The 57,413-nt window shown below is 46.8% G+C and carries 55 protein-coding genes, 1 other RNA gene and 1 riboswitch (1 of these 57 only partly in view); of the genes, 45 read left to right on the top strand and 11 right to left on the bottom strand.

Annotated features, from left to right (window positions below):
* The 3 genes from ACYQ2E_RS04495 to ACYQ2E_RS04485 form a co-directional block, all read left to right on the top strand.
* Window positions 1–153, top strand: partial view of a YozE family protein gene (locus ACYQ2E_RS04495; RefSeq protein ID WP_460016871.1) — the 3' portion only. It extends 57 nt beyond the left edge of the window; 153 of the gene's 210 nt are visible here — the last part of the coding sequence; its start codon lies beyond the left edge, outside the window; its stop codon occupies window positions 151–153.
* Window positions 154–246: 93 nt separating this feature from the next.
* A complete protein-coding gene (locus ACYQ2E_RS04490; RefSeq protein WP_460016870.1) occupies window positions 247–936 on the top strand; it encodes a GNAT family N-acetyltransferase in 690 nt (229 codons plus the stop codon).
* Entirely contained in the window at window positions 933–2,057 is a 1,125-nt protein-coding gene (locus tag ACYQ2E_RS04485; protein WP_460016869.1) for a M20 family metallopeptidase, read from the top strand. The genes ACYQ2E_RS04490 and ACYQ2E_RS04485 overlap by 4 nt, the downstream gene beginning before the upstream one ends.
* Before the next feature lie 6 nt (window positions 2,058–2,063).
* On the opposite strand, the gene ACYQ2E_RS04480 is transcribed toward ACYQ2E_RS04485, so the two are convergent.
* Window positions 2,064–2,423, bottom strand: coding sequence for a YbaN family protein (locus tag ACYQ2E_RS04480; protein ID WP_460016868.1), 360 nt, complete (start codon window positions 2,421–2,423; stop codon window positions 2,064–2,066).
* Between the two features lie 333 nt (window positions 2,424–2,756).
* Between ACYQ2E_RS04480 and rplK the strand changes: the two genes are divergently transcribed.
* The 3 genes from rplK (at window position 2,757) to ACYQ2E_RS04465 (ending at window position 5,717) form a co-directional block, all read left to right on the top strand.
* The gene (gene rplK, locus ACYQ2E_RS04475) at window positions 2,757–3,182 is read left to right on the top strand and encodes a 50S ribosomal protein L11 (protein WP_460016867.1); all 426 of its coding nucleotides are present in this window, start codon (window positions 2,757–2,759) and stop codon (window positions 3,180–3,182) included.
* A gap of 72 nt (window positions 3,183–3,254) precedes the next feature.
* A complete protein-coding gene (rplA, locus tag ACYQ2E_RS04470) occupies window positions 3,255–3,944 on the top strand; it encodes a 50S ribosomal protein L1 (RefSeq protein WP_460016866.1) in 690 nt (229 codons plus the stop codon).
* A gap of 450 nt (window positions 3,945–4,394) precedes the next feature.
* Complete coding sequence (locus ACYQ2E_RS04465; protein ID WP_460016865.1) at window positions 4,395–5,717, top strand: amino acid permease; 1,323 nt, start codon at window positions 4,395–4,397, stop codon at window positions 5,715–5,717.
* Between the two features lie 52 nt (window positions 5,718–5,769).
* Here the strand turns inward: ACYQ2E_RS04465 and ACYQ2E_RS04460 are convergent, their stop codons facing one another.
* The gene (locus ACYQ2E_RS04460; RefSeq protein ID WP_460016864.1) at window positions 5,770–6,009 is read right to left on the bottom strand and encodes a hypothetical protein; all 240 of its coding nucleotides are present in this window, start codon (window positions 6,007–6,009) and stop codon (window positions 5,770–5,772) included.
* Entirely contained in the window at window positions 6,009–6,410 is a 402-nt protein-coding gene (locus ACYQ2E_RS04455; protein WP_460016863.1) for an HIT family protein, read from the bottom strand. The genes ACYQ2E_RS04460 and ACYQ2E_RS04455 overlap by 1 nt, the downstream gene beginning before the upstream one ends.
* Window positions 6,411–6,526: 116 nt before the next feature.
* On the opposite strand from ACYQ2E_RS04455, the gene ACYQ2E_RS04450 reads away from it, so the two are divergent.
* Together ACYQ2E_RS04450 and ACYQ2E_RS04445 are read left to right on the top strand one after the other, a co-directional pair.
* Window positions 6,527–7,267 carry an ABC transporter ATP-binding protein gene (locus ACYQ2E_RS04450; protein WP_460016862.1) on the top strand — a complete coding sequence of 247 codons (741 nt, stop codon included), beginning with the start codon at window positions 6,527–6,529 and terminating at the stop codon, window positions 7,265–7,267.
* A complete protein-coding gene (locus tag ACYQ2E_RS04445) occupies window positions 7,264–8,292 on the top strand; it encodes an ABC transporter permease (RefSeq protein WP_460016861.1) in 1,029 nt (342 codons plus the stop codon). The genes ACYQ2E_RS04450 and ACYQ2E_RS04445 overlap by 4 nt, the downstream gene beginning before the upstream one ends.
* Before the next feature lie 33 nt (window positions 8,293–8,325).
* Here ACYQ2E_RS04445 and ACYQ2E_RS04440 read toward each other — a convergent pair whose 3' ends face one another.
* Window positions 8,326–8,643, bottom strand: coding sequence for a hypothetical protein (locus ACYQ2E_RS04440; RefSeq protein ID WP_460016860.1), 318 nt, complete (start codon window positions 8,641–8,643; stop codon window positions 8,326–8,328).
* Between the two features lie 491 nt (window positions 8,644–9,134).
* On the opposite strand from ACYQ2E_RS04440, the gene ACYQ2E_RS04435 reads away from it, so the two are divergent.
* From ACYQ2E_RS04435 to ACYQ2E_RS04420, 4 genes are all read left to right on the top strand, one after another.
* A complete protein-coding gene (locus ACYQ2E_RS04435; RefSeq protein WP_460016859.1) occupies window positions 9,135–10,073 on the top strand; it encodes a peptidase U32 family protein in 939 nt (312 codons plus the stop codon).
* Between the two features lie 181 nt (window positions 10,074–10,254).
* Entirely contained in the window at window positions 10,255–11,535 is a 1,281-nt protein-coding gene (locus ACYQ2E_RS04430) for a peptidase U32 family protein (RefSeq protein WP_460016858.1), read from the top strand.
* 141 nt (window positions 11,536–11,676) lie between these two features.
* Entirely contained in the window at window positions 11,677–12,819 is a 1,143-nt protein-coding gene (locus ACYQ2E_RS04425; protein ID WP_460016857.1) for a nicotinamide-nucleotide adenylyltransferase, read from the top strand.
* A gap of 65 nt (window positions 12,820–12,884) precedes the next feature.
* Entirely contained in the window at window positions 12,885–13,103 is a 219-nt protein-coding gene (locus ACYQ2E_RS04420; RefSeq protein ID WP_460016856.1) for a YdbC family protein, read from the top strand.
* 9 nt (window positions 13,104–13,112) lie between these two features.
* Here the strand turns inward: ACYQ2E_RS04420 and ACYQ2E_RS04415 are convergent, their stop codons facing one another.
* From ACYQ2E_RS04415 to thiT, 3 genes are all read right to left on the bottom strand, one after another.
* Window positions 13,113–13,472, bottom strand: coding sequence for a DUF3397 family protein (locus ACYQ2E_RS04415; protein WP_460016855.1), 360 nt, complete (start codon window positions 13,470–13,472; stop codon window positions 13,113–13,115).
* A gap of 14 nt (window positions 13,473–13,486) precedes the next feature.
* The gene (locus tag ACYQ2E_RS04410) at window positions 13,487–13,966 is read right to left on the bottom strand and encodes an aminoacyl-tRNA deacylase (protein ID WP_460016854.1); all 480 of its coding nucleotides are present in this window, start codon (window positions 13,964–13,966) and stop codon (window positions 13,487–13,489) included.
* A gap of 62 nt (window positions 13,967–14,028) precedes the next feature.
* Window positions 14,029–14,565, bottom strand: a complete 537-nt coding sequence (thiT, locus tag ACYQ2E_RS04405; RefSeq protein WP_460016853.1) for an energy-coupled thiamine transporter ThiT — start codon at window positions 14,563–14,565, stop codon at window positions 14,029–14,031.
* A gap of 54 nt (window positions 14,566–14,619) precedes the next feature.
* A riboswitch (TPP riboswitch) is annotated at window positions 14,620–14,715 on the bottom strand.
* A 510-nt stretch (window positions 14,716–15,225) separates the two neighbouring features.
* On the opposite strand from thiT, the gene ACYQ2E_RS04400 reads away from it, so the two are divergent.
* The 18 genes from ACYQ2E_RS04400 (at window position 15,226) to ACYQ2E_RS04315 (ending at window position 33,131) form a co-directional block, all read left to right on the top strand.
* Window positions 15,226–16,053: a MetQ/NlpA family ABC transporter substrate-binding protein gene (locus ACYQ2E_RS04400; protein WP_460016852.1), complete on the top strand. Its 828-nt coding sequence runs from the start codon at window positions 15,226–15,228 to the stop codon at window positions 16,051–16,053.
* A 53-nt stretch (window positions 16,054–16,106) separates the two neighbouring features.
* A complete protein-coding gene (locus tag ACYQ2E_RS04395) occupies window positions 16,107–17,150 on the top strand; it encodes a methionine ABC transporter ATP-binding protein (RefSeq protein WP_460016851.1) in 1,044 nt (347 codons plus the stop codon).
* Window positions 17,143–17,826, top strand: coding sequence for a methionine ABC transporter permease (locus tag ACYQ2E_RS04390; RefSeq protein ID WP_460016850.1), 684 nt, complete (start codon window positions 17,143–17,145; stop codon window positions 17,824–17,826). Before ACYQ2E_RS04395 ends, ACYQ2E_RS04390 begins: the two co-directional genes overlap by 8 nt.
* Before the next feature lie 48 nt (window positions 17,827–17,874).
* Window positions 17,875–19,035 carry a uroporphyrinogen decarboxylase/cobalamine-independent methonine synthase family protein gene (locus ACYQ2E_RS04385; RefSeq protein ID WP_460016849.1) on the top strand — a complete coding sequence of 387 codons (1,161 nt, stop codon included), beginning with the start codon at window positions 17,875–17,877 and terminating at the stop codon, window positions 19,033–19,035.
* A gap of 225 nt (window positions 19,036–19,260) precedes the next feature.
* Entirely contained in the window at window positions 19,261–19,950 is a 690-nt protein-coding gene (locus ACYQ2E_RS04380) for a phosphoglycerate mutase (protein WP_460016848.1), read from the top strand.
* Window positions 19,951–20,027: 77 nt separating this feature from the next.
* A complete protein-coding gene (locus ACYQ2E_RS04375; RefSeq protein WP_460016847.1) occupies window positions 20,028–22,145 on the top strand; it encodes a penicillin-binding transpeptidase domain-containing protein in 2,118 nt (705 codons plus the stop codon).
* Window positions 22,146–22,742 carry a recombination mediator RecR gene (gene recR, locus ACYQ2E_RS04370; protein WP_460016846.1) on the top strand — a complete coding sequence of 199 codons (597 nt, stop codon included), beginning with the start codon at window positions 22,146–22,148 and terminating at the stop codon, window positions 22,740–22,742.
* Window positions 22,743–22,793: 51 nt separating this feature from the next.
* Window positions 22,794–23,828: a D-alanine--D-alanine ligase gene (locus ACYQ2E_RS04365; protein ID WP_460016887.1), complete on the top strand. Its 1,035-nt coding sequence runs from the start codon at window positions 22,794–22,796 to the stop codon at window positions 23,826–23,828.
* A gap of 58 nt (window positions 23,829–23,886) precedes the next feature.
* A complete protein-coding gene (locus ACYQ2E_RS04360) occupies window positions 23,887–25,221 on the top strand; it encodes a UDP-N-acetylmuramoyl-tripeptide--D-alanyl-D-alanine ligase (RefSeq protein WP_460016845.1) in 1,335 nt (444 codons plus the stop codon).
* 220 nt (window positions 25,222–25,441) lie between these two features.
* Complete coding sequence (locus ACYQ2E_RS04355; protein ID WP_460016844.1) at window positions 25,442–27,100, top strand: peptide ABC transporter substrate-binding protein; 1,659 nt, start codon at window positions 25,442–25,444, stop codon at window positions 27,098–27,100.
* 237 nt (window positions 27,101–27,337) lie between these two features.
* The gene (locus ACYQ2E_RS04350) at window positions 27,338–28,195 is read left to right on the top strand and encodes an MIP/aquaporin family protein (RefSeq protein ID WP_460016843.1); all 858 of its coding nucleotides are present in this window, start codon (window positions 27,338–27,340) and stop codon (window positions 28,193–28,195) included.
* Between the two features lie 90 nt (window positions 28,196–28,285).
* Complete coding sequence (obgE, locus tag ACYQ2E_RS04345) at window positions 28,286–29,617, top strand: GTPase ObgE (protein ID WP_460016842.1); 1,332 nt, start codon at window positions 28,286–28,288, stop codon at window positions 29,615–29,617.
* A gap of 27 nt (window positions 29,618–29,644) precedes the next feature.
* Window positions 29,645–29,851 (top strand): hypothetical protein, encoded by a 207-nt coding sequence (locus ACYQ2E_RS04340; protein WP_460016841.1) that lies wholly within the window; start codon window positions 29,645–29,647, stop codon window positions 29,849–29,851.
* Window position 29,852: 1 nt separating this feature from the next.
* Window positions 29,853–30,806, top strand: a complete 954-nt coding sequence (locus ACYQ2E_RS04335; protein ID WP_460016840.1) for a PhoH family protein — start codon at window positions 29,853–29,855, stop codon at window positions 30,804–30,806.
* 40 nt (window positions 30,807–30,846) lie between these two features.
* Window positions 30,847–31,335 carry an rRNA maturation RNase YbeY gene (ybeY, locus tag ACYQ2E_RS04330; protein ID WP_460016839.1) on the top strand — a complete coding sequence of 163 codons (489 nt, stop codon included), beginning with the start codon at window positions 30,847–30,849 and terminating at the stop codon, window positions 31,333–31,335.
* Window positions 31,319–31,828: a diacylglycerol kinase family protein gene (locus ACYQ2E_RS04325; RefSeq protein WP_460016838.1), complete on the top strand. Its 510-nt coding sequence runs from the start codon at window positions 31,319–31,321 to the stop codon at window positions 31,826–31,828. The genes ybeY and ACYQ2E_RS04325 overlap by 17 nt, the downstream gene beginning before the upstream one ends.
* The gene (locus ACYQ2E_RS04320) at window positions 31,821–32,567 is read left to right on the top strand and encodes a class A sortase (protein WP_460016837.1); all 747 of its coding nucleotides are present in this window, start codon (window positions 31,821–31,823) and stop codon (window positions 32,565–32,567) included. The genes ACYQ2E_RS04325 and ACYQ2E_RS04320 overlap by 8 nt, the downstream gene beginning before the upstream one ends.
* A 3-nt stretch (window positions 32,568–32,570) precedes the next feature.
* Window positions 32,571–33,131, top strand: coding sequence for a nucleotidyltransferase family protein (locus tag ACYQ2E_RS04315; RefSeq protein ID WP_460016836.1), 561 nt, complete (start codon window positions 32,571–32,573; stop codon window positions 33,129–33,131).
* On the opposite strand, the gene ACYQ2E_RS04310 is transcribed toward ACYQ2E_RS04315, so the two are convergent.
* Window positions 33,117–33,776 (bottom strand): ComF family protein, encoded by a 660-nt coding sequence (locus tag ACYQ2E_RS04310; protein ID WP_460016835.1) that lies wholly within the window; start codon window positions 33,774–33,776, stop codon window positions 33,117–33,119. The genes ACYQ2E_RS04315 and ACYQ2E_RS04310 overlap by 15 nt on opposite strands.
* A 16-nt stretch (window positions 33,777–33,792) precedes the next feature.
* Entirely contained in the window at window positions 33,793–35,058 is a 1,266-nt protein-coding gene (locus tag ACYQ2E_RS04305; RefSeq protein WP_460016834.1) for a DEAD/DEAH box helicase, read from the bottom strand.
* Window positions 35,059–35,114: 56 nt separating this feature from the next.
* Between ACYQ2E_RS04305 and ACYQ2E_RS04300 the strand changes: the two genes are divergently transcribed.
* From ACYQ2E_RS04300 to ACYQ2E_RS04290, 3 genes are all read left to right on the top strand, one after another.
* The gene (locus ACYQ2E_RS04300) at window positions 35,115–35,732 is read left to right on the top strand and encodes a YigZ family protein (protein WP_460016833.1); all 618 of its coding nucleotides are present in this window, start codon (window positions 35,115–35,117) and stop codon (window positions 35,730–35,732) included.
* Window positions 35,733–35,781: 49 nt separating this feature from the next.
* Window positions 35,782–36,136, top strand: a transfer-messenger RNA (tmRNA) gene (gene ssrA / locus ACYQ2E_RS04295).
* Window positions 36,137–36,224: 88 nt separating this feature from the next.
* Window positions 36,225–37,655, top strand: a complete 1,431-nt coding sequence (locus tag ACYQ2E_RS04290; RefSeq protein WP_460016832.1) for a glycoside hydrolase family 1 protein — start codon at window positions 36,225–36,227, stop codon at window positions 37,653–37,655.
* A 16-nt stretch (window positions 37,656–37,671) separates the two neighbouring features.
* Here ACYQ2E_RS04290 and ACYQ2E_RS04285 read toward each other — a convergent pair whose 3' ends face one another.
* Window positions 37,672–38,646 carry a polyprenyl synthetase family protein gene (locus tag ACYQ2E_RS04285; protein ID WP_460016886.1) on the bottom strand — a complete coding sequence of 325 codons (975 nt, stop codon included), beginning with the start codon at window positions 38,644–38,646 and terminating at the stop codon, window positions 37,672–37,674.
* 563 nt (window positions 38,647–39,209) lie between these two features.
* Here ACYQ2E_RS04285 and ACYQ2E_RS04280 point away from each other — a divergent pair.
* The 11 genes from ACYQ2E_RS04280 (at window position 39,210) to ACYQ2E_RS04230 (ending at window position 54,896) form a co-directional block, all read left to right on the top strand.
* Window positions 39,210–40,109, top strand: coding sequence for a 1,4-dihydroxy-2-naphthoate polyprenyltransferase (locus ACYQ2E_RS04280; RefSeq protein WP_460016831.1), 900 nt, complete (start codon window positions 39,210–39,212; stop codon window positions 40,107–40,109).
* Between the two features lie 152 nt (window positions 40,110–40,261).
* Window positions 40,262–41,950, top strand: coding sequence for a peptide ABC transporter substrate-binding protein (locus ACYQ2E_RS04275; RefSeq protein WP_460016830.1), 1,689 nt, complete (start codon window positions 40,262–40,264; stop codon window positions 41,948–41,950).
* Window positions 41,951–42,218: 268 nt separating this feature from the next.
* Window positions 42,219–43,907, top strand: a complete 1,689-nt coding sequence (locus ACYQ2E_RS04270; RefSeq protein ID WP_460016829.1) for a peptide ABC transporter substrate-binding protein — start codon at window positions 42,219–42,221, stop codon at window positions 43,905–43,907.
* A gap of 93 nt (window positions 43,908–44,000) precedes the next feature.
* Window positions 44,001–44,915: an ABC transporter permease gene (locus ACYQ2E_RS04265; RefSeq protein ID WP_460016828.1), complete on the top strand. Its 915-nt coding sequence runs from the start codon at window positions 44,001–44,003 to the stop codon at window positions 44,913–44,915.
* A gap of 13 nt (window positions 44,916–44,928) precedes the next feature.
* Window positions 44,929–45,963: an ABC transporter permease gene (locus ACYQ2E_RS04260; RefSeq protein WP_460016827.1), complete on the top strand. Its 1,035-nt coding sequence runs from the start codon at window positions 44,929–44,931 to the stop codon at window positions 45,961–45,963.
* A 3-nt stretch (window positions 45,964–45,966) separates the two neighbouring features.
* On the top strand, window positions 45,967–47,019 hold the full coding sequence (locus ACYQ2E_RS04255) for an ABC transporter ATP-binding protein (protein ID WP_460016826.1): 1,053 nt from the start codon (window positions 45,967–45,969) through the stop codon (window positions 47,017–47,019).
* Window positions 47,016–47,957 (top strand): ABC transporter ATP-binding protein, encoded by a 942-nt coding sequence (locus ACYQ2E_RS04250; RefSeq protein ID WP_460016825.1) that lies wholly within the window; start codon window positions 47,016–47,018, stop codon window positions 47,955–47,957. Before ACYQ2E_RS04255 ends, ACYQ2E_RS04250 begins: the two co-directional genes overlap by 4 nt.
* A 152-nt stretch (window positions 47,958–48,109) precedes the next feature.
* The gene (locus ACYQ2E_RS04245) at window positions 48,110–50,068 is read left to right on the top strand and encodes an acyltransferase family protein (RefSeq protein WP_460016824.1); all 1,959 of its coding nucleotides are present in this window, start codon (window positions 48,110–48,112) and stop codon (window positions 50,066–50,068) included.
* 73 nt (window positions 50,069–50,141) lie between these two features.
* Window positions 50,142–51,701: a peptide chain release factor 3 gene (locus tag ACYQ2E_RS04240; protein ID WP_460016823.1), complete on the top strand. Its 1,560-nt coding sequence runs from the start codon at window positions 50,142–50,144 to the stop codon at window positions 51,699–51,701.
* Window positions 51,702–51,793: 92 nt separating this feature from the next.
* On the top strand, window positions 51,794–53,041 hold the full coding sequence (locus tag ACYQ2E_RS04235; RefSeq protein ID WP_460016822.1) for a hypothetical protein: 1,248 nt from the start codon (window positions 51,794–51,796) through the stop codon (window positions 53,039–53,041).
* A 226-nt stretch (window positions 53,042–53,267) separates the two neighbouring features.
* A complete protein-coding gene (locus ACYQ2E_RS04230) occupies window positions 53,268–54,896 on the top strand; it encodes a DEAD/DEAH box helicase (RefSeq protein WP_460016821.1) in 1,629 nt (542 codons plus the stop codon).
* A gap of 252 nt (window positions 54,897–55,148) precedes the next feature.
* Here the strand turns inward: ACYQ2E_RS04230 and ACYQ2E_RS04225 are convergent, their stop codons facing one another.
* Window positions 55,149–56,414, bottom strand: coding sequence for a BaiN/RdsA family NAD(P)/FAD-dependent oxidoreductase (locus ACYQ2E_RS04225; RefSeq protein WP_460016820.1), 1,266 nt, complete (start codon window positions 56,412–56,414; stop codon window positions 55,149–55,151).
* Window positions 56,415–56,486: 72 nt separating this feature from the next.
* Between ACYQ2E_RS04225 and era the strand changes: the two genes are divergently transcribed.
* Entirely contained in the window at window positions 56,487–57,389 is a 903-nt protein-coding gene (era, locus tag ACYQ2E_RS04220; protein ID WP_460016819.1) for a GTPase Era, read from the top strand.
* Window positions 57,390–57,413: the final 24 nt, after the last annotated feature.

The following is a 57,413-nucleotide window of genomic DNA, read 5'->3' as shown; positions in this document are numbered from 1 at the left end:
ACAAGGCTGGCAAATCTGGTTTTCAGAGACAGCACTTTTCCGCGCCAATCCACGGATTTTGACGAGATTTCCAGCTATCTGGAGACCCATGCGCCCTTTAGATTTCCATTACAGCTGTTTGATGAAATATGGCAGGATTACCAAGTTTCGTGAGACAGTTCTGTTTCTGGCAAACTTGTCCGCTTTAATAGTTGCATTCTTTGAATAAATATGCAATAATAAGCATTATTTATTAAGGAGGTTCCTATGGCAAATTTATCTGTCTTAGAACAACTGAAATCAGGCGATTTGACGCGCTTTCCAGCCGAATACCGTGATTTTCTCCTCCGAAAAATGTCTGAATTTCAGGCGAAGCACTGGCATGTCTGGGAGCTCCGCCAAATTGAAGATAAGCCTCTGCGTGACCACTATGCGCATATTATTTCGCAAATCACGCAGATTCGTGAATATCGCATTTTGCCCAAGACGCCGGGCGACATTCTGGTTAAAGAGACGATGATTATCGTGACCAACCACGAAAGAGAGCTCATTGCTTTCTGCGGCCGCGACCGGGTGGAGATGAGCTCCAGACCTGCGGTACCAGCCATTCTGACCGCCCGCAACAGTGAGATTGGAACCATGTATACCAGTGACAGCAAAAATGAGCAGGGCAATTATTTATACAGAAATCACGGACTGGCCAAATTTCTGACGGCGCTCCTTGTCGGCTATGCCCATTCTGAAAAAGCCGATGCAGTGATTTTCTGCAATGAAAAATCAATAGGAGTCGCAGAAGCCCTGGGCTTCCAGGAAGTGACGGCCTCAGAAAATCTGCAGACGCATCAAATTGCAGACCCGCTGCTGCAGCTTTGCCTGACTGACTGTCTGCATTATGCAGCACGGCCAGCCGGCAGTATCTGCTGTGATAGAATAATGATTAAGAAAGTTCAAAGATGATAGATTCCAAAGGAGCTGAAGCAGCAGTTGAACTGGCAAAGCAGCTCATCACCATTCCCTCAACATCGGGCCATGAGACAGAAATTCTATTTTTCCTGAAAAACTGGCTGCGCGCGCAGGGCTTCAAGTTTGTCCACCGGGACACCCGCTTTGTCACTGCCAGAATTCAAGGGAAATCGTCCGAGCGGGCACTGATTCTGTCCGGCCATATTGATACCGTCGTGCCGGGAGACAAAAATACCTGGGACTATTCGCCCTATCAGGCAGTCGAAGATACAGAAAAAGGCCGTCTGATCGGCCTTGGCGCCAGTGACATGCTGTCAGGCATCGCTTCAAATCTGACAGTTGCCCGCCAGTTTCTGGACAAAGAGCTGGATTATGACCTCTGGGTCGTGGCAACCGCCAACGAAGAGCTGGACGGCCAAGGCTCAGCCGATTTTGTCCGCTGGTTTGAAATCAACAGCTCCTACCAGTCCGCGGCCTGCATCATTTCCGAGCCCTCAAACCTTGAGCAAATCGAAATCGGCCAGCGCGGCAACCGCTTTATGAGCTTCAACTTCCAAGGCGAATCCGGACACGGCTCCCTGCAGGATAATTTTGACAAAAGTGCTCTGTTCAAACTAGAAAATTTTTTAGGCAATCTTCCTATTATTGTCAAAAATCTCAAGAAATATAGCAATTCTGTGCTTGGACAGCCCACACTCGTGCCGACGGCAGTCAATGCCGGAAATCCCAAGGCCCCTAACAAAACAGCCAGCCGCGTTGACTTGACAATTGACCTGAGGACAACACCCCAGCTGGATGACAGTTTCGACACTTTTATCCAAAAATTAGCAGAAGAATACGCTTTTACTTGGAGATATGTGGCAAATCCAGTCCCCTCGACTCTTGTCAATCCAGAGCTACCATTTATCCAGAAACTTTCAGAAATTACACAGGTCAAAGCCCTCGTAGCCAGTGCCAGCTCCAACGATTCGGGCTTCTTTGAGACTGCGGGCATTCCCACCGTCATCTTCGGCCCAGGCAGTATCGAGCAAGCCCATCAGGCCAACGAGTACATAGAAATTGCCAATATCGAGAGATTTGTCCAGATTCTTGAAAATTACCTCAAAATATACTAATACCGACTATTTTTTAGTCGGTATTTTGAATAAAAAGACATAAAGCTGCGTCAACAAGGCCAGAAAAATGACAATTTTGACCCAGACCGGCGGCACAATGATGATTGCAAAAAGCATCATCGCATTAGAAATCAGCAGAATCCGAGTCTTCTGTTTCTTTGTCATCGTGCGCTCGTTAACAAAATCTGCTGCATAATTTTTATACAGCTTGGTGCCTTTCAGCCAATCTTCGAACCGCTTTGACGAACGCGCGAAGCAGAAGACCGCCAAGAGGAGAAAAGGCGTCGTAGGAATCCCCGGAATGACGACTCCCACCGAAGCGAGCCCGACAAATAGAAAACCTGATATAAGAAATAAAAGTTTCATAGTTCAACCAATCAAAATAAGAATAGCAGGGCGTGATAGTTCTCATATTGTACCATAAATTTTGTACCATAAATTTTTCTACTAGTAGCCGAAATTTGACACTGCCGGCCTTTTCTGGTAGACTATACGAGTACGCAAATTTGCGGACAATTCGTGTGGCAGGCCATGGGCAAGCTGAAAGGCTTGAACGAATAAGACCGCTATGACCACATCACGAAAGCTTGCGCAGCAAAGAGTTTCCTTTGAGAGAAGATGCTCGAGCTGCAAAAATTAAAGAAAGGGAATGGCGAATGCTTGAAAAAATAGGCAGAAGCTATTCAAAAGGAAAAAATCGTGGCTAAACAAGTTGAAAAACTCGTAAAACTTCAAATCCCTGCTGGTAAAGCGACACCAGCTCCACCAGTCGGTCCGGCTCTTGGACAGGCAGGTATCAACATCATGGAATTCACGAAGGCCTTTAATGCTCAGACAGCAGACATGGGCGGAATGATTATTCCAGTTGTTATCAGTGTTTATGACGACAAGTCTTGGACTTTCATCACAAAACAGCCGCCGGCTTCAGCACTCCTGAAACAGGCAGCGAAGATTCAGAAAGCTTCTGGTACGCCGAATAAGGTGAAAGTTGCGAGCATCACAAAGGCTCAGCTTCAAGAAGTTGCCGAGAAGAAAATGCCTGACTTGAATGCTGCATCTCTGGAAGCAGCAATGCGTATCATCGAAGGTACTGCAAAGTCAATGGGAATCACAATTTCGGACTAAAGATTCCTGTAATCTTTAAATATTATGGAAGATTGACGAAGGTCAATCGCTATTACCACAAGGAGAAAACAAATGGCTAAGAAAAGCAAACAAATGCGTGCTGCGCTTGAGAAAATCGACACAGCAAAGTTATACAATGTAGAAGAAGCGGTCAAGCTGGCGAAGGAAGCTAGTTTCGTGAAGTTTGACGCAACGGTAGAAGTTGCCTACAACCTCAATATTGACGTGAAGCAGTCAGACCAGCAGATTCGCGGGGCAATGGTTTTGCCTAACGGAACTGGTAAGACTTCTCGTGTCCTTGTTTTTGCACAGGGCGCGAAGGCTCAGGAAGCTGAAGCTGCAGGCGCTGATTTTGTCGGCAGTGATGACTTGGTTGCCAAGATTAACGGCGGCTGGCTTGATTTCGACGTTGTTATCGCAACGCCTGATATGATGGCTGTCGTAGGACGTCTGGGACGTGTGCTCGGCCCTCGTAACTTGATGCCGAACCCTAAGACAGGTACGGTTACAATGGACGTGACGAAGGCTGTTGAGGAGTCTAAGGGCGGTAAGATTACTTATCGTGCGGACAAGGCTGGTATCGTGGCTGTGCCGATTGGTAAAGTTTCGTTTGACGCAGACAAACTGGTTGAGAACTTGAAGGCCTTCAACAATGTGATGGTTGCGGCTAAACCGGCTGCTTCAAAGGGCACTTACATGACTTCAGTGACTGTTACAACGACAATGGGTCCTGGTGTCAAGATTGACCCATCTTCATTCTAAGGCAGATTCATTCAAATATTCATTTGCGAAAATCGGACGGCGCGAGTTGTCCGATTTTTTGTATTTGTCTGTGTGAAAATAAGAAAGGTATAAAAATAGCTGAAAATATTATCGTCAGAGCACTTTGTTTTATGAGTTTTTTGAAAAATTCACCTAATTCTTGACATTCAGTAATATTTAGTGTAAAATAAAAAAATTACTTGAAGAGACACATATCAAGTAAATTTATAAATACGAATTCGAGCATGTGGAAGACCTGTTTACTCGGACGTGAGACAAAAGGAGGCAAAAATGAACAAATCACTTCAAACTTTAAGCAAAGTTTGCAGACAAATTAGAGTATTATATTACTGGCCTCAGGGCCAATTTAGATACTGATTCATTCAAACTAATTGTCGTCTTTTGCTCTCTGCATCTTTTGCACTTTTTACAGAAAAAACAGGAAAATTCATGGAAAATGAAAATAAGGAATTAAAAGCTTCAATGAAGTCGCGGCATCTGGTCATGTTGTCGCTGGGCGGCGCCGTCGGCGCAGGACTTTTCGCTGGTGCCGGTTCGGCCATCAATATGGCAGGGCCAGCAGTACTCTTAACTTATATTTTATCAGGGCTTTTGCTCTTTGTCATTATGTACGGTGTCGGGCAGATTGTCCTTCTACAAAAGGTAAAATCAACCGGGATGTCGGGGCTGGTTGAACCGCTGCTTGGTCATCGAATCGGAAATTTCATTGACTGGGTTTACTGGCTGCTGGCACTGTCGGTGCTGATTGCGGTCGCTGCACCCATTGCTCAGTTTCTGCAGGTCTGGTGGCCGAATCTGCCGACTTGGGTGGTCTATGTTCTGATTGCGGCTGCGGCTTTTGTCATCAACCTTTTCTCTGTCAAATTCTTTGCGGAAACGGGCTTCTGGATGTCCGCCATTAAAGTCGGCGTCCTGGTGATTCTGATGGTACTCGGGCTTATCCTGATTGTAGGAAAGCCGGCTTATCTGAGTAATCTGACGTCACACGGCGGCTTTGCGCCCAACGGTTTTAAAGGTATTTTCAATGCCATGCTGATTGTCATCTTTTCTTTCGGCGGCATGGAGCTGCTGGCGCTGTCAGTGGCTGAGACGGACAATCCGAAGGAAACCATTCCCAAGGCGGTCCGCTCAATGATTATTCAGTTGTCTCTGGTCTACATTATTCCAGTCTTCATCTTTGTGACGGTTTATCCCTGGAACAAGGTAGGAAGCCTGCCGGGCGGCCCTGTGGTTGCGATTTTTGAGAAGTTCCATCTGCCCTTTGTCTCTAACTTTGTCTTGGCAATTATGATTCTGGCGCTGTTCAGCGTGCTGAATTCAATGTATTTCGGGACAATTCGTTCGCTTTATGCGCGTTCCCGCGGTGCGCAAAATCCGGTCGGCAAGTTTTTTGCAAAGTTATCGAAGAATCAGGTTCCAGTGCGGGCCAATGCTTTCAGCGCCTGTGTTCTCATCTTCGGGGCAATATTGTCAACGGTGATTAAAGGCGGGCTCTTTGAATACATGTCTTCTGCGATTTCTTATCTGCTGATTGTTGTCTGGATTGTCTTCCTGCTTGCAGCGCTGGTGCTTTACCGCAGGAATCCGGAGCTTGTCAAGCCTTGGGTGAAAGTCATTTCTTATGTGACTCTGGTCGTTCTCATCGCCATTCTAATCGGCGTCATTGCGACAAATAAGATTGAAATTACCATTTATGCAGTGGTTGTCTGCTTAATCAGCTTCCTGGCCTATGTTAAGCCGAAAAATGAATAAATAAAAATCGTATGAACTCAATTTTTATGAAAACTGGGTTCATGCGATTTTTTTATTTTGTCTGAGCTTTGTCTGCCGACTCCGGCTGTGCGTATTTTGAGGCAATTTCGTTAATTTTGTCAATATTTCCCTGCGCGCTGAATTGAAATTCTTCAACTTTGCGCTGAATTTGCAGGCCGACTTTCTGGGCCTTTTCGGCCTCGTCCTGAACAATAGTCAGTTTTTCCTGCACATCAGAAATATTGCCTTTCAGCTCAGAGAAGCTGTCGGTGATTTCGCTGATAAGTCCCATTATTCTAATATCTCCTTTGCGACAGCGTCCAGGTCGTAGTCATGTGTCGGCGTGTGCACGAAATCCGGCCCGCCGTCATTTTCTGTGCGGGGCACCAGGTGAATATGCGTGTGCATGACGGACTGTCCGGCGATTTCTCCGCAGTTCGCGACGATGTTCATCCCCTCGGCACCTAATTTCTTGACGAGGAGCTTTCCAAGCTCTGGTATTTTGCTGAAGAGCTGCGCAGCCTGGTCTCCTGTCATTGACAGGAGATTCTCGTAGTGCTGTTTTGGAATGACCAGTGTGTGGCCCTTTGTCGCCTGGGAAATATCTAGAATTGCGAGCACATCATCGTCTTCGTAAATCTTGACTGAGGGAATTTCCCCCGCAATAATTTTACAAAAAATACAGTCTGGCATAAAAGTTTACCTCAGTAGCCTGTTTTCATAGTTCGCTGACGGCTACGCCCTTTCAATATGATATAATCATTATAACAAATTTTCTGAACACAGAAACGAAAATGGAGTTTTCATCGATGACTTTACAGGTAAAAAATCTGACAGGCGGTTATTTCGGCAATCCTGTCCTGAAAGATGTCAATTTTGAAATCACGGACGGCCAGATTGTCGGTATGATTGGTCTGAACGGTGCCGGAAAATCAACCACCATCAAGGAAATCATCGGCCTCTTGACGCCTTTCAGCGGTGAAATTTCAATCGACGGACTAACGATTAAATCGGACAAAACAGCTTTCCGAAAGAAAATCGGCTTTATTCCGGAGACGCCGAGCCTCTATGAGGAGCTGACGCTGCAGGAGCACATTGAGCTGACAGCGCTGGCTTACGACGTGGATAAGGCGGTTGCGCTGGAGCGCGCCAAGCCGCTGCTTGCGACTTTCCGCCTGGCCGACAAGCTGGACTGGTTCCCGATTAATTTCTCTAAAGGCATGAAGCAGAAAGTCATGATTATCTGCGCCTTTTTGACTGAGCCGAGCCTTTATATCATCGACGAGCCTTTTATGGGCCTGGACCCGCTGGCTGTGTCCGATTTGACCGACCTGATGATTCACATGAAAGAGCAGGGTGCCTCAATCCTGATGTCGACTCATATTTTGTCGACGGCCGAGAAATTCTGCGACAAATTCGTCGTGCTCAATGCCGGGCAGGTCGCAGCTGAGGGAGATGTCCCCGCCTTGCGCGACAAGTTCGGCCTGACAGACGCGACGCTTGACGACATCTATCTGCACCTGACAAAAACGGCGACGGAGGCGAAATGAAAGAAATTTTCGCAAAACGCCGCCGGAAATATTACACGCAGAACCTGAAATACCTGCGCTACGTCTTCAACGACCACTTCATGCTCTTTCTCCTGATTATGCTTGCGACCTTATCTGTCCAGTACGCCCAGTTCCTGCAGCATAATACGCTGAACTGGCAGTTTCGCGCGTTAATCGTTGTCGTAGTGAGCGTCGTCGCGTTAGTTCCGGGAAAAGTTGCCAGTTTCATGGAGGCTCCCGACAGTACATTCTTACTGGCAAAAGAAGAAGCTCTGAAAAAAGAATTATACACTGCGCGCCTGCGCTCAATGCTTTTCCCGGCCGTCATCATCCTTGCGTTGACCGTCATTGCAAGCCCCGCCGTCAAATTCAACGCGCTCATGCTGGTACTCTGGTTTGTCATTTTACTTGTAATAAAATTTGCCAGCTTCATCCTCAGATTAAGAAGTTTTCTGCCGGCTGGCAATTTGGACTGGGAAGCATTGATTCATTATGAAGAAATCCGCCAGACCAGCATTCTGAAAATCTACGCGCTTTTCACCAATGTCAAAGGCATCGAATCCCGCGCCAGACGCCGCAAGTACCTGGATTTCCTGCTGCCGAAAAATGGCGAATCTGCCTTCAGTTTCCTCTACCTGCGCACCTTTCTGCGCTCGGGAGAATATTTTACTCTGAGCCTGAGACTGCTGATTTTGTCACTCATTCTGATTATTTTTGTGCACAATATCTGGGCAGTTGTCGTGATAGTGGCCATTATTGACTACCTGCTCATTTTCCAGCTTCTGTCACTTCAGAAAAGCTTTGAATATCAGACCATGGCAAAAATTTATCCCGTGACAGAAGACGCAAAACTCCAGGCACTCAAGCATCTCCTGCAGAAAATCGTTGTACTTTTCACACTCATTCAGCTGATTTGTATGGTTCCATCCTTCTGGATAAGCTGGCAAATTCTGCTGCTCCTGCCGATTGCTTACCTGCTGGGCTGGATTTACCCTAGCTACCGCCTGAAAGGGCAAAAAAAATAGCTTCACACGAGCTATTTTTTTAATACAAACTTTCTAATTTAATACAAACTTTCTAAAAAGAACCTTCGAGCCGAGAATGATACCAATCGGCAGAAGCAGCGCCGCAGGGAAAGCAATGATAAACGGCGTAACCGCCTGGAAAATCGGATAAAGCAGAGAAAAAAGAACAGAGTAAGAAGCCACATGCAGGAAGAAACTAAGCTCCCGCCGCTGACTTCTCCGAGTCTGAGCCGCATTACGCTTATTTTCCTGAGTCAAAGGCACATACTGCTGCGCCAGCGGACGCCCATTGTCAATGTTTTGATAGGCAGGCATCTCACTTTCAGAATATTCATACTCTCTCGCTTCCATAAGTTTTATAATTGTAACACAAAATCACGTGTTTTGCAAACTTGATGAAAAAGCTCTCAACTTGATTTTCTAGGCAGATGTGGTAAAATAATCATAGAGGGAGCACATAAAAAACCGTGTGGGTCCTACACACGGCGTGTTAAATATCCTCTGCGCGAAGGGGGCACTAGTTAACTAGTGCTTTTTATGTTTGCGAATTAACTCAACGATTTGCAGTAAAACTGAAATCAGCGTGAGTATGACCTGAACTACGTCCAGTAATATCACAAGCAACCTTTCGCAGAGGGGCGGACAATCGTCATAGCTGCAAGTCCCCCCTTCGTATAGAATGTGGCGAGGCTGTGCGCACGCGGAGCGATTTGAACACAAGAGCTTTTTACCCTCTTACTAATTAATACGTAATTTTTTCGGACTTGTTACAAGTTTTTTCAGAAAATTATCCGAAAAAGAAACACACGCCGTGCTCGTCGGTGTGGTATAATAATAAAGTTATGAATGACAGAAATATAAATATTACAGCAACTGCAGAATCCGTGGAACAGGCGAAGGCCCTGATTGAAGCGGGGGCAGACACAATATATGTCGGCGATGAGACTTTTGGACTGCGCCTGCCCACGGCCTTGTCGCATGAACAAATCCGTCTCGTCACGGAAATGGCGCATGCGGCCGGAAAAACGGTCACAGTGGCGGTAAATGCGCTGATGCACGTTGAGAAGATGGCGATTATCAAGCCTTATCTGGACTTTCTCCAGGAGATTAAGGCCGACCAGATTACGGTGGGCGATGCCGGCGTGATTTATGTCCTGCAGCGTGACGGCTACCAGCTGCCCTGGATTTATGATGCTTCGGTGCTGGTTACGAGCTCGCGTCAGGTCAATTTCTGGGCTGAACAAGGGGCAGCGGCTGCGGTTCTCGCACGTGAATTGCCGAAAGTTGAGTTAGAAGAGATGGCGAAGGGGCTGCAAATTCCAGGAGAAATCCTGGTTTATGGGGCTACTGTCATTCACCAGTCGAAACGCCCGCTCCTCCAGAATTTCTACAATTTTGCCAAGGTCGCGAAGGAAGAGGGCAAAGACCAGGCCAGCAATCATTTTCTGGCCGAGCCCAACGACGCGGAGTCACACTTCAGCATCTTCGAAGACAGCCACGGCACGCACATTTTTGCCAACGATGACCTGGACATGATGACGGAACTAGGCGAGCTGACGGCGATGGGCTACGAGAACTGGAAGCTGGACGGGATTTTCACTCGCGGTGAAAATTTTGTTGAGATTGTTCGGATTTTTGTGCAGGCGCGTGAGCTGATTGAAGCTGGTGAATTCACGCCGGATAAGGCTTTTCAGCTTGATGAGATGGTGCGGAGCTTCCATCCGGCGGGGCGTACCTTATCTCATGGCTTCTATGATTTGGACCCGGCGAAGATTAAATGATGCAGTCATGAAAGCCCTCTGTTTTGAGAAATTCGGCAATTATTACAGCCCAAATATTAATAAAAAGTTTTGGTCTTCACGACCTTTTCAAAATAAAAGAATTCTGGTTCTATCTTGAAAATAGTTCCTAATAATTCTAGATTTTGTAATAGAAATTGAAATTATTGGAGAAAAATCTATAATGTCTAAAAAATACCAGCGTCCTGAGGTGCTTGCACCCGCAGGAACTCTAGAAAAACTCAAAGTAGCTTTTGATTACGGTGCAGATGCTGTTTTCATCGGCGGACAGGCCTATGGTTTGCGCTCAAGGGCTGGAAATTTCAGCTTTGAGGAAATGGCCGAAGGCGTTGCTTATGCTGAAGCTCACGGCGGAAAGCTTTACGTCGCGGCCAATATGGTAACACACGAGGGCAATGAGCAGGGCGCAGGCGCTTGGTTCCGCCAGCTGCGCGACATCGGCGTTCACGCGGTGATTGTTTCTGACCCTGCCCTCATTGCGATTTGCGCGGCAGAAGCGCCAGGTCTCGCGATTCACCTGTCAACACAGGCTTCAGCCACCAACTACGAGACACTCGAATTCTGGAAAAAGCTCGGGCTTGAACGAGTGGTTCTGGCGCGTGAAGTCTCAATGGACGAGCTGGCGGAGATTCGCAAGCATACAGATATTGAAATCGAGGCCTTTGTGCACGGTGCCATGTGCATCAGCTACTCCGGGCGTTGCGTTCTCTCAAACTATATGAGCCTGCGCGATGCCAACCGCGGCGGCTGCAGCCAGTCCTGCCGCTGGCGTTACGACCTCTATGACATGCCTTTCGGCCGTGAGCACGAGTCGGTTCAGGGTGAAGTGCCCGAGCCTTTCTCCATGTCGGCGGTGGATATGAGCATGATTGAGCACATTCCGGACATGATTGAAAACGGCGTCAATTCGCTGAAAATCGAGGGGCGGATGAAATCGATTCACTACGTTTCAACGGTGACAATGGTTTATAAGGCGGCGGTAAATGCTTATTTGGAGAGTCCGGCCAAATTTGAAGAGATAAAGCAGAGTTTAGTTGATGAACTCTGGAAAGTAGCCCAACGCGAGTTAGACACCGGCTTTTATTATGGCATCCCTGACGAGAACAAGCAGTTGTTCGGCGCGCGGCGCAAAATTCCTGAGTATAAGTTTGTCGGCGAAGTGGTGTCTTATGATGCGGCCAAGCAGGAAGCAGTCATTCGTCAGCGCAATGTCATCCGCGAAGGCGACGTGATTGAGTTCTACGGGCCTGGCTTCAGACATTCTCAGACGAAAGTTGAGAATCTCCGGCTGGCCTCCACAGGTGAAGCGATTGACCGCGCACCTAACCCGATGGAGCTGCTGCTCATCAGTCTGAGCGAAGAAGTTCAGCCAGGTGACATGATTCGTAAAAACGAAGAGGGTTTGATTAATTTATATGTTCAAGATGTGAAACACGCCCGTTAAGAAGCGTAGAAATTTAGGGAAATTGGGTTCTGCCGTAAGGCAGGTTCTAATTTCATCTAATTTCCTAGCTTCTGGCGTGTTGAGCTCAATTATAAAGAAAACGGCCAGGCTGTGACGGTTCGGGCTTAAAGGGTAGTTAAAATGATGACCAACAACATTTCCAAATCGAAGTTGAAGGGGCGCAAGATTGGCGTCTATTTCGGGACTTTTGCACCGCTGCATGTCGGGCACCAGCAGCAGGTCTACAAGTGCGCGGCGCTGAATGACGGCGTCCTGCTGATTGCTTCCGGCACGAATCACGACCGGGGCGCGAAGATTGGTCTGCCGCTGTCTAAGCGCTTCCGCTATCTACGAGAAGCCTATAATGACGAGCCGACCATCAAAGTCGCCATGCTGGACGAAGAAAATATTCCAGCTATGCCGGACGGCTGGAATCAATGGGCGGACATGCTTTTTGACTTGATTCGCGAGAATACGGTGGAAGAGAAGCTGGAAGTCACTTTTTACGTCGGCGAGGAAGAGTATATAGCCGAGCTGTCCAAGCGCTTTCCCGCGGACGACGGGAACAGCTATGCGGTTGAAATTGCCGACCGCCACGACATCCAGATTTCCGCGACGCAGATTCGTGAAAATCCGATGCTGCACTGGAACGATATCAACCGTGTTTTCCGCCGCCATTTCTCGAAAGTTGTGACTGTCATGGGCTCGGCATCAACCGGCAAGTCGACGCTCGTGCGCTGGCTGGCCCGCTCCATCAACGCGCCCTTTTCACTTGAGTATGCGCGTGAATACGAGGAAAAATCAAACATTGACGACGATGAACTCCGTATGGACGATTACGCCCGCCTGATTACCGGCCAGTACGACGCCAATTCGCGCGAAGTTAATTCGCCATCTAACCAGGGCGTTGTATTTCTGGACACAGATGCCATTGTCACGCGGGTCTATGCGAAATTGTACCTGCCCAAGGAAGAATTTGAACAGCTCGAGCCGCTTTTCCAGAAGACGATTGCCGACGAGCATATGGACCTGATTCTCGTGATACCGCCGATTACCGAGTATGTCGATGACGGTTTCCGCAATATGGAATGGGAAGCCAGCCGTAACGAGTTTCAGAAAGAACTGATGCACTCGCTGGCAGAATTCGGGCTGATGGACCGCGTTGTTTTACTGAGCGATGATGGCGACCACCGTGACGAACACGGCTACTTATCGCGTTATCACCATGCCATTGACGCAGTCAAACAGTTTACCGGCATTGAAATTAAGAAATTAGAGTATTAATGAATTTTTTTTGATACGTTTGGTAAATTTTTACGTATTATATATTAAGAGGGAAAAAGAGAAGAATGGCTGAAAATCTGAAATTTGAAATCGTAGAGCACTTAATCGAGCTCTCAAGCACTGCCTCAGGCTGGACAAAAGAGCTTAACCGGGTCTCATGGAACGGTGCTGAGCCGAAATATGACCTGCGCGCATGGTCCCCCGACCATCAAAAAATGGGCAAAGGCATCACTCTGTCCACTGAAGAATTTGCAAAATTAGTAAAAGAGCTGAAAAATGAATAGTCAGCTCTTTTAGCTTAAGAACAGCGACGCGACAATCAGGCAGATATACATCACAGTCGTGACCAGTGAGAGAATCCGCCAGAAATGCCGGAAGAAAACCGCGAATCGGAATTCTTTGTAGTAGAAAAGGTCAAGAAGCAGCAGCACCAGGCCGATTCCGGAAATCAGCATCAGGTAATACGGCAGAATCGAAAAACCTGTGGCGTTTTTTGTGAAGCCTTCAAGTCCGAAAATCAGAAAAATCAGGCAAACATCAATCACCTTGATTTTGGTATAGCGCTTCAATTTGAGCAGACGAAAAATGAGCTTCAGAATGACGAAAACGATAATCGGGAAGAACAGGATAAGAAGCTTCGTAAATATACTCATAGTTAATTATATCATTATTCTGACAGGTCTGTAAAGCTGGCAGCCACAAATTCGGCCAGCCGTTTCGGGTTAACTTTTACGGAACGGCCGACTTCGCCGGCTGAGACCACAATGAAATCCCGATTTTCTGCGGCCTGCTCAAAGAAAATGGGAAAAGCCTTCGTCTGGTGAATGCCGACCGGATTGTTAGCGCCATGTACGTAACCGGTAGTTCTCTGCAAGTCCTTCTGCGGAATCATGCTGACCTTCTTGTTGCCGGAGACAGCGGCCAGTTTTTTCTCAGCCAGGTGAGCTGTAATCGGCAGAATCCCAATCAGAGGCCCAGTTTTATCGCCAGTTAAGGCTAAAGTCTTGTAAACATCGGATTTGACCAGACCATCAGGCAAATTGTCAGGTTCCTCAAGCGCATTGAAAGCCAAGCTTTCATAAGGAATTTTCGCCTTGTCAAGAATCTGCTCGACCAGCGTCTTTTTCAGCTTTTCTTTTTTGGACATGCTTTAATTATAGCAGACAATAAGTCAATGAGGGAGTGTGAGTGACAAGAACACTCAAATTTTTATTTTTTGGTTTGGAAAATACGCGGAGCGGCCTTGTAAATCAGACCTAGGATAATAAGTGCTGCCGCCGCAGTCAGAATACCGGACACAGTATTCACAAAAAGCGAATAAATCCAGGCTGACCAGCCTTTCCATGCATATTGAGACCAAAAAACAATTCCTGCGATAAAGTGGAAAAAATACTTTGCAGAAATACCAAGAAGCGTGGCGTAGAGTATTTTTGTGAACTTTAACGTTGACTTCGTATTGAAAATTCCGCCGAGTCCAAGAGAAACAGGGGCAACCACATATTCCAGGAAAGCTTGAGCCGCCGAAAGCGGCGTGACCTCCCCCAGAACAATCGCCAGCAGCCCATAAAGCAAGCCGGCAATGAGTCCCCAGGCAAGTCCGCGCCGAATCGCCAGCAAGAGCAGCGGAATCACCGTCAGCTCAATATAAAAAGTCTGGGCATAATTGATAGAAACAATACTCAGAATCAGCGCAACAGCCACGAAAACAGCCGTTTCCGCCAGTGGCAGAATCTTAGAATTTGTCATGTAAAAAATCTCCTTCTATACACAAAAGGAGGGTTTGTTTGAGCTGAGGCGACGCAAAAACCGCCTTCACATCCCGACGCGCGCATTACCGCGATCCGGTCAGATGGACTCTCTCAGCTGCGGCTATCCGCAGCACCCATTGTGTAGGTTTATTATAACTTATTCTTGCTGAGGATGCAAAGAACTTGCGCAAAATCAAAATTTTCAGAAAAATAATCTTTTTACTTGACAAATAGAAAAAATTAAGTTAGACTTATTCCAAGATTTACAAATACTGAAATAAGCTGATCGGGAAAGTAGTGGACGGTCGCCAGCAGAGGGAGCCTGCGTTGAGTGAAAGCAGGACTGGCAAAGAACACGAAAATGGCCTGAGATTAGGTAGGATGAACGTTAAATCGTTAGTTTTATCCGGAGTTGTTCACGTTAACGAACTCAACATTTAGAAGTGCACTCTGATGTTGCTGAGGCGTTTTTTCTTTACAAGATGGTAAGAAAAGATAAAATGTGAAACAGAATGGTACCACGACTTTGAATAAATATCAAAGCCCGTTTCTGAAATATTTTTAGATATTTTAGAAGCGGGCTTATTTTATTTATCTGTATTTGTAAATCCCAAACGAACTTTATTAACGAACTTAATCCCAAAGGAGAATCAACATCATGAAAAAATCATCATTACTTACATTAGTCGTTGCAGGCGTGGCTCTGCTCACACTGACAGCCTGCAGCTCGTCCTCAAAATCCGGCTCAAGCAGCCGCACCTACACTATCGGCGTGGCCTCTGACCTTGAAAAACAAGAGTGGCAGCTGGTCGCAAAGAATGTTAAATCCGAAGGCATTACTTTAAAAATAAAGGAATTCACGGACTACACGCAGGAAAACCCGGCCACTGCGGACGGAAACCTTGACCTGAACGGTTTCCAGACCAAAGCCTATTTGGACAACTGGAACAAGCAGAATAAAGGGGACTTGGTAAGTATCGGCTGGACCTACATTTCGCCGCTGGGCCTCTATTCTGACACGCTGAAAGATGTGAAAGACATCAAGTCGGGCGATACAATCGCAATCCCGAATGATGTGACGAACGGCGGCCGTGCCGTCAATCTGCTGGCTGGCGCAGGTCTGGTAACATTGAAAGATGGTGCTCCGGCCATTCCGTCGGTGAAAGACATTGCCGACAAAAAAGGCCTTACAATCAAGACGCTGGACCCTTCGCAGATTGCGGCAGCATTGCCTGATGTGACAGCGGCCGTGATTAACACGAACTACGTTCAGACGCAGCTGAAAAAAACGCCAGAAGATGCGATTTATGTCGACACAGACCATGCCACATCACTAGGTGACGAGTTCAAGAACCTTGTGGCCGTGAAATCTGAGAATAAGAACAAGAAGGACTTCAAAACGCTGGTTAAGGCTTATCAAACCGATAAAGTCCGCGAGATTATAAAATCCGGCGGTGATACTTCAGCTTGGGACTTAAAAGATTAATCCGGCAAAGTTCCATTTCACCAAAAAGAAATTAGTAGCGTAGAATGATAGAGATGATAAATTTAAAAAACATTACAGTCCAATTTTCGCAAAAAAAGCGGGAAGTGGTCGCAGTCAAGGATGTCTCGCTGGAAGTTGAAGCGGGCGACATTTACGGCATCGTGGGCTACTCAGGCGCGGGCAAATCGACACTGGTGCGGGTGATTAACCTCCTGCAAAAGCCAGTGTCGGGCTCCGTCGAGGTGGACGGCAAAAACCTGCTCGCTTTGAGCGCCTCGCAGCTGCGGGAAGAGCGCAAAAAAATCGGCATGATTTTCCAGCACTTTAATCTGATGGCGTCACGCACAATTGCGCAGAATGTCGAATTTCCACTGGCCGGCAGCGGCCTGTCTAAAGCCGAACGTCAGAAAAAGGTCGAAAATCTGCTCGATTTAGTGGGCATTCTGGACAAAAAAGATGCCTACCCTGAGCAGCTTTCCGGCGGTCAGAAGCAGCGTGTGGCTGTTGCGCGCGCCTTGGCGAATGACCCGAAGATTCTGCTCTGTGATGAAGCCACGTCGGCTCTGGACCCGAAGACAACTTTGGCAGTGCTGGATTTACTTCGGGAAATCAACCGCAAGCTGGGCATTACGATTGTTCTGATTACGCATGAAATGCAAGTCGTCAAAGAAATCTGCAACAAGGTGGCCGTGATGGAGAATGGACGCTTGATTGAGCACGGCTCGGCCATTGAGATTTTCAGCGCGCCGAAGCAGCCGCTGACGATTGATTTCATCCGCACCGCGACGCACGTGGACCAGGCGGAAGCCAGTATCTTTGTGAATGCGCCGGGGGCTAGCGTCTATGAGCTGAAGTTTTCAGGCGAGAGTTCGTCTGAGCCTGTGATTATCGAGCTTTTCAAGCGTTTTGGACTGACTGCGTCAATTCTCTACGGCAATATTGAGTATATTCAAAATACGCCTCTAGGCACACTGCTGGTCAGCTTTGACAAAGAAGTCAATTTTGCTGAAATTTCGGATTATCTTGATGGACAAAATGTCAAGATTCGTCAAGTGGACAAGTCTGAGGTAGAAGAAAGTGAGGACGCAAATGTTTGATAGACTTTTCCCGAATGTGCCCCAGTACTGGCCGGACTTCGGCCAGGCGACGATTGACACGATTCTGATGACGCTTTTCACCATGATTATTGCTGGGATTCTAGGCATTCTTCTGGGCGTGATTCTGCTGTCAACCAATGAAAACGGGCTGACGCCGAACCGGGTGATTTATCTGATTTTGGACAAAATCGTCGATATTGGCCGAGCCATTCCATTTATTATTCTGCTGGTGGCCATCATTCCCTTCACGCGACTGCTCGTGGGCACGTCGATTGGAACGGCTGCAGTGACTGTGCCTATCGTGGTCGGGACAATTCCATTTTTTGCACGCATGGTCCAAAATAGCCTGATGGAAGTCGACTCTGGCGTGGTTGAAGCGGCGCGAGCCATGGGAACCAGCAATCTTGGCATCATTTTCCGTGTCTACCTGAAAGAAGGACTCGTGCCGATTCTGCGCGACCTTAACTTTACGACGATTTCGGTGATTGGCCTGACGGCAATGGCAGGGATTGTCGGGGGCGGCGGGCTTGGCAACATGGCCGTCCAATACGGCTATCAGCGCGGCCAGAATGATGTGACTTTCTTTGCGCTGGTACTGGTTCTGATTTTCGTTTTTATCACTCAAATTTTGGGGAACCTTTTGATTAAGTTAGTTCTGCACGGCAGAAAAGCCTGATAGAATTAGATTTCTCAGAATTAATAAATTTACAAAGGAGAGAATTTTATGAGTAACAAGTTTCAAATCGTAGGCAGTTTGCTTCGTCCTGAAGCACTGCTTGCTTATAAGCGGCAAATCGAGTCTCGCGATGACATTACCTATCCTTTTTACAAAGATTTTCCAGGCTATGAAGAGGCGGAGACTGAGGCAACAAAGCAAGTCGTGGCGGAAGAAATCAAGCATGGACTTTCAGTCGTTACAGACGGTGAATATTCGAAATCAATGTGGCATTTGGATTTTGTGTGGGGATTCAGCGGGATAGAGCGACTTATTGCAGAACACGGCTATTTCTTCCGTGACAAAGACAATCATGGGCATTACGAAACACGGCGCGACATCGGCCTTAAGATTACAGCACCTTTATCCGGCAAAAATCATCATTTCATTGAGGTTTATAAAAGACTTGCTGAAATTGCACCGGCTGGAACGACGCTGAAGCAGTGCATTTGGGCGCCGGCGCATGCTTATACTGAACTTGCGGTATTTGACAAATTAGCAGGCGAAGGGCAGGTTTACGCAGATAATGCAGCATTGAAAGATGGGCTTATTAACGCTTATAAAGAATTTATCACGGAATTTGCAGCAATTGGTGGTAAGATTTTACAATTTGATGACTGTTTATGGGAACTTTTTGCGTCAGACAATGACAATTCTCCTTTTACAGGAGAGATAGACTCACCTGAAATAAAAGGAATTGCTGAAGAATTTGTCGCTATTAACAACGAAGTCATTGATTTCGGTCATTCACTGGGGTTGACCATCTGGACGCACAACTGCCGCGGGAATTATGAAAGCCGTAATATGGGCGGCGGCTCCTACGCTGAAATCGCAAAGCTTTTTCTGGGAGGTCAGCACTATGACCGTTTCTTCCTCGAATGGGACGACAATCGTGCCGGCTCGCTAGAAGCCCTTTCCGCCTTCAAAGACAGGCCTGATACTGAAATTGTACTTGGCTTGCTGTCTTCAAAAACAAATACACTGGACGATGAGGGGCGTGTTGTTCAGCTGTTGGATGAAGCAGCGAAGATTATTCCAAAAGAGCGCTTGTTCCTTTCCCACCAATGCGGTTTTGCCTCGTGCGACGGTGGTAACGAACTAAGTGAAGCTGAGCAGTGGGAAAAGATTGACCAAGGCCAGCAGATTGCCTTCCGTTACTGGGGAGAGTAGTTTTTAGAGATTCTGATTACAAGAAACTGTCAATTTCGGCAGTTTTTTGCTATAATTAAGATTGTTAAAAAAGAAACAAGATGTGAAACACGCCCGCTTTGAAGCGTAGTAAATTACCCCCTAAAGGGGAAAGCAATCTGTAAGCGGCTGAAGCCGCAACAGCCTGCTTTTCTATTTTCCTAGCTTCAGGCGTGTTGAACTCAATCAAAAACAAGGAGACAATATATGTCAAAATTAGTATTTGCCCGTCACGGCGAGTCTGAATGGAACCTTGCCAACCTCTTTACAGGCTGGGCAGATGTCGATTTATCCGAAAAGGGAACACAGCAGGCCATTGATGCCGGCAAGTTGATTAAGAAACACGGCATTGAGTTTGATATCGCTTATACATCCGTGCTGAAACGTGCCATTAAGACGACTGACCTGGCACTTGAGTACTCAGACCAGATGTGGGTACCAGTGATTAAGTCATGGCGTCTGAATGAGCGTCATTACGGCGGCCTGACAGGCTTGAACAAAGATGATGCCCGTGCAAAATGGGGGGCTGACCAGGTTCAGATCTGGCGCCGTTCATACGACACTTTGCCTCCAATGATGGCGCATGATGACCAGTATTCAGCTCACAATGACCGTCGCTACGCTGATTTGGAAGATTCACTGATTCCTGATGGTGAAAACCTTAAAGTGACACTTGAGCGCGCACTGCCTTTCTGGGAAGATGAAATTGCTCCAGCGCTGCTTTCAGGTAAAACTGTTTTTGTCGGTGCGCACGGCAACTCAATCCGCGCACTGGTTAAGCACATCAAAAAGCTTGGCGATGATGAAATCATGGGCGTTGAAATTCCAAATTTCCCGCCATTGGTATTCGAATTTGATGAGAAATTGAATCTCACAAAAGAATATTATCTTGACTAAAAATTTTAGAAAATCACTCGTTTGAAGTGATTTTCTTTTACTAAAAATTCCGTCGAAATTGTGGTAAAATGATAGAAATGTCTAGGAAAAATCGGCGAGAAAACCAGAAGCGGGCGGATAAGAAGAAAAAAGAGCCCTCTATTAATTTGCGCGTGAACATCTTGTTCACGGTTATTTTCGCACTTTTTCTGGTTCTAATCGGCCGCCTTTACTATATGCAGGTGATTGACCGGCAGTTTTATGCGGATAAACTCAAGGAAAACGGGATTGATACGACCATCAAAACCAGTTCGCCGCGCGGTCAGGTTTTTGATGCTAAAGGAAAGCTGCTGGCTTCAACGTCAACGGTTCCATCGGTTACATTTACGCGGGGGAGTGGCATTACTGCTGAAAACATGCATAACAATGCGGTGAAACTTGTGCCGCTGCTGCGTGATTTTATTGATGCTAAGGACTTATCTGACTACGACAAAAAAGATTATTATTTGTCGGACCCGGCCAATCTTAAAAGCATTGCAGCAAAGCTCCCGGCCAGTAAGCTGGTGGACAAAAACGGCAAACGGCTGACGGAGGCTGAAAAATATGCCCAGTACATCAAACTGGTTTCTGATGACCAAATTCAGTATCAAGGCGATGATGAGTTAGCGGCAGAGCTTTACAAGCTGATGAACGGGACACAGGCTTTTGCGACGTCCAATATTGTCTCAGGAGATATTCCTGCGGATATTCTGGCAAAAGTTGGTTCTCAGCAGGGAGATTATCCGGGAATTTCTGTAGGAACAAACTGGGACTACAATATTGACGATAATAATCTGCTTACTCCATTGTTGGGTAATATTTCCACTTCAAAGGCCGGCCTTCCTGATAATCCTGAAAATAAAACTTTACCTACAATTGAAGAATATAAGAAAATGGGTTATTCAATGAATGACCGTGTCGGGACTTCTTATCTCCAGCAGGGCTATGAGAGTATACTTCAGGGCAAGCGTGAAATCACGAAGATTGCGGTAGATTCAAAGGGAAATATCAAGTCAAAGACCGTGACCCAAGAGGGGGCACAGGGGAAAAACCTCAAGCTGACGGTTGATTTGGATTTTGAGAATGCTGTTCAGGGAATATTGCAGAATGCAATGAATACGATAACGGCGTCAGCTAATCCTTATTCTAAAGGCGTGTATGCAGTTGTGCTGAACTCTCAGACGGGTGCGATTCTTTCAATGAATGGCATTCAGAGGGACCCGGAGACTGGGGAGCAAAAAACGAGTTCACTCTATCCGATGACGAACCAATATATTCCGGGTTCCACTGTGAAGCCGGGAACTTTGACGGCCGGCTGGGAAAGCGGTGCGATTTCAGGCAATCAAGTGATTACCAGTCAGCCGATTCAGCTGGCCGGCTCAAATCCGATTCGAGACTGGAATTCTTATGGTTTTGGTGCTATTCGTGCGGACGAAGCACTTGAGATGTCCTCAAATACTTATATGGTTCAGGTCGCTTTGAAGATGCTGGGACAGAATTACACGCCAAACATGATGGTCAGCACCACAAACCGTGTCAAGGCCTATGATGAGATACGTTCAGCCTTTGGTCAGTACGGTCTTGGAACTTCCACAGGACTTGATATTCCAGGAGGCAGTACGGGACTAGTCCATTCAACAGCAGATAGTAAATATACAACAGTGGCGAATTTACTGCTTGAATCTTTCGGCCAGTTTGATACTTATACACCGCTTCAGCTGGCTCAGTTTGCTCAGACAATTGCCAATAACGGCAAGCGGCTCGCGCCGCACATTGTCGAAGGCATCTACACGAGCACTGACAGCAGCCTTGGCAAAGAAGAAAGCCAGATTAAGCCGAAAGAACTGAATCAGGTGAATATTTCGCAGGATTTGATGGATATTATACATCTTGGTATGAAAGAAGTGGTTTACGGCCCTTCAGGTAATCGAACTGGTGCAGAGGTTGCTGCTGGTGCACAGACAGAAATTTATGCCAAAACCGGTACTTCTGAGAGCCTCGCACCTGACGGCAGCATCAGCTTGACAGTCAATAATGTGATTGGCTTTGCGCCGGGTCCAAATCCGCAAATCGCTGTCGGCATCATGATTCCGGATTTGTCCGCTGATATGCACATTAACCAGACAGTTTTAACACAGATTGTCAACAAGGCCATTGAAATGAAGGTGATAAAATAAATGTACTACCCCGAACAATTGGCCAAACTCATCGAAAGTTTCCAGAAACTCCCGCAGATTGGTCAGAAAACCGCAACGCGCCTGGCTTTTCACGTTATCGGCATGCAGGACCAGGATGTCAATGATTTTGCGGCTAACTTGCTGGCTGCCAAGCGTGAGCTGCAGTACTGCAAAATTTGCGGCAATCTGGCCGGCGGCGAAATCTGTGATGTCTGTGCAGACCCGACGCGTGACAAAACTAAAATTCTCGTCGTCGAAGAAATCCGTGATGTCACTGTTTTCGAGCGGGTCGGCGAATACCACGGCCTCTACCATGTCCTGCACGGCACGATTTCAGTCTTTGACAATGTGACGCCGGACGACATCAATATTAAGAGCCTCATCACACGGCTGATGGACCAGACGGTCGAAGAAGTCATTCTGGCGACGAATGCCACCAGCGAAGGTGAGACAACTGCCATGTATTTGTCCAGATTGATTAAGCCGGCCGGCATCAGAGTGACACGGCTGGCACGCGGTCTGGCGGTCGGCTCGGACATCGAGTATGCCAACGAAGTCACATTAATTAATGCGATTGAAAATAGACAAGAAATATAAAATCGGAAAGGAAATGGCCGAGCGCTTGCGCGAATGCTATTTAATAAAAAAATTTTGAAGGAAAAACTTATTATATTGTATGGCGGCCGCAGTGCCGAGAAAAAAGTTTCTGTACTGTCTGCCCAAAATGTCATCGCGGCAGCTGACAAGGAAAAATTCACCGTCAGCGCTTATTTTATCTCGGACAAGGGCCGTTTTTACCGTGTCCATGACCTGTCAGAGCTGTTGACAAACGACAGGCTTGCAGGGGAGACGCCCATTCTGCCAGGGGAGATTTATGAGGAGGGTGCCGTCGTTTTGCCGATTTTGCACGGTCCTATGGGTGAAGACGGGACAATTCAGGGATTTCTGGAAATACTGGGCATGCCGTATGTAGGACCTAATGTACTGGCGGCCTCAAGCACAATGGACAAACTCCTTGCAAAACTGGTTTTCCAGGCGCTGAACATTCCCCAGCTCCCATACGTCGCCGCACTGGCTGGTGAGGAAAACTGGAAAATTGTCGAAGAGGTCGCAGCCAAGCTGAAATTCCCTGTTTTTGTCAAGCCCGCCAACATGGGCTCGAGCGTCGGCATCAGCCGGGTGGATAATATTGGTGAGCTGACGCCGGCTTTGGACGAAGCGTTCAAGTTTGACCAGCGTATCGTGATTGAGCAGGGTGTGGTCAATGCGCGTGAAATCGAGTGCGCGATGCTCGGAAACGGCAATTCTGTAAAGGCCGCTTTTCCGGGCGAAATTGTCAAAGATGTCGATTTTTATGACTACAGGTCAAAATACATTGACAACAAAATTGAAATGGCGATTCCGGCCGAGATTCCGGTCGAGCTTGCTGAGAGGATTCAGAGCTATGCGGTAGAGGCCTACAAGGCTGTCAACGGTGCTGGAATGGCGCGCTGCGACTTTTTCCTGGACAAGGACGGCAACCTTTATCTGAACGAAATTAATTCAATTCCTGGCTTCACCAAGTGGTCGATGTATCCGCTGCTCTGGGATAACATGGGTCTGCCTTATCCGGAGTTGATTGAGAAGCTGGTTGAACTTGGAAAATCTGCTTTTGAGCTGCGTGAAGCGCATCTGGCGGACTAAAACGCCTGAAAGGCATAAAGAAACAGGCAAGTTCCTGTTTTTTTGGTAAAATACTATTATGGATTTAACTTTACATGAAATCGGCCGTGCGATTGGCGCGACAAATGATTTTACAAAATTTGAGGATATAAAGCTCGAAAAGCTCGAGTTTGACAGCCGCAAAATCAGCGACGGCGACATTTTTCTGCCGCTAAAAGGTGCGCGTGACGGCCATGACTTTATCGGCACAGCCTTCAGAAAAGGCGCAGCCGCAGTCATTTCCGAGATTCCCGCGGCATGGCCCTACCTGCAGGTTGCGGACACAAAAGCCGCCCTGCAGCAGCTAGCCCAATACTATCTGGAGAAGCAGAAGCCGGATGTCATCGCAATCACCGGCTCAAACGGCAAAACCACGACGAAAGACATGACAGCAGCCGTACTGGCTGCCAAATACAGGACTTACAAAACCCAGGGCAACTACAACAACGACATCGGCCTGCCCTACACCATTTTGTCCATGCCAGCGGATACCGAGAAGCTGGTCCTGGAGATGGGCATGGACAGACCGGGCGAGATTGACTTTTTGTCAAAGCTGGCGCGCCCTAAGATTGCATTGATTACTTTGATAGGTGAATCCCATTTAGAGTTTTTCGGCAGCCGGCGTGAAATAGCCCGCGGAAAAATGGGTATCACAGCAGGCATGTCGCGTCAGAACCCGCTAATTGCCCCTGCAGACCCCATCATCAATGAATTCATCCCGGAAAATCAGAAAATCATCCGCTTCGGTACAGACAAAGACGAACTTTACCTGACCAAACTCACAGAGCGCCGCGACAACCTGACTTTCGAGACAAACTTCCTCAATCAGGCCATCACAATTCCCGTGCCAGGCAAATTTAACGCGACCAATGCCATGCTGGCAGCCTACGTCGGCAAACTGGAAAATGTCGCCGAAGACGAAATACATAAAGCTCTGGACAAAGTTGAACTGACGAAGAATCGCACCCAGTGGCTCAAAGCAGCTAACGGCGCAGACATCCTGTCAGACGTCTACAATGCAAACCCCACAGCCATGAAATTGATTCTGGAAACTTTCCAGACCATCCCAGCCAACCAGCCCGCCGGCCGTAAAATCGCTGTGCTCGCAGATATGCTGGAATTAGGCCCAGAAGCGCCCGCGATGCATGCCAGCGTAGCAGAAGTGATAAATCCTGAGCTGCTGGACGAAATCTACCTCTACGGCCCTCTGATGGCAAATTTGGCCGAAGTTCTGCCTGCCGCCCATTATTTCACTGATTTTGATGCGCTCCAGACAGCGCTGGTCAATGAAATCCAAGCCAGTGACCAGGTCCTGTTAAAAGGCTCTAACAGCATGGGGCTGGCCAAAATTGTCCTGACTTTAACTGGCGAATAATTTGGCGAAACAACTGAATATCCGAATTTGGCGTTCTCGTTTTATAATGAGAACGCTTTTTTGCATAGCTATAAATAAAATATGCGTAATTTTATACTTTTTTTACATTTTTCTGACTTTTCAGTTGACTTTAAGAAAATTTTAAGTATAATTGAGAATGTAACTCAATTTTCAGAAAACTTCAACCGCAAACATGAAACTATTTTAGGAGGGAAAACACATGAAAAACTGGAAAAAAATAACACTCTCTGCCGCTGCAGCGACCTTGGCTGCATTGACGCTGACAGCTTGCTCTTCTGGCGGCTCAACATCCGGCAGCAGCTCTAGCGACGGCTCACGTAACCCGAAATTTGCTATCCCGGCAGATATCAACACGATTGACCAGTCTATTGCGACCGACCAGTACTCAAACACAGTCATCGGCAACACAAACGAAGGCTTGGCGCGTGTCAATGAAGACGGTGAAGCTGTACCTGCCTTGGCCAAAACAATTGATGTTTCCAGCGACGGCTTGACTTATACAATTACGCTGCGTGACGGCTTGAAATGGTCAAACGGCGATGCTTTGACGGCAAAGGACTTTGTCTTTTCCTGGCAGCGCGGTGTTGACCCGGCAACTGCTTCAGAGTACGCCTATTTGATGACAAATCTTAAAAATGCCCAGTCTATTATGGACGGAAAAATGGACAAGAGTGAACTAGGTGTCAAAGCTGAGTCTGACACGAAACTCATTGTCACACTTGAGGCACCGACTCCTTACCTGAAATTCCTGTTTGCACAGGCCATCTTCATGCCAGAAAACCAGTCCGTCGTTGAAAAATACGGCAAGCAGTACGGCACCAGCTCAGACAAAATGGTCTACAGCGGTCCTTACAAGTTTGGCGATAAAGACGGCTGGAACGGCTCAAACAAAGAATTTACCATTGTCAAAAATGATAACTACTACGATGCAAAATCGGTAAAGAGCAAAGCCATTGACATTCAGGTCATCTCAGACGGCCAGACAGCTGCTGAACTCTTTAAGCAAGATAAAATCGATTTGGCATTCTTGAACACGACTGACCTAGTTAAGGCCAATAAAAACGACAAGGCATATACTATTTTCAATCAGGCGCGTACAGACTATCTGGAGTACAACCAGGTGGATGTTCCAGCCTTGAAGAATCAGAATATCCGTGAAGCTCTGAATTTGGCCACAAACCGTCAAGGCGTCATCGATGTTGCCGCTCCCGGCTCCACTCCTGCAACAAGCTTCTCTCCAGTGGGCTTAAGCAAGACAGCTGACGGACAAGACTTTGCAAAATATGTCAAACAGGACTATACCTACGATGCTGATGCAGCAAAGAAAGCCTGGACTGCCGGACTTAAGGAGCTAGGCACAGATAAAGTTACGCTGTCGCTTGAAGCAGCCAGCGATTTGCCGATTTCTAAATCCACAGCTGAATACCTCAAGCAAAACTGGGAGAAGAACTTGCCTGGCTTAACAGTTGACCTGAAGCTTGTGCCTTTCAAGCAGCGTCTTGAGGACTCTAAGAACTACAATTTCGATGTTGTATTGTCCGGTTGGGGTGGTGACTATGCTGAGCCTACAACCTTCCTGAATATGTTTATCACAGGCAATTCATACAACTACGGCCGATTCTCATCCGCTGACTATGATACAGCGTACGAGAAAGCTTCAACTCTGCCGGATGTTACCGACCCAGCAGCATTGGATGCAGACTACAAGGCTTGTGAGACGGCACTCTTTGAGGGCTCGTACATCAACCCGATTGACTTCCAGGCGACGCCTGCGCTTATGAACACCCAGCTGAAAGGCTTTGCTTTCCATTCGACAGGTCTGAACTATGACTTCAAGACGGTTCAATGGAAAAAATAAGTGAGCAGCTTTCACTTGTAATTTGTTAGTTTTATTGACGTTAGAACATTTATAAAATAAACAGTCTTCTTCATTTTTAAAGTTTGAAGTGGGCTGTTTTTAATTGTCTATAATTTATAATGTTTGTAGATTTTACTCCAATATGCTATAATTCAATAGTTATTCAAATTAAATAAAGCCAAGCGCAATAAATTTTTCCACTACTGTGGAGCGCGAACGCTATTTAGAGGAGAAAAAATGTCTAAAAATGACGAAACAGTTTCAACTATTGAAGTTGAAGTTGAAAAAGTTAACGTAACTACTGATGAAGAAACTCTGAAAATCAGTGCATTATTAGCCGAATTTATTGGTACTTTCCTGCTTGTTGGTGCTGTCATCAAACTTTCAGGGCTTTCAGGCGTTGGCAACTTATCCGTTGCATTTGTTCTGGTTCTCTTGATTCTGGTCTTTGGTCCAATGTCAGGCGCGCACTTGAATCCTGCGATTTCACTGGCTCTGGCAATCAACAAAAAAGTGAGCTGGGTGAAGGCTCTCGCTTATATCATTGCACAATTACTTGGTGCGGCTGTGGCATTGGGTCTCTTCTATTCAATCTGGAAAGCAGGTCTTGCACAGGCTATCTTTAATTACGCTGCGAACTATTCTAAATCTCAAGGTTCAGCGAATCCAATTGCGAGTGTCGCTAAAGTCGGGGCTTTCGTGAAAGGACAAGGAATGACAATGTCAGGATTTGCAGATCAGATTGGTCTTGGCTTTATCAATGTGACAGTTGCTAAAGGCTCTGAATGGCTGACATTAGCCTACGAAGTGATTGGCGCAGCTATCTTCGGCTTGGGCGTTGGCCATGCCGTCTATGCAGACAACAAGCCAATGTGGGAAACTGGTTTCTCTGTCGGCTTCGGTCTCTTCGCTGGTCTGGGCATTGCTGGTTCAACCGCAGTTCTTAATCCGGCTGTGGCTCTTGCGATTGGTGCTTTTGAAACAAAAGGCAGTCTGGTTTGGGCTGGTTATGTTATCTATATCATTGGTACTTGCCTTGGCATGTACATTGGTATCACGGCATACCGTTTCCTGCGTCAGAAAGCTCTTGCTTAACTTTACTATGAAAGGCGCTTCGGCGCTTTTTTTAATACTGGAGAGAATGGCTTCAATGCAGGAATCCTGCTTTTCTGGTATAATGCAGGTATGAGTTTATTTCTAGATACAGTAAAGATTGAAGTGAGAGCCGGCAAGGGCGGCGATGGTGCCGTGGCTTTCCGGCGTGAAAAATATGTACCGGACGGCGGCCCGGCTGGCGGTGACGGCGGTCGCGGAGGCAGTATTTTCCTGGTTGTTGATGAGGGGCTGAATACCTTGATGGATTTTCGCTATCATCGCATCTGGAAGGGAAATCCTGGCGATAAGGGCATGAATAAAGGCATGCACGGCCGCGGCGCGGAGGATATTTATCTGAAGGTGCCGGAGGGCACGACGGTGAAAGATGCTGAAACGGGTGAAGTTCTGGCGGATTTGCGTCATCAGGGGGATGAATATCTGGCCGCCAAGGGCGGACGCGGGGGTCGAGGAAATATACGTTTCGCGACGCATAAGAATCCTGCGCCTGAGGTGGCTGAAAACGGAGAGCCTGGTGAAGAGAAGACTTTATTGCTGGAGCTGCGTGTTTTGGCGGATGTTGGTTTGATTGGTTTCCCAAGTGTCGGGAAGTCGACTTTACTGTCGGTTATTTCCAATGCACGGCCGAAAATTGGGGCTTATCATTTTACGACCCTGACACCAAATATCGGTATGGTGCGTGTGGGTTACGGCGCGAGTTTTGTAGCGGCGGATATGCCTGGGCTGATAGAGGGCGCACACGCCGGAGCGGGGCTCGGGATTGAGTTTCTGCGTCACATTGAGCGGACGCGTGTCCTGCTGCATGTGATTGATATGAGTGCTGCAGACGGGCGTAATCCTTGGGAAGATTATCTGACGATTAATCAGGAGCTGGAGGACTATAATCTGCGCTTGCTGGAGCGTCCGCAGATTATCGTGGCTAATAAGATGGACCAGCCTGACTCAGTCGAACATTTGCAGGAGTTCAAAGAGAAGCTGACTGAGAAATATGGTGAGTTTTCGGACGATTTACCGCAGATTTTTGAAATTTCTGCCTTGGCGCATACTGGTTTGACCGGCTTGTTGAATGCGACGGTTGAGCTACTGGAGAAGACGCCGGAGTTCCCGCTTTATGAGATTGAACTGCCGGACCAGACGACGGCCTACTATGGCTTTGATGAAGATGAGTCTGGTGCGGCTAAACGGGAATTCACGGTTTATCAGGAAAATGACTCAACCTGGGTGCTGGGCGGCGAGAAATTGGAGCGTCTGTTTAAGATGACCAATTTTGACCATGATGAGTCGGTCATGAAGTTTGCGCGGCAGCTGCGGGCAATGGGTGTCGATGAGGAATTGCGTGCTCGCGGGGCTCGCGATGGTGACACGGTGCGCATCGAGAAATTTGAGTTTGACTTTGTTGATTAGAATTTAGCAGATGAAAGCTGGTAAGACATGAAAATTATTTCAAATCGTGATAAAGATGGAAATTTTGTTGGAGCTGCGGATGCTTGGACGGAGGAAAAAATCGAGGAATTGATGAAAAAGTACAATCCTAACGGCAAGCTCTGGTACTCGACGAAAAATAAAATGAACAAGAATGATGAATCAGTGAAACAAGCCGAGCCCTCGGGTGAACGCTATTCCAAGGAGAAGAATTGATTTGACAGAAAAAAGTTCTGAGTTTATATTAAAAAATCCAACTGATGCACCCCTGTTGTTTGGGGCTGAGGATAAATATCTTAAGTTTCTGGAATCAGCACTTAAAGTCACGATTAATTTTCGTGGTGAAACAGTGCAGATTACTGGTGAGCAGTCGGAAGAAGCACGGCAGGTGCTGGAGGCTCTGCTGGTGCTGATTAGCCGCGGTCTGCCGGTTCATACGCCTGAGGTGGCAATTGCTGTGAAGATGGTGCTGGACGGAGAGCTGGCCAATTTTACGGCGCTGTATGAGGTTATGCTGACAAAAGATGCCGACGGCAGACCTATTCGTGTGAAAAATTTAGGCCAGAAGACTTATGTGGACAGTGTCAAGACGCATGATATTGTCTTCGGTATTGGTCCTGCAGGTACAGGAAAGACTTTTCTGGCTGTGGTCATGGCTGTTCAGGCGATGCGCAACGGCGCGGTCAAGCGGATTATTCTGACGCGGCCGGCTGTTGAGGCGGGCGAGAATCTCGGTTTTCTGCCGGGTGATTTGCAGGAAAAAGTGGACCCTTATCTGCGGCCGATTTATGACGCACTTTACCAGATTCTCGGGAAGACTGGTACGGAGCGCCTGATGGAGCGCGGAATCATTGAAATTGCGCCGCTGGCTTATATGCGCGGTCGTACTTTGGATGACGCTTTTGTGATTCTAGATGAGGCTCAGAATACAACTGTGATGCAGATGAAGATGTTTCTGACACGTCTGGGCTTCGGCTCGAAGATGATTGTTAATGGGGATATTTCACAGATTGATTTGCCGCGGAATGCTAAATCTGGTCTGATTGATGCGAGGGAAAAGCTGACGCATTTGACGGACATTGATTTTGTTTATTTCACGGCGCGTGATGTGGTGCGCCATCCAGTGGTGGCAGAGATTATCCGGGCTTATGAGGTCGCAGACGAGAGTTGAGCGCATTGGCGTGTTGATTTGTAAATAGAAAGTGAACATAATGTACGTAGAGTTAACGGATGAAACGGGCAATGTGAGTTCTGCCATTATTGAACAGACAGAAAAGCTGCTGGCTTTTGCGGCGGATTATCTTAAGCTGCCGAAGTCTAAGGAAATGTCTGTTACTTTTGTTGAAAATGCGCGCTCGCGGGAAATTAACAAGGAATTACGCGATACGGATGCGCCGACAGACGTGATTTCGCTGGAATATAAGCCTGATGCTGACTTTTACTTTGATGATGATGAGGAGGCAGACGTGCAAGAGCTGCTTGAGGAGCTAGACCCCTTTATCGGCGAATTGTTCATCAATGTTGACCGGGCGGCTGAGCAGGCGGCAGATTACGGGCATTCAATCGAGCGGGAATACGGCTGGCTCTGCGTGCACGGTTTTCTGCATATTAACGGCTATGACCACTATACGCCCGAGGACGAGGCGGAAATGTTCGGGCTTCAGGAGGAGATTTTAACTGCATATGGCCTCAGTAGATAATTCGTCAGGACCTCAGAAGAGCAGTACTCATGAACTTCATGAACTCGAATCTGATGATGTCAAAGTGTATGAAAAGGGCGATTTTAACACGGAAAAAGGTCAAAGAAGTGACCGTTTGCGCTGGAAAAATGCTAATTTCTATACCAGCCTGCAGTTTGCGCTGACGGGGATTTTTACTGCGGTTAAAGATGAGCCGAACATGCGTAAACATCTGCTTGCGTCTGTGTTGGTGATTATCGCAGGGCTGGTTTTTCAAATCGGCCGGCTGGACTGGGTGATGATTTTTCTGGCACTTTCACTGGTGATTGCGATGGAACTGGTCAATTCGGCGATTGAAAATGTTGTTGATTTGGCGGCGGATTATAATTTTCACATGCGGGCGAAGCGCGCTAAGGATATGGCAGCTGGCGCTGTGCTTGTCATCAGCGGATTTGCAGTGGTGGTGGGACTTTTCGTCTTTCTGCCGCGGATTTGGAGTTTGATTTTTGGCTAATAAAAAGAAAAAAATTATTGTTATCGCTGTCGTTTTGCTGGCAATTCTGGCAGGAATCATTGCACTGGTCTTGCTTACTTCTGGCAATGGAGCAAAAAAGACAACTGTTAGCTCAACGTCTAAAATGGTTTCGAGTTCATCCAGCAGCGTATTCAGCAGCAGTTCGTCAAGTTCATCTTCTGAACAGCCTGCTACTAACGGGAGCTATACAGCAGCAATGGGAGACCGCTTGTCGAGTCAGCCTTTACCTGTTATCGGACAAATTGCCATCCCTGATTTAGGAATTAATCTGCCGGTTTTTGAAGGTGCCGGAGATACGCAGATTCTTTACGGTGCTGGCACAGTCAGTGACAATTCAACCATTGGAACTGGAAATATTGCTTTAGCTTCGCATCACGTGTTCTACATTGCCGGTGCCGACAGCTATCTTTTCAGCCCGTTGACAGGCGCTCAGACTGGTATGATGATTTACATGACAGATGAAACTTATGTTTACAAGTACAAAATCGACAGCCTATTTGTGGTGCCGGATACTGATTTAAGTGTGCTGGACCCAGTTGCGGGGAAGACGGTTGTCACACTGATTTATTGTGTAAACTTTACCGGGCCGGATAGAGCCATTGTGCGCGGGACTCTGGAATCAAAGACGGCTTACGCGGACAGTGACCCTGCTGTTCAGGCCTACTTTGCCGGGCCGTATAATCAAGTTTCTGCAAGTCAGGTGGGAGGCCTCGAATAAATCGTGGAGCATGAAAACGAATTAATTGAAATTCTCAAACAGAATCGTTTTTTGATGACTATTTTGGACGATGTGTCTACTTTAGCCTTGCCGAATTGGTATCTGGCCGCAGGCGGCATTTTCCAGAACGTCTGGAACGCACAGGATGGAAAACCAGCAGGATACGGCCTGCATGACATTGACTTAGTATTTTTCGATGCCGAGCATATAGACCAGAAATTTGACGAGACGCTGGAAAAGAAGTTAAGCGCAAAGTTCCAGCTTGAATTTGACGTCCACAATGAAGCAGGCATGCACCTCAAGAATGGGCGAAGTCATCCCTACGAATCCAGTGAAGACGCGATTGCCAACTGGATTGCCACGGCACATTGCGTGGGAATAACCGGGACATCGTCGGCGATAAAAGTCTATGCGCCTTACGGCCTGGCAGATATCTTCAGCAAGACGGTTCGTCCGACCTATTCGCCAGAGATTTCCCGGCAGAAATATGAAGAAAAAGCAGCCAAGTGGCAAGCCAGATTTGACGGTCTGACGATTATTCCATTTCAGTCAGCGGCAGAGTGAAAATGTCCTGATTTCTTTCACACCACTGGTGCTCAGAGTTTCTGCGGCGTGCTGCAAAGTTGCGCCTGTCGTGTAAATGTCGTCAATCAGCAGAACTTTTTCAGGAATTTTAATTTTTCTCGCTGCTGCGAAACTGTTTTGGCTGGCGAGACGGTCCTCACGGCTGAGTGAACTTTGCTTGACAGCTTCTGACTTAACCAGCAAGTTCTGATAAGGAATTTTTGCAGCATTCAGAAAACCGGTGACCTGATTGAATCCCCGCTCCTGCATGCGTTTATCAGAGATTGGAATAGGCACAACGACAAAGTTTTTGTCGTTTTTTACTGGCCTGAAATATTGGGCAAAAATCTGACAAAGCTGAAAGTCGCCGACGAATTTGTAGCTGGAGAAGTATTCTTTCATGGCGTTATCGTAGCGGAAAACAGCACGGTGACTGACGATAATACCCTGACTCTCCCAATCCCGACAGTCTCGGCAAATTTCGGCTGTTCCGTCTTTCCAGCAGCGCGGACAATGATTTTCAGAAATTTTATGGAAATTTTCTTCGCATTTTTCACAGAGTGTGTTTGTCAGATTTGACAGCAGAAAAAGCTCATAAAATTTGAGCTGGAGTGGAATTCTTCGTTTACAGATGAGACAGTTCATGTGTTTTCCTCCCAAATCAGACGAATCCGCCGAGTTTATTCATTTCTTTTATCTCAGCAATTGCGCGGGTCATATCTCTGCTTCGGCCATCATGAAAGAAATAAACGAGACCTGTCGGCCGCTCTGGACTTCGGCCTGCACGTCCTGCAATCTGAACCAGGGCTGAACTTGTGAAGTTAAAATGGCCGGAATTGTAGACAAAAACATCGACTTTCGGAAAAGTCACGCCGCGTTCTAAGATGGTCGTCGTCACGAGAATTGTCAGCTCCTGCTCGCGAAACTGTCTGACAATCTCAAGCCGATTTTCAGTAGTAGAAGCGACAAAACCGATTCTTTCTTCGGGATAGTCCTTTTGCAGACTTTCAGCAAAAGCTTGTCCAAAGTCGATTTCCGGGGCAAAAATCAGCAGAGGAAATGCTGTTTTCCGCTGTTTTTTCATTTCAGACTTGAACTTTGTCATCCAGAGCATTTTCGGCACTACCAGAGGATTCCCGTGAAAACGCCGTGCCAATGCGACTTTCTGCAGTTTACCGGATTTGACTTGCTTATCCAGATTTCCGGTCGACGTGGCAGTCAGATAAATCAGTGCAGAATCAGGCATTCGGCTATGTTCAGCCGCAAAGTAAAGTATCTCATTGTCACGAAAAGGGAAGGCGTCAACCTCATCAATAATCAGCAGGTCAAAGGCCTCGCGGAAGCGCAGGAGCTGGTGTGTGGTCGCAATCACTAGCGGCGTGCGGAAATAGGGCTCGCCCTCGCCATGCAGCAGTGCAATCGGCAAGTCAAAATCGCGCGTCATACGCCCATGTAGCTCAATACAAACATCAATACGCGGTGTCGCAATCCCGACCATGCCGCCGCGTCGCAGCACCTCGTTGACCGCCTGATACATCATTTCTGTCTTGCCGGCTCCAGTCACGGCATGGACGAGAATCTGCTCACGTTTTTGCGCGGCGGCTATTAACCGCTCAGAAATTTCCTGCTGGTAGGCCGTCAATTCTCCCGTCCAGATTAAAGCATTTCGTGCCTCAAAACTTTTCTGCGGCAGCTGATAAAGTAATTCATCAGACCTGACGCGCCCCATATTAATACAGTCAGGACAATAGTAAGCTTCGATTTCCAGTAAGACCTCTGACTTAAAGTGAATCGTCCCGCAGCGATTACACTGGATTTTTCCGGAAGAAAGCTCGCTCATGCCGCTTTGCTGGATACAGTCGTCCGGCGCCTTTTCATCGTCTAAGTCTTTTTCTGTTAAGATTCGTCCCAATAATTTTTCCCTCATACTGTTTTATACGAAAAAAATTTGGAAATGTTACAGGTTTGTGTTAAAATTTTTTTATGGTTATCACAATCTCCAAGGATTGCAGTCACGAAATTGAGATTAAGAAGTCGCGTTTTATTTGTCAGCTGAAGCGAGTCAAGTCTGAGGATGAAGCGCGCGACTTTATTTCAGCGGTTAAGAAGCAGCATTACAAAGCAAACCACAATTGTTCGGCTTTTGTTTTGGGTAATAAACAAGAAATTCAGCGGACAAGTGACGATGGAGAGCCCAGCGGAACGGCGGGTGTTCCAATGCTTGAAGTTCTGAAAAAGCGAGAAATTACGGATGTCTGTGCTGTAGTAACCAGGTACTTCGGCGGTGTCAAGCTCGGCGCCGGAGGACTTATTCGGGCGTATGCAGGAGCAGTTGCTCAGGCGCTGGACGAGGTCGGCCTGGTCGAAATTGTTGAACAGCGGGAGTTGATTTTGACCATGGAGTATAAGTTTTTTGACGGTTTGGCGAATTTCCTGCCTGTTCCAGTTTCAGAGCAAAATTTCTCGGAAAATGTTGAGGTTAAGATTTTTCTGGACGAAACCAGGATTGAACAATTCAAGGAAGATTTGACAGAAAAATTCAACGGAAAAATCGCTGTAGAAACGGGAGGCAGGCAATTAGTGGAAGTTCCGGTGAAATAGACTTGCCCTTTGGCCTTTTGCGTGTTATAATAATTTTACCGTAATAGACGGGGTCGTTACGGATTCGACAGGCACTGCCTGCGCACCAACTGCAACTGCTGGCGGCACCAGCATAATCAGCCGCAGAAAAATAACTGCAAAAAATACAAACTCTTACGCACTCGCTGCCTAAACACCAGCTTGCGTGACTTTCGCGGCATCGCCGATGTGCAGCTGAAAGTCCTAATTTAGTCGGATAAGCAATCTGCAGCGTTTCGGGCAGATTGACGAAAATTTAGAGACTCGCGCCGGATGCGTTTTTGAGACTTTTTGGCTCAGGCGTTAAATTTCAGGAAGTCCTATGGTTGTAGAGGTTGATGATGCAAGGTGTTTGGACGCGGGTTCAATTCCCGCCGGCTCCAAAAGTAAGATTCAACAGAGTCTTATAATAAACCGCTTGATTGAGCGGTTTTCGTTTTTGATTACTGATGAAACTCGAAAAAAGGAAAAAACATGGAAATTAAATTCCCGAGTCACTTTGAGTGGGGAGCCGCTACCTCCGGCCCCCAGACAGAAGGCCGATTCAAGAAGCAGCACGACAACATTTTTGACTATGATTTCGATTGCTTCCAGGAACGTTTTTGGCACGCCATTGGACCAGACACAGCCAGTAACTTTTTCAATGACTTCCGCGAAGACATCAAACTGATGAAAGCCGCCGGGCTGAAGTCAGTCCGCACCAGCATCCAGTGGTCTCGCCTGATTGACGACCTCGAGCACAGCACAGTCAACTCGGACGCAGTCGAGTTTTACAGCGCAGTCATCGACGAATTTCTCAAAAACGGCATTCGCCCGATGATGAACCTGAATCACTTTGACCTGCCCGTTGACCTGCTTCATAAGTACGGCGGCTGGGAAAATCGTCATGTGGTCGACCTTTATGCCGATTTTGCCGCCAAATGCTTTGAACTCTTCGGTGACCGCGTGAGTGACTGGTTTACCTTCAACGAGCCGATGGTAGTTGCGGAGTGCGGTTACCTGCTGGGTTTTCATTATCCGGACATTTGTGACGGGAAAAAAGCCGTCCAAGTTGCTTATCACCTACAGTTAGCCTCAAGCACCGCAATCGCGAAATTCCGTGAAATCAATCAGAATCCAGCGGGCAGAATCGGCATTATACTGAATCTGACGCCCGTGTATGCCGCAAGCGACAGTCCAGCCGACAAAAAAGCCGCTGAAATTGCGGATTTATGGCAGAATCGCCTTTTTCTTGATGCTTCAGTCAAAGGCGAATTTCCAAGTCAATTGATAGAAATTTTAAAAAAAGAAAATGTTCTGTGGAATGCTGCAGAAGCTGATTTAGAGCTGATAAAGCAAAATAAAATTGATATGCTCGGTGTAAATTATTACCACCCAAGCCGTGTGCAGGAGCCGGAGTTTTCAAGTGACAGTCTCGCGCAGGACTGGCGTCCGGATAAATATTACGCGCCATACAACAAACGCGGCGTCCGCATGAATGCTGACCGCGGCTGGGAAATCCACCCTGAGACCATTTACGAAATCGCCACGCGCGTGCAGAACGAATACGGAAACCTGCCCTGGTTCATTTCAGAAAACGGCATGGGAGTTGAAAATGAGGCCCGCTTCATGAACGAAAACGGTGAAATTCAAGATGATTACCGCATTCAATTCATGACAGAGCATCTTTATTGGCTTCATAAAGCACTAGCAGAGGGAGCGAACTGTTTCGGCTATCACACTTGGACAGCGATTGACTGCTGGAGTTGGCGCAATTCATACAAGAACCGCTATGGCCTGATTTCACTGAATGTTCACACACAAATTAAGAAACTAAAAAAATCTGCCCATTGGTATAAAAAATTGACAGATTCAAATATTTTAGACATTTCCGATGAATTAATCCAAAAAATTGAAAAAGGATAAAAGAAAAAACGCACTACTAATAAGCACGTTTCAGCAATTTCCTGGTTGCCAAGACCAGGATTTTTTTATTTTCACCATCAGGCAATTTTGCAATGTCAGCCAGCGCCTTGTCTGTCAATCTCCCGGCAATTGCCAGAGCGTCAGATATTCCGCCGCTTGACTTGACGAGCTCCGCCAGACGATAAAGGTCGTTCAAACTCAGATTTTCAGCCTGTTCCATATAAGGCAGTATCTTTTCCGGCTCTTTATCGCGCGCCAGCAGTAGCGGCAGAGTGAAAACGCCCTGCTGAACATCAGTTAAAATCGGTTTTTCATTATTTAAATCAACAGAGAAATTTAGAATATCATCATAAATCTGAAAAGCCAGACCAATATTTCGCCCGATACGATGCGCCAAATTCTGGAGCGTCACATCCAAATTGCCGAAATAAGCCCCCTGATAACAGCTCAAACTGATGAGCTCAGCTGTCTTCCCGGCAATGGCCGTCAAATAACTGTAAACCTCAACATCCGTCTTAAAAGTCTGGTCTTTCTGCTTCAACTCGCCCATCAGAACCTTTTTCATGGACTTCGCACTATGATTGAGCAGCATACTCCCATTCATCGTCTCCGTCAGCAGCTCAAAATAAACCGTATAAACGAAATCCCCCGCATAAACTGCCGTATCTTTTCCCAGCTGATTCTGCAAAGTCGGGAAATTCCGGCGCGTCGGACTGTCGTCAATAATATCGTCGTGAATCAGCGTGGCCAAATGCAGTAATTCCAGAGAACTAGCGATTTTAACTAAGTCTTCAGCAGATTTGTCGGGCTGGCCTAAACCAGCGAACAAGAAAAAGAGTGCCGGCCGCACCATTTTCCCGCCATGAGTTGAAAACTCAGTCACAGCCTTTGATAACTCAACATTTTTTATCCGCAGACGTGACCGCATAAGCAGCCGGACTTCTTCCAGAAGCCGTTCAATCTCACGATATTCTTTCCAAAATGGAATCATATTTTCAGAGCGTTTCCTTTCAACTTTCATGAAGCTTTTCCCTAAATTAAACGCTTTACAGTTCAATTCTATCTACCTCATTTTAGCATAATAATGCCATAAAACGGTATTTCCAATCCCTGACAGCACACTTTTTGTACACTCTTGGTAAATCAGCCTAATAACGAAAAAGTTACTGTCAAATTCAGCAGCTATCTGTTATAATAATTGGGTAGAAGTTTATGGACGGTAGCCTTAATGGGAGGTGGTGCTTATGATGAAAATTATAGGCGCAAGCGCCTTATCAACTGAAAGGTAACAGATTTGACGGTTTTTCAGACACTGAGTCTTATGATTGCATTTGCAACCTTGATGATTCTTGTCAATAACAAGAAAAAATGACTGTCCAACTTTAGCGAGTAACGGTCATTTTTTGACATAACTTTGCTACCGTTCTTAAAACGGCTGCACTGGACTGGTTACAGCCAGTCCTTTTATATGTTTATTATACCACAGAAAAACCTGTTGTCAAATTTTACAGGCTCAGGCGTATACCTGGGCAAACCATTCCAGAAAGACCGAACATGAACTTCAAAATATTCTCAGAACTCATCGAACTAAAAGCCAAAACCGCCAGCATATTCCCGTTCCTCCTCGGCTTTGCCTATTCACTCTACCATTATCAGCGCGTCAACCCGATCCCGCTGGCCATCTATTTCATCGCCATGTTCCTGTTTAACTGTTTTGTCGACATCTGGGACAACTACTGCGACTACCACAAAGCCGTCGACACCGCCGATTACCAGAAAAACACCAACATCATCGGCCGGGAAAACCTTCCAATAAAGCTGATTCAAGGACTCCTGGCATTTTTCTTCTTCACTTCGCTGATTTTAGGCCTAATCGTCGCCGCCCTGACCGGATGGCCAGTCTTCGTGCTAGGCCTGATATGCTATGCAGTCGGCGTCTTCTATGCCGGCGGCCCCAAGCCCCTATCCAGCCTGCCAGTAGGCGAGCCCCTTTCCGGCCTCACCATGGGCTACCTCATCTTCCTCATCTGCGTTTACATCAACAGCTACACCGTCTTCAGCTGGAACGCCGCAACCCTCCTGCAAACCCTCCTCATCGCGCTCCCCAACGTCCTCCTCATCGCCAACCTCATGCTAGCCAATAACACCTGCGACCTCGCCGAAGACCAGTCCAACCACCGTTTCACCATCGTACACTACATCGGCCGGGAAAATGCTGTCCGCTGGTGGGCAACTGCCATAGCCTTAAGTTTCCTCGCCATCGCAGCCGCCGTCCTCCTGAAAATCCTTTCACCTGTCATGCTGCTGATATTTGTCATCCTCCCCCTGATAATAAGTTTCGCCAAACCCTACCTGAAAAAACAAGTCAAGCGTGAAACTTTTATCTGCTCAGTCAAAATTCTCATGGTCTTTCAGCTGGTACAAGTGATTTTATTATTCTTAAGCCTTATATAAAAGTTTGTTTGATTTTGAAATCATGAGATTTATGATATTGTGAAAAAAATTCCCTTGACTTTAAGAAAAAATTGAGTATAATAGTAAACACAATAATTGTCTGACTATTTTAGGAGAATTATTAGACTTATACTTATGAAAGAGGGATTTTTATGGAAAATTGGAAAAAACTTTCGCTAGGAGCAGCGACTTTAGGAGCAGCTGTTCTCCTGCTTGCTGGATGTTCATCAACAAGCGGGGGGGGGGGCTCTTCGTCTAATGGCATTAAAAGTGCCCGTGCGATTCATACAGCTATCCCAGCCGCGATTCAAACTTTGGACAGCTCTATTTTGACAGATACTTATTCAGGAGAAATTGTCGGAAATACGAATGCGGGTTTGACCCGTATTGACAAGAACGGCAAAGCTCAGCCTGAACTGGCAAAAAAAATTGATGTTTCAAAAGACGGCTTGACATACACTTTTACGCTGCGTGACGGCCTGAAGTGGTCAAATGACGATGCCATCACAGCAAATGACTTTGTATTTGCTTGGCAGCGTGCTGTAGACCCAGCCACAGCTTCTGAGTATGCCTTTATTTTAGCGCCGATTAAAAATGCGAATGAAATCAGCTCTGGCGACAATAAAGATGTGAAGTCATTGGCTGTTGAAGCAAAAGATGATAAGACACTCGTTGTCACTTTGAATAATCCTACACCTTATTTTAAAGATTTGTGTGCAATGTCAGCCTATCTTCCTCTGAATGAGAAAGTGGTTGAAAAGTACGGCAAACAATATGGTACCTCATCTGACAAGACAGTATACTCAGGACCTTATAAGTTCATTTCCGGTAAAAATGATTGGAATGGTTCAAACAATAATGTCTCCATCTATAAGAACGAGGATTACTGGGATGCGGACAGTGTTGTGAACAATGAAGTGCAGGTTCGAGTTGTGCAGGAACCAGTAACCGCATTCAACCTTTATAAACAGGATAAGCTGGATCAAGGAGGTATTGGAGATCCATCACTTTATAAAATTTACAAGAACGATAAGAAGCGTGTAGACATTCCTAATGCGGTAACTAGTTACCTTGAGTTTAATCAGTCAGGAAAAGGGGCCACTTCGCCAGAGGCGCAAAAAGCCCTGGCAAACCTGAAGATTCGCCAGGCAATTCTCCTGGCAACCAACCGTAAAGGTTATATAGATCAGCTTGTTCCGGCATACAAAGTTGCAACAAGTTTCACACCTGCCGGGATGTCAAAGACACCCTCAGGTGAGGATTTTGCAAAATACGCCGCTCAGGATTACAGCTATGATGCAGACAAAGCAAAAGAGCTCTGGACAGAGGGATTGAAAGAAGTTGGTCTTTCGTCAGTGACTCTAGAATTTCTTACTGACGATGGCAGTACATCAAAAGACGCTGCAACTTTCTTCAAAACTTCTTGGGAGAAAGACCTCCCGGGCTTGACTCTGAATCTCAAAACCGTGCCGTTTAAGCAGCGTCTGAACGATTCATCAAATGGTAACTTTGATATCGTCAATACACTTTGGGGCGGTGACTATGCAGATCCTACAACTTTCCTGGATTTGATGACAACAGGCAATGCTCAAAACAAAGGTCAATTCAGTAATGAAGCCTACGATAAGGCAATGGAAGCAGCTCACACGACAGATGTTCTGGATTCGGAGAAACTTTATGCAGACTACAAGGATGCAGAAGCTGCTCTTTATAATCAAGCCAGCATTGATCCGATTTATTTCCAGACAGCACCTGTTCTTCGAAATCCGAAATACAAAGGTGTTATCGCTAATGCAACCGGGATTCAATATGACTGGAAATACGCTTATATTGCAAAATAACCACAAGTGTTTCATATTGGCTCAAAGATGTAAACAAAATTAAAAAAGTAAAGACAAACTCCATTTCTAAAAGCAAATGGAGTTTGTCTACATTTTCAGAACAATTGTTCAAATATTTTTTTAGAAAAAATTATTTAGTATTTTTTCAGTATATCCCTTGACTTTAAGAAAAAATTAAGTATAATAATAAACATAACAATTATCTGACAATTCGGAAAGGTTGTTAACCAAATTAAATTCATGCATCTGAAAAAGGAAGGAATCTTATATGAAAAATTGGAAAAAACTCTCGCTGGGGGCAGCGACTGTAGGGGCAGCAGTTCTCTTGCTTGCCGGATGTTCATCAGGCGGGTCATCTGACGGCTCTTCAGCAAAAGGCATTAAGAGTGTACGTGCATTTAACACTTATGTTACTGCGCCTATTCAAACTTTGGACACCTCTATTTCGACAGACACTTATTCAGGAGAAGTTAGCGGAAATACGAACTCAGGTTTGACGCGTATTGATAAGAACGGCAAGGCTCAGCCTGAACTGGCAGAGAAGATTGACGTTTCAGAAGACGGCTTGACATACACTTTTACGCTGCGTGACGGCATAAAGTGGTCAAATGGCGATGCTATCACAGCCAATGACTTTGTTTTCGCTTGGCAGCGTGTTGTAGATCCTAAGACTGCTTCTGAGTACGGCTACATCATGGCGCCGATTAAAAATGCTAATGAGATTAACTCCGGCGACAATAAAGATGTGAAGTCTTTGGGTGTTGAAGCAAAAGACGACAAGACACTGGTTGTCACTTTGGCTAATCCTACACCATACTTTAAAGACTTGTGTGCGATGGCAACATATTTCCCTTTGAACGAGAAATTTGTTGAGAAGCAGGGTAAGCAATACGGAACTTCATCTGATAAGACTTTGTTCTCTGGGCCTTATAAGTTCGTTTCCGGCAAGAATGACTGGAACGGTTCAAACACCACTTTTTCTATCTACAAGAATAATGACTATTGGGATGCTAAAAGCGTTGTGAATAATGAGGTACATTTCCAGGTAATTCAGGAAGTGAATACTGCCTTTAACTCTTATAAGCAGGGCAAACTGGATTTGGCAAGCGTCTCTAATCCAGATCTTTACAAGGCCAATAAGGATGATAAGAATGCGACGAGGATTCCTGAGGCAACAACTTGTTATCTTGAATATAACCAGTCCGGCAAGGGAGCTACATCAGAAGATGCTCAGAAGGCTCTGGCAAATCTGAAGATTCGTCAGGCATTGAACCTTGCAACAAACCGTCAGGCTTATAATGACCAGCTTAATCCGTCATACTCAGTTGCAACCGGCTTTACACCTGCAGGTATGGCTAAGACCCCTGATGGTGAAGATTTTGCTAAATATGCTGCTCAAGATTACAGCTATGATGCAGACAAGGCTAAAGAACTTTGGAATGAAGGTCTGAAAGAAGTTGGTCTGAGTTCAGTATCACTTCAATTCCTGACAGATGACAGCCAGGCAGCAAAAGATGCCGCAACCTTCATGAAGGCTTCATGGGAGAAGGACCTTCCTGGTTTGACACTGGACCTTAAGATTGTACCATTCAAACAGCGTCTGAATGATTCATCAAATGGAAACTTTGATATCGTTAATACGCTTTGGGGCGGCGACTATGCAGACCCTACGACCTTCCTTGATTTGATGGTGACAACGAGCCAGCAGAACAACGGTAAGTTCAGCGATGCTGCTTATGACGCTGCAATGGAAGCGGCGCATTCAACCGATGTTCAGGATCCTGAGAAACTTTATGCGGACTATAAAGCTGCAGAAGCATCACTCTTTAAGAATGCTGAGGTTAATCCGATTTACTTCCGCTCAATGGTGTATCTTGTCAACCCTAATGTCAAAGGTGTTCTCTATAACGCAACAGGTGTCGACCGTGACTTCAAGTATGCCAATGTTACAAAATAAAGACAAGCGTCTTATAGCAAACATTGTAAGGACGGCAGCAATGCTGTCCTTGCTTTGTTGTATATAAGCCAAGAATAATTTAGAGGAGTTTATATGCTTAAATACATATTAAAACGCTTGGGAATGTTTGTTCTGACATTATTTATTGTCGTTTCTTTAACTTTTTTCATGATGCAGCTGATGCCAGGAACGCCATTTTCAAATCCAAAACTTTCACCCGACCAGCTGGCTGTCCTTTCTCATACCTATGGGTTGGATAAACCCCTTTGGGAGCAGTATTTCCTTTATCTGAGCCACATTGCGACAGGTAATTTTGGTGAATCTTTTATTTATAAAAATCAGCCGGTCTTGACGATGATTGCACAGCGTTTGCCAGTTTCTATGCAATTTGGCCTTCAGGCAGTTATCCTGGGTACCATTATTGGTATAATCCTCGGCATTCTGGCCGCCCTCCGCAAAAATACCTGGGTGGATAGCGTGATTAGTTTCATTGCTATCTTGGGCGCTTCAATTCCGAGTTTCGTTGTCGGTTCTCTTTTGCTTCTGCTGTTCGGCTTTTCGCTGCAGGTACTGCCGATTGCCGGCTGGGACGGATTTTCCTCGTCAATCATGCCGACCTTGGCGCTGTCCTTTGGAGCCATATCTAGTGTGACCAAATATGTCCGCTCGGAGATGATTGAGTCTATGAATTCAGACTACATCTTGCTGGCACGCTCGAAAGGTCTGTCCGAAGGAGAGGTTGTAAGAAAGCATGCTTTGCGCAATTCACTGATGCCGCTCTTAACTTTACTCGGGCCAATGTTTGCCGGCGCCATTACAGGTTCTGTGCTGCTGGAAAGAATCTTTAATATTCCAGGAATTGGTTCTCAATTCGTTGATTCAATCCCAGCTAAGGATTTCCCGGTTATCATGGCAACAACCATTGTTTATGCAGCAGCGCTGATGATTTTCATCCTGATTACAGATATTTTGATGGCAATTGTCGATCCGCGTGTGCGTTTAGCTTAAGGAGGGTAAAATAATGGAAAATACAAAAAAAGATTTTACTCTTGTTGGAGCAAAAGGTTCAAGTGCCAATGAGGCGATTTCAAAGCCGGCTTTGACTTTCCTTCAGGATGCTTGGCGTCGTTTTAAGATGAATAAAGCTTCTGTCGTCGCTTTGATTGTTGTTTGTCTGACAGTTTTATACGCGGTGATTTCTATTCCAGCGATTTCGACCGAGGATGCGAATAACTATAACCCGGATAAAATGGGTGTTTACGGGAATTTGCCGCCGAAGCTCGGCAATCTGAATATTCCCGGCTGGAACGGTTATTTCACACTTCCGGGGCAAACGACTGGCTCTGATGTTTATAAGGACCAAAAGGTTCCAGAAAAAACTTCCTATGTTTTTGGAACGGATAAGTTCGGCCGCTCAATGGCGAAACGTCTGACGGTCGGTCTGCGTATTTCATTGATTATCGCCTTTGCGGCAACGGTCATTGCTGTGGTCATTGGTGTAACTTACGGACTGATTTCCGGATGGTTGGGCGGTACGGTCGATTTGATTATGCAGCGTATCATTGAGATTATCAATTCGATTCCGGACCTGGTTATTATCACGATGCTATCGCTCTTGCTGGGACAAAGTATCTGGTCGATTATTATTGCGATTGGTATCTTTGCCTGGACGGGAATGGCCCGGCAGGTTCGAAACCAGGTGCTGACTTATAAGGAGCGGGATTTCATTCTGGCAGCTAAAACTTTAGGTGAGCCGACTTGGCGTATCGCTTTGCGCCATTTGATTCCGAATATCTCAGGTGTTATTATTGTCAATGTTTCCTTGCTGATTCCGAGCATGATTATGTATGAGGCGGTGCTTTCTGCGATTAACCTTGGTGTTAAGCCGCCGACGGCATCACTAGGTACGATGATTAATGACGGCCTGGCAACTTTGCAGTTCTATTATTATCAGCTCGTAGAACCAGCTGTTGTCTTGTCGCTCTTGTCGCTTTGCTTTATCTTCGTCGGTGATGGCTTGCGCGACGCTTTCGACCCTAAATCAAGTGAGGACTAAATCATGGCAGAAAATATTTTAGAAGTAAAAAATCTGCATGTGGATTTCCACACTTATGCAGGTGAAGTAAAGGCGATTCGCAATGTTTCTTTCACGCTGAAAGAGGGCGAAACGCTGGCAATTGTGGGCGAGTCCGGCTCTGGCAAGTCAGTTACGACAAAGACACTGATGGGACTTAATGCCAAAAATGCGATTATTCCTGAGGGTGAGCTGCTTTTCAAAGGCAAAGACCTTTTGAAGTCGACAGAAAAAGACTGGCAGCATATCCGCGGCAATGAGATTTCCATGATTTTCCAGGATCCGATGACATCGCTCGATCCGACCATGCGTATTGGTAATCAGATTGCGGAGCCGTTGACAAAACATAAGGGAATGAGCAAGAAAGAGGCTTTGGCGCGTGCGTTGGAGCTGATGACACAGGTTGGAATTCCTGACCCTGAGATTCATATCCGTGATTATCCGCATCAATGGTCTGGCGGTATGCGTCAGCGTGCGGTTATCGCAATCGCTCTCGCGGCTGAACCGGATATCCTGATTGCAGATGAGCCGACTACGGCGCTTGACGTAACGATTCAGGCACAAATCATGCACATGATGGCTGAGCTGCAGCAGAAAATCAATTCATCGATTATCTTTATCACGCACGACCTTGGCGTTGTGGCAGGCTTTGCGAACCGCGTCGCCGTCATGTATGCGGGAGAAATCGTGGAGTTCGGTACGGTTGAGGAGATTTTCTACAATCCGCAGCATCCCTACACTTGGGGACTTCTTGATTCGATGCCGACAGTGGATACAAATTCAGACCGCTTGGCTTCAATTCCGGGCACACCGCCTGATTTGCTGAATCCGCCGAAAGGTGATGCTTTTGCGGCGCGTAACAAGTATGCTTTGGCCATTGATTCTGAAGAGGAACCTCCATTCTTTAAGGTGTCTGAAACTCATTCAGCTAAGACTTGGTTATTGGATGAGCGCGCACCTAAGGTTGAGCCGTCTGAAAACATCAAAAAACGCTGGGCGCGCTGGGCAGAAATGAAAAACGGAGGTGCAGCAGAATGATTAAATCTGATAAAAAACTGATTGAACTGAAAAATCTGAACCTCATTTTCAATAAGGGCAAACGTAATGCCAACAAGGCCATTAACAACGTCTCATTTGAGATTTACGAGGGTGAAACGTTTGGTCTGGTAGGTGAGTCCGGCTCTGGCAAAACAACCATCGGACGTGCCATTTTGAAGCTCTATGACCGAGACATTGCGTCAGGCCAGATTCTCTTTGATGGAGAAGATGTCAAGAAATTAGGCGGCAAGGAACTGGTTGATTTTCGCTCAAAAGCGCAGATGATTTTCCAGGATCCGCAGGCCTCACTGGACGGTCGTATGCGTGTCCGCGACATCATTGCCGAGGGGCTGGATGCCAATGGACTGGCGAAAACTAAAGAAGAGCGAGATGCCCGTGTACTGGAGCTGCTCCGTCTTGTCGGGCTGAATGACGACCATATGACGCGTTATCCGCATGAATTTTCCGGCGGTCAGCGTCAGCGTATCGGTATTGCCCGTGCCTTGGCCGTTAAGCCGAAGTTCATCGTGGCCGATGAGCCAATCTCAGCCCTTGACGTTTCGATTCAAGCGCAGGTTGTCAATCTGATGCAGGACATTCAGGAACAAGAGGGATTGACATATCTCTTCATTGCTCATGATTTGTCAATGGTGAAATATATTTCAGACCGTATCGGTGTCATGCACTGGGGCAAAATCTTGGAAATCGGGACTTCGGAGGCGGTTTATAACCATCCGATTCATCCCTACACGAAGTCGCTCCTGAGCTCAATTCCTGCGCCTGACCCGCTTTACGAGCGTCAACGTACGCCGATTGTTTATGATCCGACAAACGAAACTGACGGACAGATTCGTGAAATGCGTGAAATCGTGCCTGGTCACTTTGTATTTTCAACGGAAGAAGAAGCTGAAAAATACAAAAAGACAGCAACTGTCTAAATTAATTAAAAGCCGTGAGAACGGCTTTTTTACTGGGCTGACGATTAATTGTTCTAATTAATTTCGGGATTTTGGTAGCTGACGACTTGAATTCTTTTTCTTCTTTGGTAAAATAGTAAATACAGCATAAAAATGCTAGTTAACTTAACTTCATGAAAAAAGATAACCATTCTAACAAAAGATACATTTACGGAATTAACGCTTTACGCTCACTTGGTGTGCTTGGCGTTATATTCTACCATGTCACGCCTAAGCTTTTGCCTGGCGGTTATTTGGCTGTTCAGATTTTTTTCGTACTGACTGGATTTTTATTGACGCGTTCACTCCTTGCCGAATATCGCGCTTCTAGAGAAATTCGCTGGAAAGAATTTTTCCTTAAGCGCATCAAACGAATTTATCCTCAGATGCTTCTAGTTTTTCTTGTATCAGCTTTCTTTTTTCTGATATTTCAGCCGAAGATGCTGACTGGGATGCGGGAAACTTTCTTGTCGAGCCTGTTTTCCGTCAATAATTGGTGGCAGATTGCGGACGGCGCTTCTTATTTTGCAAATTTTGCACAGACGGCAAATAATGCCTTTAAACATGTTTATTTTCTATCAATTGAGGGGCAATTTGCAGTTGTTCTGGCCTTGCTGATGCTCATTCTGCCTAAGAAAAAGGGGAAAAAGCTGCCGGTAATCATGCTGTTATTGCTCAGTCTCGTCTCTGGACTTGCGATGGCGCTGATGTTTAAGACGGGAGGCGACCCGACTCGTGTTTACTACGGAACGGATACACGAATCTTTGCACTGCTGATAGGCGCAGCTCTGGCTTTTGCCGAATCTGGCCAAAAAGTCAGACTGAAACGAAGATTAGTCCAGTTTCTTGCACTCATTGCCTTTTTGGAAATTCTCGCTGCTATGTTTCTCTTGCCGGACAAATCAGTTTTCGTCTATCGCGGCGGAATGTATCTCTTCAGTTTGCTTGCGGCGCTGATAATTTGGCTGTTTGCTACCCTGAATTTCGGCAGGAACCGACTCCTGTCCAACGGATTTTTCAAATACCTAGGCTCGCGCTCCTATGCCATCTATCTTTGGCAGCTTCCTGTTTTTGCTGTAGTCGAAAACTGGGGAATCAACAGCTCTCTCTGGTACAATGTGCTCTGGGAACTGGCTCTGATACTTCTTTTATCTGAGATTTCCTATCGTTTAGTAGAAAAGCCGTTCGGCCAAATTTCGTTGGAGTCTGTAAAAGAATTCTTTACCCGAAATTTGCGCTCCGTCCGGAAACTGCCGATTTATGCGCTGATACCGCTGGGAATTGCTGGACTTGTCATCATCGTTTCGTCTCCTGCCCAGTCTGAAGACATTAAACGCCTAGAGAAGACAATTGCCGGCAATAAGTTAGCTGTGGAGTCGCATAATCGTGAACTGCTGACTTCAAAAGGAAGCAGCAGCTCGAGTGCTGTATCTTCATCTAGTTCTGCTTCCAGTTCTGGTGACAGCACAGAATCTAAGCCAAGCAGCACTTCGCCGGAAAGCTCAAAAGCTTCAGAAGAAACTGCGGACACGCCAAGTTCTTCATCAAGCACAACGGCTAGCAGTACAACCAGTGCATCCAGCGCCCCCAGCAGTACAGAGTCTTCTCCCGTTGTTCCGGCAGATTATCCGATGGCTGCTGTAGGCGATTCGGTCATGCTGGATGTGTCAGACAGACTGCAGCAGACATTTCCGCAAATGTACCTTGACGGACAAGTCGGGCGTCAGGCAGATGCCGGAGCCGCAGTTCTGCAGGCTCTACCGCCGGGAATTCTTGCAAATGCGAAAGCTATTCTGATTGACCTTGGAATCAACGGCACCATCAGCGATGCAGATATTAATTCTGTCATGGCTGTTGCCGCCGGTCGTCCTGTCTTTTGGGTGAATGTTCGCGTGCCGCGAAGCTGGGAAGCTGGAGATAACGCAGCACTGGCCAATGCTGCCAAGAGTCACCCGAATCTTCATGTGTTAGACTGGTATAACACGTCCATCAACCACCCTGAGTATTTTGTTTCTGATGAAGTCCATTTAACCAGCGACGGCATCACAGCCTACGTGCAGCTCATTACTCAAGCGGTCATGAAGCAGGGATAAAACAACATTTTATGGCAAACTTTTACAACAAAAGATATACAAAAACCCTCGGCTTTCTGTTATAATAAAACCTATGAATTTACAAGAAGAAATACAGACTAGGCGAACTTTCGCGATTATCTCTCACCCCGACGCCGGAAAAACGACGATTACCGAGCAGCTGCTGAAATTCGGCGGGGCCATTCGCGAGGCGGGCACGGTCAAGGCGCGTAAAACCGGCAATTTCGCCAAGTCCGACTGGATGGATATCGAAAAAGTGCGCGGCATCTCGGTGACATCGTCTGTGATGCAGTTTGACTATGCCGGAAAACGCGTCAACATCCTTGATACGCCTGGGCATGAGGACTTCTCAGAAGACACTTACCGGACGCTGATGGCAGTGGACGCGGCGGTCATGGTCATCGACTCGGCCAAAGGTATCGAGGCGCAGACGAAGAAGCTCTTTCAGGTCGTAAAGCACCGCCACATCCCCGTTTTCACCTTTATCAACAAACTCGACCGCGACGGCCGCGAGCCGCTGGATTTGCTGTCAGAGCTCGAAGAGGTCCTCGGAATCAGCTCAGTGCCGATGAACTGGCCGATTGGCATGGGGAAAAATTTCCAGGGCTTATATGACTTTGATAATGAGCGCGTGGAAGTCTATCAGCCGGCCGACGGCGAGCGTTTTGTCCCCTTCTCGGAGGTGGGCAGTCATCCTTTGGCGCGCAATCCTTTTTATGAGCAGGCAGTTGAAGATGCAGAACTTCTGGCAGATGCCGGCAACGAATTTGATGAATCTGCAGTGCTGGCTGGAGAATTGACGCCCGTCTTCTTTGGCTCGGCATTAACGAGCTTTGGTGTCCAGACATTCCTGGAGACATTCCTGAAATTTGCGCCGGAGCCAGGCAGCCACAAGACAGTCTACGGAACTGAAGTGAATCCCATGAATCCGGATTTCTCAGGCTTTGTCTTCAAAATCCAGGCCAATATGGACCCCAAACATCGCGACCGTATCGCCTTCGTACGTATCGTTTCCGGAGAATTTGAGCGCGGCATGAGCGTGAATTTGCTCCGCACAGGCAAGCAGGTCAAATTATCAAACGTGACCCAGTTTATGGCCGACAGTCGAGAAAATGTCCAGAATGCTGTCGCAGGCGACATTATCGGCGTCTACGATACGGGGACTTACCAGGTAGGCGATACACTTGCGACCGGCAAGCTGAAAACAGCTTTTGAACCGCTGCCGACCTTTACACCAGAGCTTTTCGTGCGTGTTTCCGCCAAGAATGTTATGAAGCAGAAATCATTCCAGAAGGGGATTGAACAGCTTGTCCAAGAAGGTGCCATCCAGTTATACCGCACCTACACAACGAATGAAATTATGCTCGGCGCCGTTGGTCAACTTCAGTTTGAAGTTTTCAAAGACCGCATGGAGCGCGAATACAACGCCGACATCGTCATGACGCCGCTCGGCAGTAAAACCGTGCGCTGGATTGACCCGGAGCAGCTGGACGAAAAAATGTCCAGCTCCCGCAATATCCTCGCGCGCGACCGCTTTGACCACCCGCTTTTCTTGTTTGAAAACGACTTTGCCATGCGCTGGTTCGTGGACAAATACCCGGATGTCAAGCTTTACACAGAATTCAACGTTTAATCTGAGTAAACATGGCTTGGGAAGCAATTCCCAGGCTTTTTTTGCCAAAAAAACAGCTGAATCTGTTAAAATAATGGGCAGGAGTAGACAGAATGTCCATTAAAAAATTATTTCAAACAAGAAAGCGAAGAATGCTCACCTCCATTTTGAGCATACTCATCGTGGCTGGCGCGGCAATTATACTCTGGACTGTTTTTGGACCCGGACTTACATCTGATATCGACCCGAGTTACGCAAAGGTCGCAGTTCCTGCAGGTGAGGCGTCAGACGAGCCTTTGCGCTCAGAAGCAGCGTTTACGAAAGCCATGAAAAACTACCCTGTGATTAAAGAGTCTATCGACGGTAATGTGCCGTTACCAGGGATTTACAGCTCTTATGGTCTTCGGAAAAAGGCGGACAAGGCCTATGAGCTGGTAAAATCAGAAAATTACACGCCGCAGGGCATTACCATCAGTGACCGCTACATCTTCATTTCAGCTTATGACCATGAACATAAATTGAACTCAGTCATCTTCATGATAGATTATCGTAGCGGTAAATACGTCAAGACAATTGGATTGGATAATAAGGCACATGTCGGCGGACTCGGCTATGACTTGCAGATGGGGATACTTTGGGTCAGCGATTCCCACGGCGGAAAAGCTGTTCTTTCGGGAATTAATCAGGCTGACATTGACGAATATGACATGAAAGAGAAAGAGCCGATTTTTTATACTGCTAAGCTGACTTTGGATACAATTAAAGCAGCCTCTACCGTCGAATTTCACAAGAATAATCTCTTGGTGGGTTACTTCAGCCAAAAATCAGGCGGCGGACAGATTCAAGTTTTCAAAACGAAATTTGAAAAGGGAGAAGACGGCACTTATTTTCTCACAGCCGGAAATGCAAAAAAAGAGAGCTACACGAAATCCGGCGTCTGGCACATTTCGGCAAACTCTGCCTACTCTGTGCCAGCAGAGGTTCAGGGACTGGCGGTAGACGATGGCTATCTTTTCATGTCACGCTCTTTTGGAAATAAAGACTCTAAGATTACCCGTTATAGCATACAGGTAAACGGCAGTAAAGTTCAGTTTGGAAAAGGAGAAACTGTGAAAGCACCGCCTTATCTAGAGCAAGTAGCCATTACGAGATTCAGGCCCAATGGCAAAGATAAGGTAATCACGGTTCTCTTTCCACTGTTTGAAAGTTCACAAATCAATTATCGACGCAAAACAAATGCCTTCGTGGACCGAATTTTCGGAATTTCAGAGGCAACATTCGACAAGTATGCCAAGAAGGACAAAGCCTCTGCCAAGCCGAAATCAATACCGGTAAAAGCCGTCACTGGAAAATCAAGTTAATTTGTGATATAATTATTTTACTTTCAAGGGGGAAGTCATCTTCCCCTTTTGTAATGGAATAAGTAAAGACCTTGTTAGCAGGCCTTCGGGAAGCTGCCGAGATTATATTTTTGAGTCTTTACTGTTTCAAAAAAATATAAGGAGAACGAGTCTCTTGTTAATGTCTAATTTGACTGGAATTTAACCGGTCTTAAACATGCTTGAAGACTTGTAAACATAGAATTCAATGAATTTTAAAGATTTTGGCCTTTCCGAGGGCCTTTTGAACACGCTGTCTGAAATCGGCTACGAAACGCCGACACCTATCCAGGAACAGACAATTCCGCTGGTTATGGCTGGCCACGACATCATCGGACAAGCCCAGACCGGTACCGGTAAGACAGCCGCATTCGGACTGCCCACGATTGAGAAGATTGACGCTGAGGGCGGTTTGCAGGCACTGGTCATTGCACCGACACGTGAACTAGCCGTGCAGAATCAGGAAGAACTCTTCCGTTACGGCAAAGCAAAAAAGCTGAAAGTCCGTATCGTTTACGGCGGTTCATCCATTGAGCGTCAGATTCGCGATTTGAAAGCCGGCGCACAAATTGTGGTGGGAACACCAGGCCGCCTGGTAGACTTGATTAAGCGCAAAGCCCTGAAGCTTGACGGCGTACAGACACTGATTCTCGACGAAGCCGATGAGATGCTGAACATGGGCTTCCTGGAAGACATCGAGTTCATCATCCAGAAAACACCTGCCGAGTCACGCCAGACCCTGCTCTTCTCAGCCACCATGCCGCCGGAAATCAAGAAAATCGGCGTGAAATTCATGCGCGAGCCGCAGCATATCAAGGTGAAGTCCTCTGAAATGACGGCAGACAAGATTGACCAGTACTTCATCAAGACAAAAGAGTTTGAGAAATTCGACATCCTCTGCCGCCTGATTGACGTGCAGAAGCCAGAGCTGGCCATCGTTTTCGGCCGTACCAAACGCCGTGTCGACCAGATCACACGCGGCCTGAAAATCCGCGGCTACCGTGCCGAAGGCATTCACGGCGACCTCGACCAGAACAAGCGGCTCTCCGTCCTGCGCGATTTCAAAGCCGGCCAGCTGGAAATCCTCGTGGCAACCGACGTCGCAGCCCGCGGCCTGGACATCTCAGGCGTGACACACGTCTACAACTACGACATTACACAAGACCAAGAGTCTTATGTGCATAGAATCGGCCGTACCGGCCGTGCCGGGAAATCAGGCGTCTCCATCACCTTTGTGACCTACAACGAAATGGGCTACCTGCGCGCGATTGAAAACCTGACCAAGCATGAGATGAAAGGCATGAAACCGCCGACAAAAGAAGAAGCCTACCAGGCCAGCCTAATCGACGCCAAAAATGCCGTGAAACGTGACTTGACAAACAGCGGCTTGCGCGAAAAATTACTCAAGTTTGACAAGGACGTCGATGCTCTTCTAGCAGAATTTGACGCGCGTGAGCTGATTGCCCTGCTGCTCCAGGACCGCGTGAAAGACCCAGATACAATGGAAAAAGTCGACATTGCACCTGAGAAACCATTGCCGGCCAACGGCGGAGACCGATTCCACACTTTCGGCAATAAAAACAACCGCGGAGGCGGACGCGGAAACGGCAACCGCCGCGACAACAACCGCTTCAGCAATCGGGACGGCCGCCGACACGGAGACCGTGACAATCGCCGTTCAGACAGCCGAGACGGGCGTCGCGGTCGTGATGACAAAGGCTACTCAGTCGAGCGCAAGCGTGACAACAATAAGCGCGATTTCGGCAAGGGTAAAACGCCTCGCATCAAGCAGCCGAACGGCAAGCAGGGATTTGTCATGCGGACACGCGATAATTGACAAGATGTGAAGCACGCCCGTTTTGAAGCGTAGAAATTTAGGAAAATTGGGTTCTGCCCGCAGGGCAGGTTCCAATTTTATCTAATTTCCTAGCTTCAGGCGTGCTGCGACTCGACTAGGCGCTTCAGCGCCGTAGCGAGAGTCGACAACAGCGTCCATAGGACGCAGACAATTTCAGAAGCTTTAGGCTTCTAGAAATTGCCAGAGCTTTAGCGCTGTGTGAACTCAGTTAAAATACATAAAAAAATGAGTTCAGTTGATGAACTCATTTTCTTGTGCGGAATGATACCCCGCCACCCAGCCGGTAACAAAGGCGCAGGTGACATTATAACCGCCGGTGTAGCCGTTGATGTCGAGCAGCTCACCCGTCAGATAAAGTCCGTGCGTCAGTTTGCTTTCCAGAGTTTTCGGATTGACCTCGCGCAAATTCACGCCGCCGCCAGTGACGAAAGATTTTTCGATTGGAAAAGTTTTGTCAATTCGTATGGACAGCGACTTTGCCAGCTTCGCAAAATCTTCAGCCTGCCGCGGGTTCAGTTGCTTGCCTGGCATATCTGGCGTCAGGGCGGATTTGCTGAACAGAAAGACCAGCAGCCGCTCAGGAATTAAGGGAGAGAGCGTATTGACCAGATTCTTTTCAGAGTTTTTGGACAACGATAAGATTTTTTGTGCAAGTTCAGCAGTGCGACTCTCCGGGAAAATATCAAGCTGAACCGTGACGTTTTCTGCGCCTTTCAATAATTCTTTGTTGATAAAACTCGAACAGCGCAGCGCGGCAGGCCCTGACAGCCCAAAATGCGTGAAAATCAAGTCATGCTGGTGTGAAACGAGCACCTTGTTTTTGGAATTCAGAACAGATAATTGGATGTTTTTCAAGGAAATACCCTGTAAACTCTTGTCTGCGATGAATTTCTCGGAAGAAATCAGAGCAGATTCTGTTGCATAAAGCGGCGTAATGCTGTGACCGGCCGATTCTGCCAGCTTATAGCCGTCACCGGTCGAGCCAGTCCCAGGGTAGGCACGTCCGCCAGTTGACAGAATTACTTTTTCTGCTGAAAAATGGCCAGCAGTAGTTTCTAGGCCCGCGATTTGCGCATTTTCGATACAGAGCTGCGTCACTGCCTGCTCAGGGAAAAATTTAACCCCTGCAGCTGTCAAACGCTCAAAGAGCGCATCTACTATGGTGCGGGCCCTATTGCTTACAGGAAACATTCTTCCGTGGTCTTCCTCTTTGAGCGCAACGCCATTTTTCCTGAAGAATTCCATGATGTCATGATTGTCAAACTGAGCAAATGCTGAGTGGAGAAAACGTCCATTTCCTGGAACATTGTCCAAAATATCCTCAATTGTCCCGCTGTTGGTCACGTTGCAGCGACCGCCGCCGGTTAACAGGAGCTTACGCCCAACCTGCCGGTTTTTGTCAATCAAGGCAACATTGGCACCAGACTCGGCCGCCGAAATCGCCGCCATCATGCCGCTTGGTCCTGCGCCAACTACAATTACATCAAAATTATTCATATTGAACTATTTTACACTAATTTTTCAGAAATCAGTCCAGCGAAAAGTTCGGAAATCTGTTAAAATAGAGTCATGCAAAAAACATTTAAATCTGGCTTTGTGGCCATTATCGGCCGGCCGAACGTCGGGAAATCGACTTTTCTGAATCAGATAATGGGTCAGAAAATCGCCATCATGAGCGACAAACCGCAGACAACGCGCAATAAAATCATGGGAATCTATACCACGGATTCTGAACAGGTTGTCTTCATTGACACGCCGGGAATTCACAAGCCGCACAATGCGCTGGGCGATTTCATGGTGCAGTCGGCTTATTCAACGCTGCGCGAGTGTGACGTGGTGCTCTTCATGGTGGCGGCGGACGAGCCTCGCTCAACCGGCGAAAACATGATTATCGAGCGTCTGAAAAAGGCAGAAGTGCCTGTGATTCTGGTGCTGAACAAAATTGACAAAGTCCATCCGAATGACCTTTATGCCACTGTCGAGGACTATACCAGTCAGATGCATTTTGCCGAAGTCGTGCCGATTTCCGCGCTTCAAGGGAATAATACCGATACGCTGCTCCAGACCATCAGCGACAAGCTGGTTGAAGGGCCGCAGTATTTCCCGGAAGACCAGATTACCGACCATCCCGAGCGTTTTCTGGTCAGCGAAATGATTCGCGAGAAAATTCTCATGCTGACACGCGAAGAAGTACCGCACAGCATCGCCGTAGTGACGGAGTCAATGAAGCGTGACGAGTTCGACAAGGTGCATATCCATGCCACGATTTTTGTCGAGCGTAAGTCGCAAAAGGGCATTATTCTGGGCAAGGGCGGCGCAATGATTAAGAAAATCGGCTCATTGGCCCGCCGCGACATTGAACTGATGCTGGGCGACAAGGTTTATCTGGAAACATGGGTGAAGGTAAAGGAAGACTGGCGTGACAAGAAGATTGATTTGGCTGATTTCGGTTATGTGAAAGAAGACGAATAACAGTGAAACGTCCGAAAAATCAAG

It is taken from the genome of Lactovum odontotermitis (assembly GCF_054658595.1).
This window is presented reverse-complemented; position numbering and strand designations above follow the sequence as displayed.

Excerpts from the sequence above, each read along its gene's own strand:
- recR (WP_460016846.1), top strand. The coding sequence starts at position 22,146 with ATGTACTACCCCGAACAATTGGCCAAACTCATCGAAAGTTTCCAGAAA.
- ACYQ2E_RS04430 (WP_460016858.1), top strand. The coding sequence starts at position 10,255 with ATGTCTAAAAAATACCAGCGTCCTGAGGTGCTTGCACCCGCAGGAACT.
- ACYQ2E_RS04250 (WP_460016825.1), top strand. The coding sequence starts at position 47,016 with ATGATTAAATCTGATAAAAAACTGATTGAACTGAAAAATCTGAACCTC.
- ACYQ2E_RS04435 (WP_460016859.1), top strand. The coding sequence starts at position 9,135 with ATGAATGACAGAAATATAAATATTACAGCAACTGCAGAATCCGTGGAA.
- ACYQ2E_RS04485 (WP_460016869.1), top strand. The coding sequence starts at position 933 with ATGATAGATTCCAAAGGAGCTGAAGCAGCAGTTGAACTGGCAAAGCAG.
- ACYQ2E_RS04445 (WP_460016861.1), top strand. The coding sequence starts at position 7,264 with ATGAAAGAAATTTTCGCAAAACGCCGCCGGAAATATTACACGCAGAAC.
- ACYQ2E_RS04465 (WP_460016865.1), top strand. The coding sequence starts at position 4,395 with ATGGAAAATGAAAATAAGGAATTAAAAGCTTCAATGAAGTCGCGGCAT.
- ACYQ2E_RS04460 (WP_460016864.1), bottom strand. The coding sequence starts at position 6,009 with ATGGGACTTATCAGCGAAATCACCGACAGCTTCTCTGAGCTGAAAGGC.
- ACYQ2E_RS04385 (WP_460016849.1), top strand. The coding sequence starts at position 17,875 with ATGAGTAACAAGTTTCAAATCGTAGGCAGTTTGCTTCGTCCTGAAGCA.
- ACYQ2E_RS04275 (WP_460016830.1), top strand. The coding sequence starts at position 40,262 with ATGGAAAATTGGAAAAAACTTTCGCTAGGAGCAGCGACTTTAGGAGCA.
- ACYQ2E_RS04490 (WP_460016870.1), top strand. The coding sequence starts at position 247 with ATGGCAAATTTATCTGTCTTAGAACAACTGAAATCAGGCGATTTGACG.
- ACYQ2E_RS04400 (WP_460016852.1), top strand. The coding sequence starts at position 15,226 with ATGAAAAAATCATCATTACTTACATTAGTCGTTGCAGGCGTGGCTCTG.
- thiT (WP_460016853.1), bottom strand. The coding sequence starts at position 14,565 with ATGACAAATTCTAAGATTCTGCCACTGGCGGAAACGGCTGTTTTCGTG.
- ACYQ2E_RS04380 (WP_460016848.1), top strand. The coding sequence starts at position 19,261 with ATGTCAAAATTAGTATTTGCCCGTCACGGCGAGTCTGAATGGAACCTT.
- ACYQ2E_RS04350 (WP_460016843.1), top strand. The coding sequence starts at position 27,338 with ATGTCTAAAAATGACGAAACAGTTTCAACTATTGAAGTTGAAGTTGAA.
- ACYQ2E_RS04450 (WP_460016862.1), top strand. The coding sequence starts at position 6,527 with ATGACTTTACAGGTAAAAAATCTGACAGGCGGTTATTTCGGCAATCCT.
- ACYQ2E_RS04235 (WP_460016822.1), top strand. The coding sequence starts at position 51,794 with ATGTCCATTAAAAAATTATTTCAAACAAGAAAGCGAAGAATGCTCACC.
- ACYQ2E_RS04375 (WP_460016847.1), top strand. The coding sequence starts at position 20,028 with ATGTCTAGGAAAAATCGGCGAGAAAACCAGAAGCGGGCGGATAAGAAG.
- ACYQ2E_RS04260 (WP_460016827.1), top strand. The coding sequence starts at position 44,929 with ATGGAAAATACAAAAAAAGATTTTACTCTTGTTGGAGCAAAAGGTTCA.
- ACYQ2E_RS04230 (WP_460016821.1), top strand. The coding sequence starts at position 53,268 with ATGAATTTTAAAGATTTTGGCCTTTCCGAGGGCCTTTTGAACACGCTG.
- ACYQ2E_RS04225 (WP_460016820.1), bottom strand. The coding sequence starts at position 56,414 with ATGAATAATTTTGATGTAATTGTAGTTGGCGCAGGACCAAGCGGCATG.
- ACYQ2E_RS04440 (WP_460016860.1), bottom strand. The coding sequence starts at position 8,643 with ATGGAAGCGAGAGAGTATGAATATTCTGAAAGTGAGATGCCTGCCTAT.
- ACYQ2E_RS04425 (WP_460016857.1), top strand. The coding sequence starts at position 11,677 with ATGATGACCAACAACATTTCCAAATCGAAGTTGAAGGGGCGCAAGATT.
- ACYQ2E_RS04305 (WP_460016834.1), bottom strand. The coding sequence starts at position 35,058 with ATGAGGGAAAAATTATTGGGACGAATCTTAACAGAAAAAGACTTAGAC.
- ACYQ2E_RS04340 (WP_460016841.1), top strand. The coding sequence starts at position 29,645 with ATGAAAATTATTTCAAATCGTGATAAAGATGGAAATTTTGTTGGAGCT.
- ACYQ2E_RS04355 (WP_460016844.1), top strand. The coding sequence starts at position 25,442 with ATGAAAAACTGGAAAAAAATAACACTCTCTGCCGCTGCAGCGACCTTG.
- ACYQ2E_RS04360 (WP_460016845.1), top strand. The coding sequence starts at position 23,887 with ATGGATTTAACTTTACATGAAATCGGCCGTGCGATTGGCGCGACAAAT.
- ACYQ2E_RS04420 (WP_460016856.1), top strand. The coding sequence starts at position 12,885 with ATGGCTGAAAATCTGAAATTTGAAATCGTAGAGCACTTAATCGAGCTC.
- obgE (WP_460016842.1), top strand. The coding sequence starts at position 28,286 with ATGAGTTTATTTCTAGATACAGTAAAGATTGAAGTGAGAGCCGGCAAG.
- ACYQ2E_RS04455 (WP_460016863.1), bottom strand. The coding sequence starts at position 6,410 with ATGCCAGACTGTATTTTTTGTAAAATTATTGCGGGGGAAATTCCCTCA.
- ybeY (WP_460016839.1), top strand. The coding sequence starts at position 30,847 with ATGTACGTAGAGTTAACGGATGAAACGGGCAATGTGAGTTCTGCCATT.
- ACYQ2E_RS04310 (WP_460016835.1), bottom strand. The coding sequence starts at position 33,776 with ATGAACTGTCTCATCTGTAAACGAAGAATTCCACTCCAGCTCAAATTT.
- ACYQ2E_RS04240 (WP_460016823.1), top strand. The coding sequence starts at position 50,142 with ATGAATTTACAAGAAGAAATACAGACTAGGCGAACTTTCGCGATTATC.
- ACYQ2E_RS04390 (WP_460016850.1), top strand. The coding sequence starts at position 17,143 with ATGTTTGATAGACTTTTCCCGAATGTGCCCCAGTACTGGCCGGACTTC.
- ACYQ2E_RS04290 (WP_460016832.1), top strand. The coding sequence starts at position 36,225 with ATGGAAATTAAATTCCCGAGTCACTTTGAGTGGGGAGCCGCTACCTCC.
- ACYQ2E_RS04395 (WP_460016851.1), top strand. The coding sequence starts at position 16,107 with ATGATAAATTTAAAAAACATTACAGTCCAATTTTCGCAAAAAAAGCGG.
- rplA (WP_460016866.1), top strand. The coding sequence starts at position 3,255 with ATGGCTAAGAAAAGCAAACAAATGCGTGCTGCGCTTGAGAAAATCGAC.
- ACYQ2E_RS04325 (WP_460016838.1), top strand. The coding sequence starts at position 31,319 with ATGGCCTCAGTAGATAATTCGTCAGGACCTCAGAAGAGCAGTACTCAT.
- ACYQ2E_RS04265 (WP_460016828.1), top strand. The coding sequence starts at position 44,001 with ATGCTTAAATACATATTAAAACGCTTGGGAATGTTTGTTCTGACATTA.
- ACYQ2E_RS04415 (WP_460016855.1), bottom strand. The coding sequence starts at position 13,472 with ATGAGTATATTTACGAAGCTTCTTATCCTGTTCTTCCCGATTATCGTT.
- ACYQ2E_RS04255 (WP_460016826.1), top strand. The coding sequence starts at position 45,967 with ATGGCAGAAAATATTTTAGAAGTAAAAAATCTGCATGTGGATTTCCAC.
- ACYQ2E_RS04245 (WP_460016824.1), top strand. The coding sequence starts at position 48,110 with ATGAAAAAAGATAACCATTCTAACAAAAGATACATTTACGGAATTAAC.
- ACYQ2E_RS04300 (WP_460016833.1), top strand. The coding sequence starts at position 35,115 with ATGGTTATCACAATCTCCAAGGATTGCAGTCACGAAATTGAGATTAAG.
- ACYQ2E_RS04410 (WP_460016854.1), bottom strand. The coding sequence starts at position 13,966 with ATGTCCAAAAAAGAAAAGCTGAAAAAGACGCTGGTCGAGCAGATTCTT.
- ACYQ2E_RS04270 (WP_460016829.1), top strand. The coding sequence starts at position 42,219 with ATGAAAAATTGGAAAAAACTCTCGCTGGGGGCAGCGACTGTAGGGGCA.
- ACYQ2E_RS04285 (WP_460016886.1), bottom strand. The coding sequence starts at position 38,646 with ATGATTCCATTTTGGAAAGAATATCGTGAGATTGAACGGCTTCTGGAA.
- ACYQ2E_RS04280 (WP_460016831.1), top strand. The coding sequence starts at position 39,210 with ATGAACTTCAAAATATTCTCAGAACTCATCGAACTAAAAGCCAAAACC.
- era (WP_460016819.1), top strand. The coding sequence starts at position 56,487 with ATGCAAAAAACATTTAAATCTGGCTTTGTGGCCATTATCGGCCGGCCG.
- ACYQ2E_RS04480 (WP_460016868.1), bottom strand. The coding sequence starts at position 2,423 with ATGAAACTTTTATTTCTTATATCAGGTTTTCTATTTGTCGGGCTCGCT.